Raw genomic sequence first — 57,671 nt, 5'->3', positions numbered from 1 at the left:
TATGGGAAACATTCCTCTGTCTGCTCAACACTTGCCTGTGTCGCCTTTTTATTTCAGCAACCTGCCAGAAAATTTCCGTGAGTCGGCATTGCTCGATCGTTTTCACTGCTTTATTGAAGGGTGGCTTCTTCCGCGAGTGGACAAAAGCATGATTTTCAAAGGATGGACTATCAATGTGGAATACTTTTCTGAAATTCTTCATACCATGCGTACACAGAACACCTATGGATTATTGTTCGATCAACTCGTTCGCTTTGAAGAAAAGGCCGATGTGCGAGATAGTAATGCCGTGAAGCGTATTGCTACAGCTTATATGAAACTGCTATTCCCACACTGGCAGCGTACCGAGGATGTAAATGAGGAAGAATTTAAGATGTATTGTCTTGACCCAGCGGTACATCGTCGTGGCATCATAAAGGAACAATGCCATAACATCGATCCAGAGTTTAAGAGTCTAATGCCATACGTTGAAGTTCTACAAAAAGGTTTCACCGAAAACAAGCTTTTTTAATCGATGGTTGTCTATTATATAAATAAGGTAAGCGATAATCTGAGAACATATACCTTTCCTTTTAAGGAAGGTGATATTTGTATGCTCCATGAAGGAGATATTGTAAAAACGGTTTATATCGATAGCGAGGTGGAAAATAATTCTATCTTTCGAGACTTCCGTTATGTTGATACAAAATCTTTGAGGAGTTATCACTTTCCAAATATAGACACCATTCTTTGTGCCCCATATGGGAGGAGTAAGGCAAAAGGCGATAAAACTCTTGTTTCGCTCCTGCTGACAGATTGTAACGGAGAATGGCTTTCCGACTTCCTAAATGACACGCAAGCTATTCTGGAGGGTACACGTGACTACTGGGACTTAAAAGTTCTTTTTCAATTAACAAGAGAAGAAAATATAGACATCGTTTTTGAGACTCCTATAGAAGAGTCATTTGCAAACAGGATGCCGAAGCTGGTATACTTACCTGAAACCGATAATTTTAGAATTCATTCCGAAGAACTTAACTTGTCTGTTGGTGACTATTGTTTTTGTCATATAGCCAATGGCATTGTATTGATTCAAATAGACAAGGAATCCAATATAATAGACAATGTATCAGATTTCAAATTGATAGAAAGTGTCAATGAACCAGAAATCATGTTGCCATTGGGTACAACAATCCTCTACGATAACACAAGTGTCAGAGAGGACAAGTTTTTGTCTCGTTTTGATAGTATAGTTAAGCAACCTGTATCCAAATCCATTTTATTTTGTGCTCTTAATGATTTACCTTTGTCTGAAGACGAAGATGTTAAGGATTATTTAGATGGAAAAGATGAAAGCGACATTTTTTCTGAAAACAAGCATTTGTCTTCTCTTTTCCTTGAGATTATAGGAATCTTCGAAAAAAAAATAGAGCAAAGAAACTATTCCATCTTACAAGATCTTGTTAACGGGGTTCCTAGAAGTGAAGTTGCCAAGAAGAATAATCTTACACAAGAAAGGATACGACAACTATATAAGAAAATACTGGAAGAGGTTAAGTTTATTCTTATAAATGAAGTTCATGAGAATGAGCAACTACGTAAGGACAATGCGCAACTACATGCACAGGCTCAACTCTATATAGAGGAAATACAGCGATTAAGAAGCGTGGTAAAGGATGAAAGTTTGAGAGAGACTACAAATCAAGTTGTAGATATCAACTCCCATGTTGCGGAATTACTTAATACTCCTGTCCAAAATCTAAATCTTTCAGTAAGAGCTATCAATGTACTGAATGTTTTAGGTATCTCCACTTTTGGTGAAATACCCAAGATTGATGCAGCTGTTACCCTATTTAATGTGAGAAACAGCGGAAGGAAAACAGTACATGATATTGAAGTTTTCATTGGCAAGTTTGGCCTTCAATTAGGAATGACTTACAGTGAAATAGTCAATACATTGATTAATGTTGACTTAAGCAATATCTCCCATTTTCTCAAATAAGGATTATGGCTTTAATTGTTGCATGCTTTTTGATGTCTATCATAATAGCAAAAATAAAAATATATGACAATACAAGAAATACAGACTCGCAAGGAAGATCAGACGTTTGACTGCAAAAGCATTCAAATTTCCCCCAAGGCATTGGCTATTCCAATCGTCGCATTTGCTAATGCTGACGGTGGTGATATTGCTATCGGTGTGTCTGACAAGAATCGGAAGATAGAGGGTGTGGAACAATACACAGAGAAGCTAAATGAGTTGCTGCGTGTTCCTCTAGACTTTTGTAATCCTTCAGTGCCTATTACCAGCGAATTGTTGCCATGCACGGATAAGAACGGAAACGAGAATTATATTTTATTGATGCACATTCCTGCAAGTTCTGAACTACATGCTAATCAGGCAGACGAAGCCTATATGCGTGTTGGGGATAAAAGCAGGAAGCTGTCTTTTGAAGAGCGCATACAGTTGATGTACGATAAGGGAGAACGCTACTATGAAGATACGGCTGTGTATGGTGCTACGGCTGATGACATTGATATGGCTGCTGTCGAAAGATATACGGAATTGATTGGTTATACCAAATCAGCCAAGCAATATCTACATGAAAATAATGGCTTCATAACTACCAATGCAAAGGGAGAGGAGCAAGTTAGTGTGGCTTGTGTTCTGCTGTTTGGTAAATATCCTCAAAAGTTCTTTCCTCGTGGGCGCACTCGCTTCATTCGCTATAAAGGTACAGAGGAGCGAGTGGGTGCAGAAATGAACGTTATCAAGGACGTAACCTTTGAAGGAACGATACTTGATCAGGTGAAAGCCACAATAGCTTATCTTGAAACTCAGGTGGAGGAACACACATTCCTTGGACTGCACGGCCAGTTTGTAACCAATAGAGATTATCCAAAGTTTGTGATTCAAGAAATGGTAGTCAATGCTTGCTGCCACCGTGCCTACAATATCAAGGGGACTGAAATTCAAATTAAGATGTTCGACAATCGTTTGGTATTTGAGTCGCCGGGCAGACTGCCTGGAACGGTCAAGCCCTCTAACATTCGTCATACACATTTCTCGCGTAATCCCCAAATAGCCCAATTCCTTAAAACATACGACTTTGTAAAGGAGTTTGGTGAAGGTGTGGATCGTGTATGCAGGGAGTTGGAAGCTAATGGTACACCACATCTATCTTTCCATCTTGATGATTTTATTCTGAAGATTACAGTGCCGAAGGTGACAGAAAGGGTGATAGAAAAGGATGTCAACGTGACAGAAAAGGTGATAAAAACTCATCAAGAGGTGATAGAGAAGGTGATAGAAAAAGCGGTGGCTCTCAATGAAAAATTAACAGAAAATCGTATTTCTATCATCAAGCTAATAATAGAGAATCCATATATTTCTAAATCGGAACTTTCCAAACATGTGGGAATCAGTGAAAATTCTATATCTCGTAACATAGAAGCTATGCGTGATAAATACCTTCGCCGTGTCGGTCCCAATAAAGGCGGCTTTTGGGAAATCATAGACTAATATGCAGCGCACAAGCCCAACCAAACGAGAACTTAGGTTGGGCTTGCTTCATATAGGATTATTTCTATTTCTTTTGCATCAAGCTATCTGCCTTTTGCTTCAAATCCATATCGTAACCATCGGCTTTCTCCTTGATTAGCTTGATTGTCTTTTCATTGCGATGAATGTCAAATACATCGTTAAGCCATAGGATTTCCTTAGGGCTGCAACCTCGCCATACTCTAATGATACGAAATTTCAAGGCATCATCCTTGTATTGCTGTTTGCTTTGCCATAAGAAAAAAATACCGACCAAAGAAACAAAACAGAGGACAGACACTGCCACCACGGTAGTAAAGACTTTCGATGACTTGATGTCAAAACTGTGTCTATGGATGTGCTCTTGTTGCTTTGGCTGTTCTTTCTATTCCTGCCACTCGTGCAACATGGTCAGGACGTTTGCCACCAATTTGTCAATGGACTTAGCTTCCTCGTCTTTGATGCGCACTTGCACACCAATGTACTCGTTGAGCACATCTTTTGTTCGCTGCTCATACTGTTTGAGCAATTCTTGTTCTTTCTGCTCATCACTTTGTGCTGGTGTAGATTGAACAGGGAGGGAAACAGAACCATTCTCCTTTTCTTTCAACTCCTTTAGTTCCCTGTAAATTGTCTCCAGTTTATTTTTGATTTCCTCAAAGAGGACAAATGTATTATTATCGGCCATACTTATAAATGTATTTTACGTTTTTTCTTTTTCTTCTTTTTCTTCTTTTTATCGAGTGTGTTATAAACCTCCGCAGGGACAGTACCATGAGTTTGAAACAAATCCAATCCTCCTTCTATGAGGTTGTTGGTAATTTCGCTCGTAACACTTGCAACATTGGATATGAGGTTTATCATTCCTTGTGTCTGCTGTTCGTGTTCCCTGTTATTCTGTTGCAGGGCAAAGTCTATCTTGGAATAACTGAAACTCCTATCCACTTTAGAGCCATTGAAATGATAACCGTTCTTTTCAAAGATGATACCCTGCACCTCCTGTGAGTTGCTTTTGTACTTGAAGCGGACATCAATATCTTGTTTTTTCAAATGAGTAAGAAGGTCTTTCCATTCCCTGCACCGAGTAATTTCTGTTTTCAACGTCTGATAGATTTCATACTTGGTCTTATCAGGTTCTTTCAAGCGATACTCTTTGACTTTCTCCTTGCCATCGGCAAAGTATAAACCATATTTGGTGGTCAGTTCTTTGCAAATCTTCTCACTTTTGAATCTGTCGTTACGGTCAGAGATCGTCTTGCCGTTATTGTCTATCCGATTGAATGCAATATGCACATGCGGGTGCTCCTTATCGAAATGGCGACCGATGATATATTGCGTATCTTTTATTCCCATCTTATCCAAGTACTCACGAGCTACTTTCACTATCCACTCATTGCTGAGTCTTGGGGAGTCTTGTGCAGAGAAACTTAGGGAGATATGCCCCACAACCTTACCCACTCGTGGATTAAGTTCTGTTTGGTCGATGAAACTTTGAACAATATGGTTGATACTGTCTGTTCTCACTCCGGAACTGTCTATAAGTTCTGTTCCTTTCTTCGGGTCAAGGATGTAATTGATAACACCCTTGAAGCCCGAACCTTTCATAATTTTGGCTATCATCTTCGTATCAGATTTAATATTTCATCTATCTTGCTAATGATGATTTTATGGAAAGGAGCAACTGAATGAAACCCTTCCGCATTGGCACGATGTGCCAACTGATTGAGATTATTTGCCATTCCACACAGCTTGCGAATGAAACCTGCTTGCTCTACTGTCAGTCGTTCAATGACATTTCCTTCCTCAAGAACTTTCCTTACAAACTCACTCATGGATATTCCTGCGTTCTTGGCTTTACCTTTAAGCGTATAATAATCCTGCGTATTCAGTTTCACCGTGATACGGTATTTCTTCTTTTCGGCTGCGCCTTTGGTTGGGCGACCACCTTTTTTATATTCTGTTCTTATCATACTTGTTTCGCTTATTGATTTGATGGAGACCAACGGGATAATCCTCCAAACCGAGTGATAGGAGGTGGAGCAAGTGGTTTTGGTATGCCCAAAACATAAACTTGCTCCCCGAAAAACAGATTATGCAAAGCAAATCCTGCAATCATAACTTAATCCCTTTGGTCTTCTTATTTTCAGCTTTCTCTGAATGCTTGAATTCAGCACATAAATACTCGTTTAAGTCCTTGAAACCATTGTATAAATTTGAAGCATCTGTAACTGAATTTCCTAATTTCTTCGATAATCGCAGGTAGGCATTTCTTCCTGCACCGTCATTATCCAAGAAACATTGAACGCTGTCATAGCGTGATAATCTCTCTATCGTCTTATGAATATTCGTTACAGAATTGAGTATCAAATAATCCTGTTGCCGCAGTCTTGTAATCTGTGGATTCTCTTTCCTTTTCAGTGTCATGAATGACAGAAAGTCCATAAAACCCTCAAAAAGAAAACATACTTTCTTCGGCTCGTCGGCATAGAAATGGCTGATGTCTTTCGGTGCAATGCAACCCTTGAAGAAAGGATTGCGCAACTCATAACCACCACCACAGTTCGGAAAGCCAATAGCAAAATAACGTTTGTTGTTGACCTCATAATGTACCTCCTTGCAAACAGATTTGGCGACTTCTATGTCAATACATCTGTCCTGCAAGTATCTAATCAAAGCTGGATGCGACAAAGGAAGTACTTGCAAGTTCTCAAAAGTTGCAGAACTCTGTTTAGGCTTCACAACTCCAGGAGATGCAGAAACCATACTTGGAACATTGTGCCCAATCTGATGAATGAGATACGACACATCAGAGGATTTGTAGAGTTGCTCTGCCAAATCTATGATGTTTCCACCCTTGCCAATACCGAAGTCGTACCATTGGTTACGCTCGGTGTTTACCTTGAATGAAGCATGGCTCTCCTGACGAAAGGGGGAAAGGTACCACAACCTGTTGCCTTGTTGCTTAGTGGGAGTATATCCCAGACTCGTAAGAAAATCCTGCAACTTTATCGTTTTAATTTCTTGTATGTTCATATTAGAGTGAAGTTGAATGGTTTGAAAAATTGATGATTTGATGAAAATGCACATAACCATTTCATAACAAATAAATTACTTGCTCATCATGGTTTCATCACAGGGCTTACCAAAAGAAAAATATGTATTTCTCTTTTGGACAGTATCGTCTTTTTCTTTCATCATTCTTTCATACTGATGAGTGGAAAGATGAACTAAATAGGCATTGCCAATCAATCTGTTATATATACCTTTCATCATTTCATCAAAATAATGATTAAATGTTTGTGAGTTGTTCTCTGGTTACGGTATAGTACCTGCCTGTCCGTTTGATGGGCGAATAGTTTCGCAAACTGTTGTAATCCATCTGATAAGTCAGATATGTCAGCGTGTTGGAGGCAGGAGTGAGTTTCCATATATCTTGCACAATTCTGCGGACTTGGCTTTTATCAGCCTTGCAGCCTGTGTTGTTCAGCAAACATACCATATCATTGATACAGAATGAAAGCTCGGTAACAACCATCTGATCCATAACCTCCAAACAGAGTTCAGACATTTCCAACTCAATCTTATTACGGTTGCTGCGGATAATGCGCTGCAAGGCTGGTGTAAAGGTCAGTTTGGGCGCAAACCACATACGGCTTTCCTTATGGGTGGACAGAGTTCGGTGTTGCAGAAAATAGAGAAAGGCAGGTATTTCGGCTTTCAGCTTTTGCAGAAAGTCGGTATCATCGCTTTTAAGACGTTCTATCTTCCTTACCCAATATCGGGTTTCTCCCACGTCGATGATGACTGGGAGTAACTCGTTATTGGAACACAGCACGAACTTGGCAAAGAAGGAGATTTCGTCTCGGTCTTTGCCCTTTGCTTCCACCTTATAAGAAAGTGTTGTGCTGAGGTTTTTTAATCTCTCGCTATCTTCCCTACGATTGAGCAATACTTCGTCCACCACAATAAGCAGTTTACCTGCCCAATCCGCATTGAACTGACTGCGGAAGTCTTCGTTGGTATTGAAGGTTACGTTGTTCTGGAATACGGCTTTGAGAAAATTAAGGAACGTGCTCTTGCCTGTATTGCGTTCTTCTGACACCATCAGGAGGATGGGGAGTTTCTGCACGGGTTGGAGGTAGAGCAACTGCAAGTAGTCTATACCCAACTCGTATTGTTCTCCGAATATATGCCTTATCAGGGATTCAATGTGTGGGAACTCTCCTTCTTTTGGTTGGTGTCCTATCGGTTCATAGAGATTGAGGAACTTGTCAACCACTTGTTGGTAGTTGACATGATTAGGAACAGTGCAGAAACCATCGTACTTTGGAACAGTAGCCAGAAAATCCTTACCATGGTCTTGGCGGAGTGTTTCAACATTCCATGCTATGCGCTTCTTAACAAAACCACCTGTAACGCGAGGTTGGTTCACAATCTTGTACAATGTTGTGCCAACACGAATGAAATTCTCGTTTTCCATAGCCTTACTTCTGCATTAAAGTTTTGCTACCCATGATATATCTCTGTGCTTCTTGAGCTATTTGCGCAGAAGTCTTGATAGGATTCTGACGTAGCCATGCTTCGAGTTCTGCTTTCTCAAAATAAAGCATCTTACCTTGTGGCTTATAATGAGGAATCAGATTGCCCGATGTGAGCTTGTAGAGATAACTCTTTGATAGATTGAGAAACTTGCTTGCTTCATCAAAGCTAAGCACTTTTTTGTTTGTAAAGAGAAGTTGTTCGAGTTCATAAACTCGTTCCTCTATGGTCTTTTCCATATTTTTTATTTGTTAGGTAAAACGATAGAGGGTGCGCACCCTCGTTGCTGTTAACGAGGGCAAAATTATGGAAGAAAAGAAAGGTTACGGTTGATAGATGTTTGACATCTCAACCTTTGCTCAACCTTTTTTCAGTTGTTTGATATATTTGTCAATGATTTCTGAACCTTTCGGCTCTGGTCTGGCACTGTCGTTGGCAGATGAAAGATCGGTACGGGTTAATGGCTTTTCTTTTGCTTTACCCAAAACAAGCTGTTGGGAAGCAATGACTGATTGCCATTCGTTTGTGATATAATTGCGTGCGCTTAGTTGCGACATTAAATAAGCTAATAAGCGGTTGTTATTAGATACTAATACGCCTTCTAACTTCCCATTGAAGAAGTTTGTCAGGTTTTGTATAGTGATTGATGTGGTAAAAACTCGTGCTTCGTTGATACAATTGGTGAGGATTTCTATTTGTTCGGTAGTAAGAGTAGAATGGAAAATATTAGCTTTACCAACAACCTTCTTTTCTTCTTTTCGCTCGTTAGCCTTAGGAGTATGAATTTCGTTGATGACAATAGAGTTAGGTGCCATTGGAGTTGCCATAATCAAGAAATCTATTTCTTTTTTAAGATAAACAGCACATTTCTCAAGTACAATCGCTTCAATCAAAAATGAAAATAATGGAAGTCTATCATTGTAAAAAGTTGGCTCTGCTGAGTACTTTGCAAAATCAAAGTCTAAAGGATTGAAGTCCATCCATTGCGCTTTTTCCTCTCTTGTTAAAGATTCATAGAAGGTACTTTCCCATAATAATTCTTTTTCTTCATAGTATGCCTCCACACAAGATATAGCAGGGTATGAAAGATATAGTCGAGATAATTCATCTGTTCTACGCATAGACTCTTGTTGAAGCATAGACTTTGCTTGCTTCAATTCGAGGAACTCTTTCTTTCGATAGATGCTATCTACATAATTGGTATAAGCTGATGAAACACACCGGTCCATCAACTTCTGTAATCTATCAAATTTCTTTTTTCGTTCTAAGTCTTCCATACTTAGAGGTGTTTCTGCGGTTACTTCATACATTATACATTGCAATGTAAAAAAGAAGTCGGCAAAGATAAGTATTAATATTCTTAATAGCAGTTTTTAATATTACCTAGAATAAGATTTGGGAGTAGTTTCCTTCTCCCAAATCCTGGTTATTTCACGTTTTCCTTCGTTAGGAAATAGAATTACCTTTTCATCTTCTTTTTATATTCTTCGGTTTTACCTAAATTGTATTCGCGGAGAGTTATCTCTATGCTGACAATGTCAGATAGGATAAGTTCAGCCTGCTACTAACTATGACACTTTTGAAAATTATGGTAGTCACCTATCATAAGTACAATATACATCAAAGTGGTCAGAATACAAATCTACAACTTACTTGGGGTCTTCTTTATCCATGAAGACCCCTTCTAAAATACATCATTAATTTTCATATTGCTAAATAATTAAAATTAGTATAAAATAGGAATCTCTGACAACGTCTTACTCTCCCACATTCATGCAGTACCATCAGCGTGTATAGGCTTAACTTCTCTGTTCGGAATGGTTTAAGAGGTGTGTCACTATAGCTATAGTTGCCATTTAATTGCAAAGATAAGAAAAGATCATGAAATACACAAAAAATAACTATTACAACATGAAGAATGAGAATAAAAGAAAAATTTGCAGAGTAACTATTCAGCGATAAGGTGTATAAACTATTATTGATTATCAATAAGTTACATAAATAGATACATACAAATTCTAATAAAGAATGTCATTTCGAGCCTTTTTGCCACAATGTTACGTTTATAAGTTCTTGATATTCAACGTTCATTATCGCTGAATAGTTACAAAGGGAAAAGTTGTCGTTAATTAAATATAAAACTGAGTACTGGAAAACTATGAAAGTACACTTTTCTCATGGTATTGTTACAAAGTACACTTTTAGTACACATTGAAAAAGTAAAAACCCTTATAAATCAGCGATTTACAAGGGTTTTATAGTACCCAGACCCGGGGTCGAACCGGGATGGAAGTGAATCCACTGGTGTTTGAGACCAGCGCGTCTACCGATTCCGCCATCTGGGCATACATCATTTCTGAAATGCGCTGCAAAGATACGGTTTTTTTCTAAACCTGCAATACTTTCCATGAAAAAAGACAAAGAAAATGAGAAAAAACAAACGAATCATTCTTCCTTTGTAAAATATACAGTACATTAGCGGAAATTTAAAATAACAAATAATATGATAACCAATAAGGACAACTTCTGCGTCATCATGGGTGGAGGAATCGGCAGCCGTTTCTGGCCATTCAGCCGTAAAACAATGCCTAAACAGTTCCTGGATTTCTTTGGCACAGGACGTTCATTGTTGCAACAAACTTTCGACCGGTTCAAACAAGTAATTCCTGTAGAGAACATACTTATCGTAACAAATGATTTGTATGCCGACCTTGTAAAAGAGCAACTCCCGGAACTCAAACCTGAGCAAATATTACTGGAGCCAACACGCAGAAATACCGCTCCCTGCATCGCATGGGCCTCTTATCATATCCGCGCCTTGAACCCGAATGCCAATATAGTGGTCGCCCCCTCGGATCATCTCATCTTAAAAGAAGGAGAGTTCTTAACAGCCATTGAGAATGGCCTGGGATTTGTTTCAGAATCGGACAAGCTATTGACACTCGGCATCAAACCCAATCGCCCCGAAACCGGATATGGCTACATACAGATAGACGAACCGGCAGGTAACAATTTCTATAAAGTGAAAACCTTTACGGAAAAACCGGAACTGGAATTAGCAAAAGTTTTTGTAGAAAGCGGTGAATTCTATTGGAATTCAGGACTGTTCATGTGGAACGTAAATTCCATCATCAAAGCAGGTGAAACATTGTTGCCGGAATTGGCCGCAAAGCTGGCTCCCGGTAAAGATGTTTACGGCACCCCTCTGGAAAAGCAGTTCATCGACGAAAACTTCCCGACTTGCCCCAATATTTCCATTGACTTCGGAGTTATGGAAAAAGCCGACAATGTTTATGTCTCGTTAGGTGATTTCGGATGGTCCGATTTGGGTACTTGGGGATCATTATACGACTTATCCCCGAAAGATGAAACCGGGAACGTCTCTTTAAAATGTCAGTCCTTATTTTATAACAGTAAGGACAATATCGTAGCATTGCCCAACAATAAGTTAGCAGTGATCGAAGGGCTTGAGGGGTATCTCATTGCCGAATCGGACAATGTGTTGCTGATTTGCAAAAAAGACGAAGAACACGCCATCCGCAAATACGTGAATGACGCACAGATCAAGATGGGAGAAGATTATACTTAAGCTCTTATTAAAAACATACCGAACAAAATAAAAGATGCGGAAGCCGGACAATGATTGCGTCCGGTTTCCGCTTTTTTATTTAGGGAGGAAATTAATTATCAGAGTGCTGCACGTATAGCCTCTGCCACTGCGATAAACTCTTCATTTGTCAGTTTCAACTTAGGATTGGAGAAAAGCATATCCTTCTCATTTTGCATCGGTATCAAGTGTATGTGCGCATGGGGCACTTCAAGACCCAACACCGCTTCACCCACTTTTTTGCACGGAAAAGCTTTGCCAATGGCCAATGCCATTTTCTTGGCAAAAACATGCATCGCCGCCAGATCTTCGTCGGACAAATCGAAGATATAATCCACTTCTTGTTTGGGAACAACCAAAGTGTGCCCTTTCACCAACGGGTTGATGTCAAGAAAAGCAAAGAACCGTTCATCCTCCGCTATCTTGTAGCAAGGAATTTCACCTGCGATAATTCTGCTGAATATTGTTGCCATAACTGTAATGTATAAAATAAGGCAAGCCCGCACGCAGACCTGCCTTTCTATTAAAATGAGATGTTTACTACTTCCAAATTAATCATGCCCTGCGGCACCTTGATTTCAGCCACATCACCTACCTTCTTACCAAGCAAACCTTGTGCAATCGGCGTGTTCACAGAAATTTTCCCTTCCTTCAGGTTGGCCTCGCTTTCTGAAACGATAGTATAAACCATTTTCATCCCGTTCTTCACGTTCTTCAGCTCCACCTTGTTGAGAATCTGTACCGAATCCGTCTTCAGTTTCGATTCGTCGATAATTTTGGCATCGGCAATCACAGCCTTCAACTTATTGATTTTCATTTCAAGCATTCCCTGAGCTTCTTTTGCGGCATCATATTCCGCATTCTCGGACAAGTCTCCCTTGTCACGGGCCTCAGCGATAGCAGCTACTATTTTCGGGCGTTCCACCGCCTCCAAATGTTTCAAGTCGGCAAGCAATTTATTGTAGCCTTCTTCTGACATGTAAGCCATACGTTTTCCTCCTTAAATATTTTAGTTTTTAATGGTACTATAAACAAAAAAGAATTCCAACATGGTCAGCATGCTGGAACCCTCTTCCTAAATTTCTCGGCAAAGATAGTCTTTTAATCAATGCGTGTCAAGCAAAAAAGACTGTTTTGCAACATATTAAAAAGCAAGCCACTGACTTATACCATTTTACAGCAAAGCTTTTACAGCTGCTTCCAAGTCTTTCACCGTCTCTCCACGGGCGCTCAATTCATTGTTTTTATTCACAAGAAAGACAGAGGGAAGATTTTGAACGTTATACGTAGCAGCCACCGTAGAGTAGATGCCATTGACATCGCGCACACAAATCCAAGGCAGATTGTCGGCCGTTGTTTTCCAATAATGCTCGTCGGCATCCAAAGAAACCTGATAAATCTCCAATCCCTGAGATGCATACTTATCATACAGGTTGCGCAGCATATAATTATGCGTAGCAGAAACAGCGCTTTGATAAACCGTAAAATCCAGAATCACAGCTTTTCCTTTCAGCTCGCTCAGTTTGCGCACATTGCCTTTCATGTCACGCAGACTAATATCGATGAGCCCGGTTTCGGAGATATTCTCCTCGGATATTTCCATGACTTTCTGCTTAGGGGTACGTGTGTTCTTCATCCCCTTTATCACAATGTTATAAAGATTTTTGGAACGGTCGGCCTCCGGATAAAAATTATTCAGGCTGGTTGCCACGGCCGCAAAGCATTTGATGTCATCCTTGCTATTCAAGGGATCGAATATCAGATAATCATTCAACTTCTGAAACAAGGCAAAGTAGGCAGCGGCCGTATTGGGAGCAGCGAAAATATAATTCAACTTCACTTTATCCTTATAATCTTTCAACAAAGCCGCAAGACTGTCTTCAAAGACATCGGCATCCATCTTCCGGGCTTGCACGGATTGAAACAAGCTGTTCACGTCGTTCTGAAGCTTCATCTGCTTCAACGTCAAATCTTTTATCTTGGAGCTATTGGGTGAGCCTTCTACCGTATAAGCTGTGGCAAAATCGGCAAAGGGAGCTTTCACCGACACAGTCTCTGTAGAGTCGACCGAAAAATTAATAACTTTATCTTCCACCCTCAAACGATAAAATTCCGGAGACGCCGGACGCGCTTGTTTGAAAGAAAAAGAGCCATCGCCTTTCAGCTTCACCGAATCCAAAGGTACAATACCCTCCAAAGCCGAAGCTTCCAGATACAGCATTTTCCCATCGGCACCGGTGACCTCGCCTTCCACTTTGAATTTCGAATCGGAATTACATGCACTCATCGCAACAGCAACAAGTGTCATAAAAAAAATTTTCTTCATATCATTATTAGTTTTACTATCCTTCATACTTCCATTTATTTTCCGCATCTCAACCATATCCGAAAGGCATCTACTCCGTACCAGCTCCATATCTATAAGAACGGGGCAGATACGGAGTTGGTACGGAGCAAATGTGCCTGCAAATATACTTCTTTTAAGATTCAGTCAAAGCATTTCCCTTGTTCTTACATGCAGATATTTGCAAAAAAGCAGTTAAATACAAACTTTTTATCTCATTCCCACCATCTTACAAGAATAAAATATGTATCTTTGCGCGAATTTTGAAAGAAAATTAGATATAAAACATTTTTTATGATTAACCCTATTGTTAAGACAATCGAGCTTCCAGATGGCAGAACCATCATGCTCGAAACGGGAAAGTTGGCAAAACAGGCAGACGGTTCTGTAATGCTTCGCATGGGCAACACCATGCTTTTAGCTACTGTTTGTGCCGCCAAGGACGCAGTTCCCGGAACAGATTTCATGCCGCTACAGGTAGAGTACAAAGAAAAATTCTCGGCATTCGGCCGTTTCCCCGGCGGTTTCACCAAACGTGAGGGCCGCGCCTCTGACTACGAGATCCTCACTTGCCGACTCGTTGACCGTGCTCTCCGCCCCTTATTCCCTGACAATTTTCATGCAGAGGTATATGTAAACATTATCCTCTTCTCGGCCGACGGCGTAGACATGCCGGATGCTTTGGCCGGCCTTGCAGCCTCTGCCGCACTTGCTGTTTCAGATATTCCTTTCAACGGACCGATTTCCGAAGTACGTGTAGCACGTATTGACGGACAGTTCGTTATCAACCCCACTTTCGAACAACTGGAAAAAGCCGACATGGATCTGATGGTGGGTGCCACATACGAAAACATCATGATGGTGGAAGGCGAAATGAACGAGGTTTCCGAGCAAGATTTGCTGGAAGCCATGAAAGCCGCACACGAAGCTATCAAGATACAATGTAAAGCTCAGATGGAGCTGGCAGAAGAAGTAGGTTCTACCGTAAAACGTGAATACTGCCACGAAGTGAACGATGAAGAGCTTCGCAAGGCTGTTCACGATGCTTGCTACGAAAAGGCTTATGCCGTTGCAGCATCGGGCAATAACAATAAGCACGAACGCATCAATGCTTTTGAGACTATCTGCGAAGAGTTCAAAGCCCAATTCTCGGAAGAAGAGCTGGAGGAAAAGGGCGCGCTGATAGACCGTTATTATCACGATGTGGAAAAAGAAGCCATGCGCCGTTCCATTCTGGACGAAGGCAAGCGTCTTGACGGACGTAAGACTACCGAAATACGCCCCATCTGGTGCGAAACCGATTATTTGCCGGGTCCTCACGGTTCGGCAATCTTCACACGCGGAGAGACCCAATCTTTGTCTACCGTTACTTTAGGAACGAAACTGGACGAGAAAATCATCGACGACGTATTGGAACATGGCAAAGAGCGCTTCTTGCTTCACTATAACTTCCCGCCGTTCTCTACGGGCGAAGCGAAAGCACAGCGTGGTGTGGGTCGTCGCGAAATCGGCCACGGACACTTGGCATGGCGTGCGTTGAAAGGTCAAATCCCTGCAGACTATCCTTATGTAGTGCGCATCGTATCGGATATCCTCGAATCCAACGGTTCTTCTTCGATGGCTACCGTATGTGCCGGAACACTTGCATTGATGGATGCCGGTGTAAAAATCAAGAAGCCGGTATCGGGCATCGCAATGGGACTGATCAAGAATCCGGGCGAAGAAAAATATGCCGTATTGTCCGATATCCTCGGCGACGAAGACCACTTGGGCGATATGGACTTCAAGGTGACGGGAACCAAAGACGGTATCACTGCCACTCAAATGGACATCAAGTGCGACGGACTGACGTATGACATTTTGGAGAAAGCCCTGTTGCAAGCCAAAGAGGGCCGCGAATTTATCCTCGGAAAAATCACCGAGTGCATCGCCGAGCCTCGCACAGACCTGAAACCTCATGCGCCGCGTATCGAAACAATGACCATTCCTAAAGAATTCATCGGTGCCGTCATCGGTCCGGGTGGAAAAATCATCCAAGGCATGCAGGAAGAAACCGGAGCTACCATCACGATTGAGGAAGTGGATAACGTGGGCAAAATTGAAATTGCCGGAACAAACAAGAAAAGCATCGACGACGCCATGCGTCTTATCAAAAGCATCGTAGCCGTACCCGAAATAGGCGAAATCTACAAAGGTAAAGTGCGCAGCGTTATGCCTTACGGTGCATTCGTAGAGTTCTTGCCGGGAAAAGACGGCCTGCTCCACATCTCCGAGATAGACTGGAAACGTTTGGAAACAGTAGAGGAAGCCGGAATCAAGGAAGGTGACGAGTTGGAAGTAAAACTGCTGGAAATCGATCCGAAAACCGGTAAGTTCAAACTGTCCCGCAAAGTTTTGTTGCCGAAACCGGAAGGTTATGTTGAACGCCCCGAAAGAAACGGCGAACGACGTGAACGCCGTGACAGAGGTAACAGAAACGAGTGATTTTTTACCACACAATCTAAAGGGCTTTGATATGAACCCCGAAAGTTTTTTGTTAACTTTCGGGGTTTTATCATGTCTACGCAAAAAAGAAAACCAAAATCTGTGCATGATTTACTATCTTATATGTATATGTTAGAAGATGGACTATCCTTTTGTCATATCCACAAGAACTATGGAATAAATGAAGAGCGACTAAAGGTTTTATGGTTACGCTATCAGAAAGAAGGGATATCAGGATTGCAAAAACAGCAGATCAAGGATGGCATTACCAGCATACGCAATACCAAAAGATGCTAAAGAATAATGGTGTTATACAAAGTATGTCTCGCAAAGGTAACTGCATAGACTACTCTATGATGGAGAACTTCTTCGAGCTGATGAAGAATGAATTGTTGTACGTAAACCACTTCGAAAGCCTTGACAGCTTTGAGACTGAATTCAAGAAATATATAATGTGGTATAATACGAAAAGAATAAAACTTAGATTAAAAGGAATGAGCCCAGCACAATACCGAGCTCACTACTATAGAGAATTTAATAATTAACGCTTAATTTAACGCCAACTTTTCGGGGGCACTTCACAATTATGCACTTTTTTATTCCACGGCTCTTTCATTTAAGAAAAAAGAATCATCCGACATTTAAAGTGATAACTTGATAAAAAACTGCATCTTTATGGAAAATTTCATCCAACAAAAGTCTATCGCACCTCTCAAAAGGATGTATGTATTCTTATCATTTTCTTGTTTTCTTCTTGTCTATAACGAGCATCTCAACAAGAACATGGTAAGAACATGTACCGAAGGTGGTACGAAGATGGTAGGAAGATAGAGGTATATAGCTACGACTTTATTTTTAGAATGAGATTGACCGAAAAATTATGCAACAAACAGTATACGGGGTAGTGTAAAATAAACTGTGTCACGCATTATTTCCCATTAGAAAACTCATCGGTCGGGGAACGGCCAGCGGCAAGGGGCGGGCCCCCCGTCCCGACGAGCGTAAAATTACAATAATTTAAATCGTTCTCCAAACTTTATGGCCAGTGGCTGTGAGATTGTAGCCCAATTGGCCAGTGGCATAGTCCACTTCTTCCGTATATTAACGTGAGTTCGATATAACGATTACAATTATTTGTTTGAATAATAGGAACATAGCGATAAAAGTATTAAATTTATAGTGTCCAATTATAACCTTTAAACGATTATCACTATGTTCACAGAGTCTAAAGTTACGGAGATTTATTGTATGGCAGATGATTTTTGCAAGGAATTTACAGTTCAACAAGAAAAATATCTGGTTGAAGATAATTCACTCCCGCATCGCAATAAGCCCAATCGTATGAGCGATGCGGAAATTATGGTAATCCTTATTCTGTTCCATTCGGGTGGTTTCCGTTGCTTCAAACACTATTATCAGGAATATGTCTGCAAACATCTGACACACCTGTTCCCCCAGAGAGTTTCGTATAACCGTTTTGTGGAACTGGAAAAGGAAGTGTTGCTCTCGCTGACTATCTTCATAAAACAAGTTCTGTTGGGAGAATGTACCGGAATCGGTTTCGTGGATTCTACGCCTTTACGCGTCTGCCGTAATCAACGGATTCTGATTCACAAGACATTCGAGGGCCTTGCCGAACGGGGGAAATGTTCCATGGGATGGTTCTTCGGGTTTAAACTGCATCTGATTATCAATGATAAGGGAGAGATACTGAACTTTATGTTCACTCCGGGTAACGTGGATGACAGAGAGCCTTTGAAACAGAGTCGGTTCGTAAAGAATGTAAAAGGGAAATTGTGTGGCGATAAGGGATATATCGGACAAGCATTGTTTGAAAATCTATTCATGAATGGAATACAACTGATAACCAAAGTCAAGAATAATATGAGGAGTTCCCTTATGAGTATTGCTGATAAAATCATTCTCAGGAAACGGGCACTGATTGAAACGGTCAATGACGAGTTGAAAAACATTGCACAGATAGAACATTCCAGACACAGGTCATTTCATAATTTCATAGCAAATGCGCTGTCTGCCATTGCTGCATATTGTTTCTTTGAAAAGAAACCAGCCATTGATGTGAGTTACATAAATGACGGGCAACTAAGAATCTTCTAAAATTATATCGAACTCACGTTATATTACGGTATGCAAGATAAACCAGTTTCTCAAGGGCTGTATCCGACGGGAACACGCCCTTGTTTTTTGTTACCTTACGGATCTGACGGTGATATCCTTCAACAGTATTTGTTGTATATATGAGCTTACGGATAGCCGGAGTGTACTGGAAGTATTCGGATAGCTTATCCCAATTGTCCTGCCAGGACCTGATAACGATGGGATATTGTTCGCCCCATTTTTCTTCCAACTTAAGAAGTTCATTTTCTGCCGATTCTTTATTTACAGCCTGATAAACGCATTTCAAATCCTTCAGGAATTCCTTTTGATTTTTGGAGCCTACACATTTGATGGAATTACGAATTTGATGTACAACACAAAGCTGTACAGATGTATTGGGATAAACACTTTGGATTGCTTCAGGAAAGCCTTTCAAGCCGTCTATACAGGCAATAAGGATATCTTCAACTCCACGGTTCTGAAGGTCTGTCAGCACACTGAGCCGGAAGTTTGCTCCCTCATTTCTTGATATATACATTCCGAGTAGCTCCTTATGTCCTTCCCTGTTAATACCCAACACATTATAGATTGCACGTGCAACAACACAACCACGTTCATCCGTTACTTTATAATGGATGGCATCCATCCAGACTATAGGATAGACGGAATCAAGCATACGTGATTTCCATGCCTTTATTTCCGGAAGTACACGGTCCGTAATGGCACTGATTGTATCTGCCGATACACGATTACCAAGATTCTCTTCCATCCAATCACTAATCTCACGTGTGCTGTTACCAAGAACATACAGGCCGATTATACGGTCAGCAACACCTTCTGCCGGAATGGTCTCACGCTTCTTAATAAATTGTGGATCAAAACTTGAATTACGGTCACGGGGAGTGGATACGGTTACCTCACCCAATGGAGTCTGCACCTGTTTCTGCATCTTACCGTTACGGCGGTTGCCCATTTGACGTTCTTCTTCTGTAGGATATGCATCCATCTTAATCCTTGTTGTGATGGAAGTAGACTGTATTAGAACGGAAACTTGACTTCCTCTACTTTGAGTTGTCTTAATCCTTGTTGTGATGGAAGTAGACTGTATCTCGAGAAAGCGTTTAATGTTGATAGTGAGGGCAATGTCTTAATCCTTGTTGTGATGGAAGTAGACTGTATAGTCGTTTGTGTAATTAAACTTGTGTAAAGCTATGTGTCTTAATCCTTGTTGTGATGGAAGTAGACTGTATATTTAAGGGTTTAAGTGAAAAAGAGATAAAAAGGTCTTAATCCTTGTTGTGATGGAAGTAGACTGTATAGAAGAAAAGACCGTTAATATTAACGGGAAATTGGGTCTTAATCCTTGTTGTGATGGAAGTAGACTGTATTATTAAAAAGGCGGACACGTTCTCTGGATTCTACGAGGTCTTAATCCTTGTTGTGATGGAAGTAGACTGTATCTGATAAATGGTATGAGGGCAGATTAGCCTTTATCGTCTTAATCCTTGTTGTGATGGAAGTAGACTGTATATGTAATGTGACCCAATTCACAAAGAAACGGCAGGAAAGTCTTAATCCTTGTTGTGATGGAAGTAGACTGTATGTTCTACGAGGAAGTGGAATATGGTGAGGAAGTCTTAATCCTTGTTGTGATGGAAGTAGACTGTATAGCAGGTGTGTATAATTGGAAAGGGGAACAAATCGTCTTAATCCTTGTTGTGATGGAAGTAGACTGTATTCTTAAAGAGAATAGTTTATGAAAACAAAAATTGAGTCTTAATCCTTGTTGTGATGGAAGTAGACTGTATATTCTGACTATCAATATGTTGCTGTAACTCTTTGCAATAAGCTATGGATATAAATCATTGTATTTTATCGTTTTACGCTATTTCTTCTAAAATCTTCGCAAAAGTACTGTTTTTTTGAATACAAAAAAAGGGGATTTTGCCATACGTTTTTATACTTCCATTGATAATCAATAGATTGCGACTAAAAAAACTTCGCAAATAGAACGAGCCATTTGCATTCATCATGGATTTGCGAAAATCGTCGCTTTTAGGTCCGCATATACCTCTGATTATAAACAGATTGCAAACAGACCTACAGGAATTTTCGCAAAAGGCGGTGGTCTTTTGGCATCAAGTGGGGATTTGCGAATGGTTTGCGTAGATGTCCTTTCATCGGAAAAACAGCTTTACTCTTATTATCAACCTATTACGCATCTTCTGAATTTTCGCAAATGATTTCTCCTCCCTTCTATACCATCCGCACCGTTTCAGGAGGATGACGACGATCGGGCTGGTAGACTATCTTGGTGTAGCAATTGACACAAAGAAGATAATAGACCACCGTGTCGCTCTGTTTCTCTATTACGTCTGCTATCTGCTCTTGCAGCTTGGCTAAGCGCGACTCGGTCAGAAAGCACTCGAACACGCTATAATTGATGCGGACGCCACCGGCTTCCAGTATTTTCACCACGCGGTTGCGACGTTTTTCGTCGGCAATATCGTATGCTACGACGACGAAACGTTTTCTTGCCGTTACTTTCTTTACCATTTTGCGATATAGGGTTTAAAAGTTTGTCCGCTTTCCACATAAGCGGCTATCTCTTTGGCTTGTTCCACAAAGATGCGTTCGAAGGGCATCTCTTCTCCTCGATACTTTTCATACCGATTCATGCGCTCGAGTACACTTTGGGTGAGTATTTTTTTTGTATTATCGTCGAGGAGGGCACCGTTCATCTTCAGGCTGACCCCTCGTTGCACCAGCCCTATCACTACTCTGTCGGTACCTTGCGCCCGGAACAGTTCTACCACATCAAATACCAATGTGGGTTTTCCGGCTTGCCTTTTGTGCAGTACGCTGTCCATAGGGTTCAGCCCCTCGCTGAGCAATGCTTGCCATACCCTGTTGTAAAGGAACGAATAGGCATAATTCAGCATGGAGTTGACCAGATCGGAGGCTCCGCGACGCACTCTTCCCTCAAAATTGATTTCGTCGTCTTCGAGCATCTTCTCTATATATCCCCAATAACAGAGGGCCGCTTGCGCTTCTTTGCCCATCAACACCTCTTGATAGTTGTCGGTAAAGGGCAATTCCTTTAGTTCGTCAATGGTGGCGGATATCTTGGCGGTTGCCACCACGAACTGTTGCTTGATGTCCTCTCGCGTGGTCTTGTGATACTTGTGAAAGTATTTGATCAGATTTACTTGGTTTTTCAGTTTTCCCAGAATCAAACGCTGGGCAAGCGTAAATCGTTGTTCCTCGGTCATCCTGGCTTGCGCCTCCCAAAGGGTGTTTTCGACAAATTTGGGACTCACCACCGAAGCGTAATGCGTGGCGCCTTCAAAGAAATCGATGGGAATTTTTCTTTCCATACAAAATCGGATCACATTGCTCGAAAGTGAAACTCCCTGCCCCGTAACGGTAAGATGTCGCAGCGAAGCGGAAGGCTTTTTGTATGCCACCTTACCTTGTATGCGCACAACGATATTCTGCCCGCTGACGCCGATATGACTACCGGGGGTACGTATCACCAATTCAGATCCTTCGGCTTCTTTTTTCCGGTATTCAGCTTTTCGGCTGTTGATAAGGTCGCGATTTTGGGCATCGGAAGATTTCGAGGGCTTTGCACCTTTCACGGACAGATAAGTTTCCGCCAGATGATTGACGATGTTTTTCCGCTTGAGCTGCATCTCGTCCGACAGAAATGCGGCTTCAGCCAATCCGTTTTTCAATCCGCTGATACTTCTTATCTTATCGGGCTGCTGCTCTATCATGGTTTGCAATCTCTGTACGAGCGCCTTGTCCAAGTCTATCAATATACTTTCGGGAAGCAGTTTCCCATAGTAGTTGCGTATGCCTTGCCAAATGCTCTTGTCTTTATCGGAAAAGAATCCTCCGCGAAATTCTATGTTCTCTATTCGCTGCAAAAGCTTCTCTCTTTTGCTGGCCGATAAGGATAGCCCCTTCTTGTTCAGGGTAATGCCGAGAAACTCGAATCCATCTTCTATTTTTCCGATTTCCGGAGTGTTGAGCGAAAGCCGAAGCCTTTCTTTTAAGAAACCGGCAGCTTCTTGCATCACCTCTTCCGCTTTTTCACGTGTCTCGCACAAGATGATAAAATCGTCGGCGTAGCGTACATAGGAGTCGGCGTGTGTCACGATGAACTGGTCGAACTGATGTAGATAAAGATTCGCCAGCAAGGGGGAGAGGACGGCGCCTTGAGGTACACCGCAGCTGATCTCCTCCCACTTCAGTTTCCTGGTCACCATACCCATTTTTACCGAAAGCTGAATCAGCCGATTGATTTCCTCATCGGGGATCAAGGCGTGAAGCCTTGCAAAAAGAATATCGTGGCTGATGGTGTCGAAATAATTATCGATATCCAAGCGAAGTAACCACTGATTCTTTTTGTTATTGCATTCAAACAAAGCCCTTCGAACGGCCTTTGTATGCCCTTTTTCAGGACGATATCCATAGCTGTTCCCCATAAACAGGTTTTCGAAACGCGGCTCCACAAGCTGCTTTATGGCTGTCTGCACCACTTTGTCTCTCAAAGAGAGCAACCCTATCGTCCTTATTTCGCCCGTCTTCTTGGGGATGCCCATCTTTTTGTAGGGTTGCGGCTTCCATGTTCCTGCTTGCAGTTCGGCAATCAGTTCGGACAAATGTCGGTCAAGGTGGCTCTCAAACTCAACGATGGTTAGCCCATCGATGCCTCCAACACTGTTCTTGGCTTTTACCACCCTCCATGCCAACATCAGTTGTCCGACTGAACACAACTTCTCAAATAATCTCTCACTCATATTTTCATATTTTATTTCAATATGTCAAAGAACGTTCGGCAACAGCTTTTCCGACTATTCCATCAGCCATCAAATCGATGCACTGCTGTATGTACGGAATTGCACGAACTTAAACCGCACCTCGCTACTGCCATCGTCAAGTTCCCTCACCGCGCGTTCCGTTGTAGAAGCCACGCAGGGGTAACCCAATCGTTGCAAACGACATACAAGTGCAAAGGTGAGCGTCATTTCGCCCATCAGGTGCACGGTGGCAAAGCCATCGGCAGCCGCGGCGATAACTCTTGATACATACTCATCGGCCAACGATGCAATATACCCCTCATCGCCATTGCTATCCACTTGTGGAAAGGGAATATCGACAACCCTGCCATACTGCTCTGTTGCGGCTTGCATCTGCTCATCGCCCCACTTGGCGGATGGATGGTTGGATAGATTAATCAGCATACCGTTTTATAAAGATTTACCCAATTTTTTCTCTGTTCTTTCACGCTCCTCATATACAGCATTAGCTTGTTCCTCACTGATAATCTTGTCTTGAACATCAAATATCCATTCCCTGTTTCCGGGCGTATGGAGGTCATTGTCCCAGCAAACTTTGTAACCCTTTTTTTCCCAACTCGACAGGAAGAAGGTCACTTCATAATGCCTGAAATATTCCTTCTCGTTTTTTTCGATTGTGGTAGGCTCTAATTTTATGTAAGGATAGAAAGACAAACTATGGTTTTCGTTCATTTGGAAACCTATCTGCTGCCCCATCTGCCTGATGTCGCTTTCGCCAAAGAGGTAGGCCTTATGGCAAGTAAAGACATAGCTGTCTTTGTGTTTGAAATGAACGGTCAACTTCTTAGGCAGCTGATTTTCCCATTCTTCCTTGATGTTCCGTGCTCCCAGCCAAGCCGCGATAAAGAATGTGCCGAGCGTGACCACCGGCTCGAGAATATTGACATAGAGAACCCCTTCACCAAACCTTATATCACACCCGCTGATCATCCAAAGAACAAACAGGGAGATAACGAAGACAGAGACGATAGACACCGTGTAACGTCCCCTCTTTCCTTTAAATAAGGCTATCGAGTATTGACGCAGCCAATTTACCCGCTTACTTTTATTCAATTCTCGCTTCATCATTATTTGGCATTAATATTGAGCAGTTCACTTTCGAGCATGAGGAACAAAGCCCTCTCGGCCTCTAACAAATGGGGTTCTTGCAATGAGAAGGTTATAATGCCATATTCCTTGCATTTACCCTTAGCCATATCGGTCATTCTCGCATCGGTAACGAACAACGCCTTGCTGGCTGTTCCCCCATATCCCCTTACCACAGAATTGAACTTGTCGATGTCTGTCGTACTATTGATCTGCGTCTTGCATTCAACGAACAGCAACTTGCTTCCTGCGTTGACAATGATATCCACCTCGTTCTTATCTACGTTGGCTTTGAAAGGGAATCGGCAATTCATGCAAATATCCTTTGCCCTTTTCCAATGGCTCAGCATATTAGCCACTTTGTATTCGAACCATCCGGAATTGAAAGCCAATTCAATGGCATGAGGAGCCTTGAGAGTGATTTCCTTACTTCCCTTTTTCCCTTGGAGAGAAATGCGGACAAACCCTTTCTTTTCATTGGTGGGCTTTTCCCAAGTCACCGAAGAGCCGTTCTTAGTCTCAAAAGTGTCTGAGGGTTGATTTTTCAAGACATTTTGTTGCGGCTTGCTCAAAAGCGTCAGCAAGCTATTGAACTCCGAATGAAATTCACCCGTTCGGATTTGCTCTATTTTCTTGTAACACTCCTCATCTGCCTCGGTGTATTCATCAAAAGGGGTAAAGTGATTGTCTATCGGATTTCCATATAGCCGGAACAACTTGAACATATCAAAGCTGAAATCGCTGTTTCCCTGCATGGTGCGGTAATTCCAAAGAACATTGTTCTGATCCATATAAACCACCGTAGCATTGGACTCCTTCTCGAACTCTCGGCCGAAAAGATGCGACCATGACTTCAGTCCGCTCGATATGTTCAACGTAACTTCATCACCCACATATTTTTCCTTCAAAGCACGAATGCGTGCCATGATTTTTTGCGGGTCCGTCGCGTCCAAAGGATCTTGCTCGTCTTCGGGCAAATCAACTTCCTTCCTCAAGGTTTCCACTACCTGTAGGCTTTCTTGGGAGTAGATATAAACCACCCTGTCGGGATTGGTCGCAACTATCCCGTTATAAACCGGGGCCGGCTGGCCGCCGACCAATGTGATATGAATTTTTGCCATACGCATATCCATAAAATTACAAAACGGTCAGCTTAACAAATCCAAGCAATTCGCAATCCTCATCCACTCGCCTTGATTTGGGAAAATCGAATTTTTGGTACTTATAGTTGTCACGCCGTGCTGCCGGCACTACAACCGACTCGAAATTACCTAACTCTTCAGTCCATGCTCCCGTGATGAACCTCCACCCCGAGCCATATCCAACCCGCAACACACACTCCTTGCCCGCTCTGCACGAATTGGCAGTGTCTAACATCTTCTGCATGTTTTGAATGTAAACAGCTATTTGGTTGGAGTCATCGTGCAGCTCTTTGTCCTGCCAGTACTTGATTTCAGAGGCGATCAATCCCCTTGTATGCTCATTTATCAAGCTAAACAAAGCAGCCATTGTCTTCATCTCGTCGGGCATCTTGCCCAACGATCTTTTTTCATTCTGTGACCAGTTTCTTTGAGCAAAATCGTAATACTCCGGCAACAGCTTCATTTGGAATTCGGTCTCATCGTCCGGGCAGATGGTCTCAATAAGCTGTTGCTTATCAGTATCCCAGAAACCCTTGCTCGGACGTTCATTGATACTTACCATTTGAGCAGCAAGTTCGTAGTTATCGCCAAATATAGCATCCCCCACATGTAAGAAACGGAACACATCAGTGGTAGGGTCTGCGCCAAACAGCTCGCCTTCTACGCTCTTTGCCCCAACTTTCGAACGGTTATTCTTATCTTGTCTCTCAATCTTCCCAGCTACACCATTTACTTTACTCGCCAACGAAGCCAATACAGCTGTACGGATAGCACCTTTTATGGAGCTCCCCGGGATGTACGGTTTCCCCATACCATCATGGATAAGTTCTTTGAGCGTGTCGTTTTTCCTTATTGCCGAGTAATTAACTATCACTCTCGCGGTATAATCTTCGATGGAAGCCTTTGGAGCAAATTGCTTTACAATTACGTCGGTGGAGCTTTTCCGATCAATGGCGGCTACCCAATGCGATATATTTTCTTCTCCTATCAGGGATAGAACTTTCTTGGGGTCAATGATGCCCACAACACTGATGCGTCCATCATCGCTCGCTATGCCGCCGGTCACAAAATCGGCCCCATATTGTAGGGTTACGCCATTGCCAATATGAATAGGGGTCAAGGTCGTTATCTTAATTTTACTCATCTCTATCCATTTTTACAGGTACTACAAAAGGTTTTCCGCTTCTAAACACAGGGTGCATCTCTTTATCGTTCCAATCGGGCTGCATGTCTACTATTTTCCCATGCAGTGCTTCGGTGGTATTAAATACTGAGCCTACATTGAAACAATAGATGGACTTCTTACGCAAATGCCTGAAAGAAGGTGTCCGGCTACCTGCCATATATCCGCTACGTTGCATGAGTTCATACTTGGAATTGGGCAAGTCCAGCAACTCGACCTCCTGCTTCGTCGGGATATAGAGAGACAGCAGCATAGAGGCATTGGGAGAGTTCGCGGGTAAGAATAGTTGCCTATCTTTCACCCTTTCCACCTCGAACATGCCTCCACCAACACTCCTGTCCGTTCCCAAGCCAAATTCGCCAAGCATCTTAAAAAGCTCTTCAATTCTATCCATCACACTTTCCTCTGCCTCAACGATACAATACAATCCTGCTTGGGCGTGAAAATATGTCCAATCGAAGAAGAAAGGGGCGGCATCTTCACCCTCTTTACGGGGAATAGTCACTCGCTGCATCACTTGCGACTCAAAAGGCTTTTCAAAACCATGGAGGGTAGTAAGAAAAGCATCTTGAAGCTGTGATGCTTCCATTTCAAGTGTTTCTCCGTTCATGAGCCTATTCCAAAGCGACGCCTCGATAAATCTAATTTTTTTCAGTCGCTTCCGATAGAGATGTTGCTCTTGATCCGGCACTGTTACTTTGATTTTGCCCTGCGGCTTGGGCAGAAAAAATTGATCTTTCATGAAAGGGAATGCCGAACTAATGACAAAAGAGTTCAGAAAACGGGCTATCTCATCCGCTTTCCCTTGGTGTGCAAGCATCGAAGCCAGTGCCGCCGAAAGGGTGTCGCTGTGCAGGTCAGAAGCCGAAAAGTCGTAATTTTCCCTTCCAGTTCCGATATGTAATGGAGTGAGATCCTTAAGAACAAAAATGGAAGTTGCCATAATCAATAAGTTCTAGGTTCTTTCTTTGACCATTCAATTTTCACTTGACCATATCCTCGCGAGCCATGACCACCGAGATAATCGTCCTCTAAAAGTCTGAAAGCTTGATCTAATGTCGCTTGCAACTCTTTTTCGTCCTCGCCTTCAAAGATATTCAGCACCATGTTCAGTTTGAACTTAGCTCCGGCCGGAACACGCTCAAAGGTTCGGGGAGTGGCTTTGGCCGTCACACGGTCAATGGCAACCTCGGTTTTGCTCTCGGTGTATGGCAGGTCGGTATTGCTAAAGTCGGCAGCCTCCGTATCCAATTCCGCATCACGTACGATGAGTCGTGAAGGTTTGCTTTCGTTACTATCGCCGGATATGCCAAAGAGTGCTCCCGCTTTGGACTTCGGATTGTTAGTAGGCTTACCGCCTTTGGTCTCTCCATTGGCAATCTCCACCAACGAACGCATTTTACCTTTCAGCGAACTTCCGGGTATATACGGTATATTGGAAATGGGATTACGAACTACGAACTTATCGGGTCCTCCGATATTCAGCGAAGCATTTGTACCACCAATATGCAAACCGGTCTTTAATGTTATCGTGCCGGTATAGATTATTTTTTTCTCCAATTTTATATCAGACATAATTATCGTTTTTTATGTTTATAAATCAAGCTAGTCTTTCCCTCCGTATGCCTTGTGATAGGCAAGAATGGCCTCGATAAAGTTGCAAAAATTCAGATAACTCTTCCTATCCCTTACTTCATTCGAAGCCCTATCAAAAATAAGTTTAAACAGCTTAAGCCCCTCATTTCCAGAATCACGCCCCAAGGCATAAGCCATCTTAGGCCTCAATAGGTAGAACGAGGTTTTTTCTTTTTCAAATTCTCCCATCTGAATGCGTTTGATCTCACCGTATATGCTACGAAACTTAGAACTTGTCAACTTTTTGTCTGCCATAAACTTGCCCGCCTCCTCGGCATACGCAACAAGTTCAGGGGTAGCTCCTTCGGTTATCCATTTAGGCTCATAATTCAATTGGCCGAATTTTGATTCCGCCGTCTCATTCGGATAACTGTTCCCGCGATTGAAGCCACCTCCACCTTGACGTTGGGGGCCGGTTTGTCCATATCTCGATCGATCTGGTTGTTTGTAATTGTAATCTGCCATAATTATACATATATTATTGATGAAACATTTTTAACTCCTATACTCTAACTCTGCCCAACGTGCGGCAAAATTCCATAACTCCAACGGATGATAGTCCGTGATGATATGCTCACCGTTCAAAGTCGCTCCTTTTTTATTACATACTTCGTTGATACATTGCTCTATCATAGCCTTAACCGCCTCGGTACTGCGCATTTTCATCCGACTGAGGTCATATGTTAACAACCAATAGGTCTTAGGAACGGTTATTCTATGACCTTTAATCTTTGCATTGGCACAATGCGACATTATTTTTGAAAGAAAGGACTTGGGCATCTCACCTTTTTTAAGCAAGCCCACCATCTCCGTTTTTAATCGGGCTACCACACCATACTCCTTATCCCAATTCAAGGGTGTCTGCATGAACGAAATAGAATTTTTCTCCCATTCTGCACACGTATGTTTTTTTGCGTTATTTTCTTCACGGTCGCTTTCATCGGCTCCTTTCATAATCGGGAACTTAGGCGAAATGAAAGCTATTCCGGCAGAAAGCGAAAATATCGGATTATCACAGGCGAATTTCTTGAAGTCTTCGTTGATTTTTTCGGCTAATAGAATAGTTACGTCCCAGCTTCCAACGATAAAGACATCATCACCTCCACTATATACGATAAACGACTTTTTAGGGTCAGTCTCTTGCCATAGTGTATTGAGATAGCCGGAGAAAAAGAAGTCGAACGAACGACTTAAGGCTACATACCGCGATAAAGAGGTTTTTTCCGGTAAAAGGCCACGCTGGAAAATGCTTCCCAAATTATCCACATCCATGCGTAATACCCCCAAACGGGAGAACTTATCACTGTTGTCACACATCTCCTCAAAAGTAGAAAACTTAGTGCCATCCGTTTCGTTTCCCCCATAGAAATCCAACCCATAAACAATGTTATTGATACCGTCCACAGGTTTCATAAAAATGCAATCACCATCTTTTCCGTTCATTGTGACAACTGATAGCAAATCCGTATTTTTCAGGTATTTACTTTTGTCAGCCAAATCTTGTTCTTTCAAGAAATAGTACGTAAAATCCAAGTCGAGTGGAGTGATGTGCAATTTATTGTCCCAAAAGTCGAGCGGAGTTCCTTCCTTTACTACCATTATATCAAAATCCCGAAGTTTGGCACCAAGTTCTATTTGCTTGGCATTGATGGGTTTTAACAGTAAGTCTTCTTTTCTCACCATCTTTTCTCCATCGAGGAACTCCTCTCCCGTGATAGTATCTCTTTGGGCATTACCACCTTTATGAGATGGAGTAAATAGTTGGTCGTAAGAAGCTATGGCTTGAGCAGCAAATTTAGTCGCTTTCTTTTTGTCTCGCCGGTCGAACAACTCTGCCCAAACATCACCTAAGCTACCACTCTTACGCATCAATATCTCTTTTGACACCTCTACGCTATCGATAGCCACAAACAATGTTGTACCGTGGGTCTCGAAAAGCTTCTGCTCAATGTTAAGCACCGCTTGTTTAAGTTTCTCCTTAACAAACTCTGTATTGGGAGCCAGCAAATAGAAACTACCCCCCGAATTGTACATAATATTAGCTTGAAAAAGATCTAACTCCTTCAGTAAATAGCGTACAACCGTATCGGACAATAATCGGAGATAAAATGAACGCCCTTTAAGGTTTTTTCCCGCATACTTTGAAACTATTTGATATATATACGATTGGATGCCGCTAAAATCAGCTCCTATCAACAAGAAAGGAGATTCTTCTTGGCTGCCGGCTTTGTTGTAATCGTAAAGAGATACGGCTAACGCCGCAGTCGTTTTTAGATGGTCGTAAAGCGAAACATCAGCAAAGTCAATTGTGCTTGATGGGATACATGAGGTATATTTCAATAATAGACTCAACAATGTTTCCGAAAGAGCACGATAACTACTTGCCCGAATAAGAGTGAACTCTGTAGTGAATTCTTCCCACAGTCGTAGATAATCAGGAGCTGAATCAAAACTCTTTTTGGGGAAATAGTCTTTCGAAAGTTTCATTTTATCAATGGGATAATGATACCAGTCCTTCTTGATAACATCGGCATTGATGGTATCCAATATTGAGACCATTCTCTTTTTCTTAAAAGCATCCCAGCTCGTATCGGTCTCGTCTTGTACGTCTTTTAGTCCATCACCAGATGTCCTGTCCATACCCGATGAAAGACAATCGGCCTCTTTGATTATTTTGCCCAAATCAGAGAGCCTATCGGCAAGCAAATGATGTCCGGCAGCAATGTGAATCAACTCGTCCAGTACCTTGGCATCCTGCTGCGGGAAAATGGATTTATATTCATCCATAAATTGAGCTGTCCATAGCACATGCCTGTGCGTGTACCGCCCATTGTACATCGGACAGAAAGGACTTTCGGACTTGTATTCTCCTTTCAAGAACATACTTTTTGACACACTACCATGATCAGCTCTTTGATAGAACTTACCAATATCGTGAAGTAGTGCTGCTAAATAGAGTTTTTCTCTCACATTATCCATATTATTCTTACTTATTGTTTATTTTCTAATTGTTCTTTTCACCACCCCGAATCCTACACTCACACTCTTTCCAAGTCCTATGTAGTCGGGTAGGCTTACATTGCTCTTGAATTGTATATCGAAGCCCTGCATCCGAATACCTTTGTACGAATAGGTACGAACATCTTCTAAGGCAGTGATATGTACCTTCACCTCTTGGTCAAAGTGGATATTTAGACCGGAAGCAAACGAAAGCAAATTGCCCGTCAAGACTCGTTCTAAAAAAGCGCATTGTTCTGAAAGACTTTCCAATTGCATATACTCTTGATAGTTGCCTTGATTGAGTGGTAGCCATTTTCGCAAAGTATATGAAAAAAGGTCGTCCCAGACCTGTATCAATACCTGCTCTGCTTTTATCTGAAATACCTCCAAATGCAACGGAGTGTTGCCCAATACGATATCAAAGTTGCAGTTGGAGAAAAAATCGCCAATCACTTCTGTCCCATCGCCAACACAGACAATAGCGGCATTACCACCGATACGCTTGTATTGAATAAGAGGATACGAATAACGAAAGCCTCCTTCCTCATGGTTGTGAAACAGCACATTGGCCGACCCCATAGCTTGAATAATAGCTCCACGAAAATGTTGTATCTCCCTTTGTGGAATTGAATTGATAAATCGTATCAGAAGTAGTTTAACTCTATTCATAATGATCAACTAATGCTTTTTGCAAAATTATATTTATTCATCAGTCGACCTTAGTAATTGAAAAATAGTAGGTTAACGTGAGACCGATATAATCTGCCAGATATTTTTCTTATTATCAGAAGTTTAGCGATAAAAGTATTAGATTTATGTGCCTAATCATAACATTTGAACGATTAGCGCTGTGTTCACTGTGCCTAAATATACAGAGATTTATTATACAGCAAGTATTTTTTGCAAGAAATTTGCATCACGGATAAAAAAATACATGATTGATGGGAAATGTGTAGGTATCTTCCATAGAATTGGTTTTAGGAGGAATCAATCTAATCGAGAGATTTTTGGGCAGACACAAAGATTTTCGATACGAACCTTCAGAATAAAAAAGATCGGAAAGTACCCCCATACTTTCCGATCCGAAACAGTCAAAAATCGACCTTAATCAATTTATTAACTTAACACAAAGACAAAGATATAAGTTTTTTTTCTTTACGAATACTTTTGCCTGAAAAATTTGAATGGGCACGATTATGCCGACGACGCGGCTTTCCCACCCAATGCCATTACCGATAAACCTGCACTGCCAGTTCTCCACGCAACGCACCCAAGGCATTCAAAGCCAATGCCTCCAATTCATCCTCACCCGGATAGATGTGAACAGGAGCAAGAAACGAAATACGCTCCTTCAATCGCGAAGTGATGTATTCCGAATGAGCCATCCCTCCCGTAAGCAAAACGGCATCTATCTTGCCATAGAGAACAACGGCGGCAGCTCCCACACATTTGGCAATCTGGTAAATCATAGCATTCAGCACCAGCTCGGCATGCTCGTCGCCCGATTCGATTCTCTTCTCTATGGCCGGGATATCCGTTGTGCCCAGATGGGCGGCCAATCCTGCACTGCCGGAAATGCGCTTCTTCAACTCTTCTTTCGTAAAGCGGCCGGAATAGCATAAGTCTATCAGTTGACCTGCAGGAAGAGTACCGGCACGTTCGGGCGAGAAAGGTCCTTCGCCATCGAGCGCATTGTTCACGTCGACAGCACGTCCCCGAAGGTGAGTACCTACGGAAATGCCACCTCCCAGATGACAAATAATCAAGTTCAAATCTTCGTAGCGGATGTTTCGTTCGGAAGCATAACGGCGGGCGATGGCACGCTGATTCAGAGCATGCCAGATGGTGATGCGAGGCATCAGGGGCGAACCGGTGATGCGGGCCGTTTCGTCCAACTCGTCCACCACTCCCGGATCGGCTATGAAGGCACGGCAACCGGGCGACATGGCAGCCAGCTCGGCAGCAATGACGCATCCCAAGTTACAGGCATGACTGCGCATGGCGTGGGAAATATCGTCCAGCATGGCATCGTTCACTTCGTAAACTCCGCCGGAAATAGGTTTCAATAAGCCTCCACGCCCCACGATGGCATCGAACCGGAAAGGGATGCCATTGGCCTCCAGTGCCTCCAGCACCAGATTCTTGCGGAATTCAAACTGATCGACAACATGGGGATATTTGGAGAGTTCTTCTACCGAATGACGAATATTATTCACCAATAGGGGCGTTTTGTCTTCATACACAGCAATCTTTGTTGATGTGGAACCGGGATTTACGGCAAGTATATGCATTGTTGACATTAACAAATTACGAGTTATAAATAAGATAAAGAGAGACACACGGCAAGTTCCGTCCCATCATCACAAGTCGCCTTCGCAAGTCAGGCACGCCATCGCCATGCTGTAATATTTGGAAAGTCCGGAGTCACTGCGCGACGGCAATACCACCGGACAAACAGGTCCTTGAAGTAGCCCGGCCATGTCGGCATGAGAGAAGAGGGAAACAGCCTTATAAAAAGCATTGCCCGACTCTATATTAGGAAATATCAGAACGTCCGCCTCGCCGTTGATGGGCGAAACGATGCCTTTGATATCGCCGCTTGTCTTCTCGCAGGCGGTCTTCACGTCCAGAGGGCCGTCGATGATGGCATTGCCAAACTCTCCTGCTTCGGCCAGCTCCACAATATTCACATAATCCAATGAGTGCGGAAACTTTGCGCTGACCTTCTCTGTGCAATGAATCAGCGCAACGCGCGGCTGTTCTATGCCGAAGTGACGGCAGGTGCCAAGGGCATACCCTATCATTTCGATGCGTTGTTGCAACGTGGGACGTGGAATAACGGCCGCATCCGAAAAGAATAACAGTTTATCGTATGTAGGTATCTGCATCACGGCCAGATGGGTAAGGATTCGCCCTTTGGGCAACAAACCATGCTCTTTGTCGAGAATGGCACGAAGCAGATTATCGGTATTGATGATGCCTTTCATCAGGATATCGGCTCCGCCTTCGCGGACAATGCGGACAGCTTCGCGCGCAGCCTCATCGGGATCGTCCACATGCACGGTCTTGACGTATCGGGGATAATTCTTCAAGGTTTGATATTTCTCCAAGATGGAAGAATCTCCAATCATCAGAAATTCTGCTATACCTTCTTCAAGCGCGCGTGCAATGGCATATTCTGTATTGGGATCATTGGCGCAAACTACCGCAATACGTTTCCTTCTATTCAAGGTTCTCAGATGAGCGGTCAACTGATTAAAACTCCGAATTGGTTCCATAACGTTAGATTTTCAGCAAATATCGAGAAAAATGTCGAGAAAAACAGTATATATTACCCTGAAATTTTGGATGCTTAATATCCTTTTGACACAAACCGCCGAAAGAAGAGGCAGAAGAGGCGAAATATCAAAGCATTTCTCCTCGAAAAAGCAGCTCTGCGAAAAGAGGAAAGACAATTATTCTGCGATTGCAGCAGTGAAATAAACAAAAAAACTCTGCGGCACGCAGTGTCCTCTGTGGTGAATTATGTACTTTTGCAGAAAATACATCGCAGATATGAGCAACAGCCTTATTTTTCCTCCACACCTGCAAGAGGGTGACCGGGTCATTATTCTTTCTCCTTCCGGCAAAATAGACAAGTCATTTCTGAAAGGGGCTTGCAAACGCTTGGAGTCGTGGGGACTTGAAGCAGTACTGGCAAAGCATGCCGACGGTTCGCACGGAACGTATGCAGGAAGCATCCGCCAACGTCTCGAAGACCTGCAAGAAGCAATGGACGACGAAAAGGCCAAAGTCATATTGTGCAGCCGCGGCGGATATGGAGCCGTGCATCTGGCCGGGAAACAGGACTTCACCCGATTCAAGCAACACCCCAAATGGCTCATCGGATTCAGCGACATCACGGTGCTTCACAATATTTTTCAGCAGAACGGTTTTGCTTCCTTGCACGCTCCCATGGCACGACACCTCACCGTAGAGCCGGAAGACGACTTTTGCACGCTGTCGCTAAGGAATATCCTCTTCGGCAATGCGTTCGGAGAAGAAGCAGACTGTGGCTATACCTGCGCAGGACACAAACTCAACCGGAAAGGCAGAAGCAAAGGTATCCTGCGTGGCGGCAATCTGGCCGTGCTCTATGGCTTGCGCGGTACCCCGTATGATATTCCGGCCGAAAACACCATCCTCTTCATCGAAGACGTGGGCGAACGCCCTCATGCCGTGGAGCGCATGATGTACAACCTGAAACTGGGTGGCATACTCGAAAAGCTCTCCGGCCTCATCATCGGTCGGTTCACCGAATACGAAGAGACCAGATCCTTAGGAAAAGATTTATACGGAGCACTGTCCGACTTGGTAAAAGAGTACGACTATCCGGTATGCTTTCATTTCCCCGTCGGTCACGTCAGCATGAACGTCCCTCTGATAAACGGGGCCGAAGTTGAGCTGACTGTAGATAAGAAAGAAGTCAAATTAAATTTTAATACAGAACAATGAAGAAGCGAAATTACACCTTCATCCCGATGCTTATGTTGCTGGTCATAGCAGCAGTGGCATGCAGCAACAAACGTGATAAACCGGCCGACAGCCCCGAAGCCTCCATCACCTCGAACTCCGTGAACGTGCCGCCCTTCAATGCCGACAGTGCCTACCACTATATTCAGATTCAGGCCGACTTCGGGCCTCGTGTGCCCAACACCGCAGCTCACAAAGCCTGCGGTAACTTTCTGGCCGGTAAGCTTGAAGCCTTCGGAGCCAAAGTCTACAACCAGTATGCCGACCTCGTGACGTATGACAACACCATACTGAAAGCCCGCAACATCATCGGTGCCTACAACCCCGAAAGCAAAAGACGGGTTCTGCTCTGTGCACATTGGGACAGCCGTCCTTATGCCGATGAAGACAGCGACAAGAAGAACCACAAGAAACCTATTCTCGGCGTAAACGATGGTGCCAGCGGTGTGGGCGTGTTGCTCGAAGTAGCCCGCCAACTGCAACAACAAGCTCCCGCCATCGGCATAGATATCATCTTCTTCGATGCCGAAGACTATGGAATACCTTCTTTTTACAAGGGAGAGTATAAAGCGCACACTTGGTGCCTGGGGTCGCAATACTGGGGACGCATCCCCCACGTAGAGGGATACAATGCCCGCTTCGGCATTTTGCTGGACATGGTAGGCGGAAAGAATGCCACCTTCTATCAGGAACGCTTCTCCTTACGCACTGCCAACAAGCAGGTAAAGAAGATATGGGATACCGCTCACCGTTTGGGATTCGGCAGCTTTTTCCCCAAAGAACAGGGAAGCGAGGTGACCGACGACCACTTATATGTGTATAACCTCCGGAAGATTCCCTGCGTAGATATCATCAGCTACGACCCCGAAAGCGATAAGGGGTTCGGAGACTTCTGGCACACGATGGACGACAACATGAGCCTCATTGACAAAGCTACGCTGAATGCCGTGGGGCAAACGGTACTGGAGGTGGTGTATGGAGAGAAGTGAGGCGTTAGAAAAAAAGATGTCAGAGAAAGTAGAAAAAAGAAATTAGAAAAGAGAATAAAAAGGAAAGAGATAGATATGAGTATCAATGAACTACAAGATGAAGTAATAGCCGAATTCAACGATTTCGATGACTGGATGGATCGGTATCAACTCCTCATCGACTTAGGGAACGAGCAGGAACCGCTCGACGAGCGATATAAAACGGAACAGAATCTGATTGAGGGATGCCAAAGCCGTGTGTGGCTTCAGGCGGACGAAGAAGAGGGGAAACTCGTGTTCCGGGCAGAAAGTGATGCTGTGATAGTAAAAGGTATCATCGCATTGCTCATCAAGGTGCTTTCAGGACACACTCCCGAAGAGATATTGAACGCCGACCTCTACTTCATAGATAAGATTGGTTTGAGAGATCACCTCTCTCCCACCCGCAGCAACGGATTGCTGTCCATGGTGAAACAGATACGGATGTACGCACTGGCATTCAAGGTAAAGGAAGGGGAATGAGTTATTCCTCTTCCTCCCCCTCCCGATATTCCAGAATATCTCCCGGCTGGCAATCCAGTATTTTACAAATAGCTTCCAGTGTGGAAAAACGGATGGCTTTCGCCTTTCCCGTCTTCAATATGGAAAGATTGGCCGGAGTAATATCCATCTTCTCTGCCAGCTCGCCCAGAGAGATCTTCCTTCGGGCCATCATTATGTCAAGGTTTACTATAATCATTCGCTTCTTCTCCTCATTTTTTATATAGTCAAATCCTGCTCCTCCTTCATCTTCAGCCCGATGGCAAACACCTCGCCCACAATCAGTGCGCAAAGGCCAAGCACCAAAGTGGTGACATTCGCCATTTCAGAAAGGCTTAAATCATAACCGCGAAGCGAAAAGACTTCACGCACAGAGGCCAAATCCATATAGGCTCCCGCCAACACAGAGCAGAAACCAAGAATCAGCACCACGCCCAAACGACGCAAACGACGCACATTCCGCCAGTTGAATATATCAGACTTATTAATGGAAATTATCAACCGAATAAATAACACCATCCCCCAAACCGAGAGCCCCAGATGCAAAAAGACCAGCAATACATTCACCGTTCTCTTCCAAGCAAGAGCATGGGTTTCCACACTGATTACCATAGAAGAATAGGATGCAGGCACATATCTCCCACTCTTTTCATTGTAGACCGAGTCGGATAGAAGACGTACGCCTTTTGTAGAAAGCCCATGCGGCAACAATCCAATAACTCTCAGATTCACCATCTCCCGATATTCCGAGGAGTCCGGTTTGTTGTTCTTTGCTATCTCTATGCCGGCTTCCGCACCTAACTTTACACCAAGAAAAAGATAATAACCCGCTTCGAGCACCGAGTAGCTCAACACCAGCATCACAATCACACAAAGGATGTTCAATCGTCTTTTCATAATTCAAGATTTTTTATATCAGTATCAGGCAGTTTATATTTATTCAACATCAGCAGTGAAAATATCAGCAGCAGAATACTGAAACCCAGACAAACAGGATAAACCGATTCCCCCAGAAGTTCGCGTACGGTATCCGCATCGGGGTAGGTAACACTAAGGTAAACGCTCAGCGTATTATTCAGTATGTGGATCAGGATACCCGGTATCAGGCTTCCCGTCCGGTAGTAAAGCCAAGCCAATAGGAAGCCCGAAAGGCAGGCGCCCACCACTTGTGCAGGATTGATATGGAAAATGCCGAAGATCAACCCCGAAAGCAGGATTGCCGTCCATGGATCGTATTTCCGAAGCAGCACTTTCGTAATGGCACCGCGAAATAAAAATTCTTCCAAAATCGGCCCCAGCAGTGTGATACAAAGCAATCCCAAAACGTCAGATTGCAGAGCTTCGAACGTGGAATCCAACCAATCCGGCAGGAAGTGAAGCCCCGACACTACGAAATCCACCAAGAAGATGATGCCCCATCCGGCAATCAGGCTTATTACCAAATAAGAAGCCGAAACAGGCGAATACAGTCGTCCATCATTCTTCAAATAGCCCTTGCGCCACAAATAAAGCCCCATAAACAAGAAACCGAACAACATGGCCATACTCATGAGCATGGGCTGTATTTCGGCCACAGCCAGCTGACCGTAAACAACGTAGCCATACACCAAGCCGATAGGCGCAGCAAACAATGCCCCTAAAATCTGCATTAAAAAATATATAAATACCAGCTTAACCGAAGTTCCCATAATCACCTGCTTCTTCTTATGCCACAAAAAGATTTACCAACACCGTTGCTGTAAAAATCAGTATCATTACCAAAGTTCCCATCGTTTTTCCCTCCTATTTAAGATGAATTATTATTTTGTTTTTCGATATGCATTTATCGTTTTTCGATATGCAAAGAAAAATCTTATTTTTGATATGACAAAGAAAAACAGCAAATATTTATCGAAAAACAATAAAAAAAGAACGAATCACGATAAATAAAGAGAAAATATATCCTGTCCCCATATAATCCTTGTCGGCACACAGCTTCCCTTTCATCGTTTTGAATGAACCTGCCTTGTCTCGACAATCCCCCCGGCATCCATAAATTTAATATTTTATACCTGCATTCGGGATAAGAAGCAGGTCGATAACCTCACCCGAAGGGTTGTATTTTAAAGTGAAATTCCGTTGGTTATCAAATATTTACCCCTGCCTTGCCAGACACCTGTATCTGACGGCTCAGACACTTGTGTCTGTCACGTCAGAGACTTGTATCTGTCGGCTTGAACACTTGCATCTGTCAAGACAAAGGATTGTAGCTGTCAAAACAGGGAGAGGATACCCGGCTTAAAAGGCTCTCTCCTGCCTGACCGCTGTAAACAGGGACATTCAAGGAAATAGCTGTCCGACAAGATGCAGCCCTCATTTTAGCAAAAGCAACCTGTACCGAGCTCAGGTATTTTATCGCTATGCTTCTAATAATCAGAAAAGTGTTTGTAGAATTATATCGAACGTTATTATAGAACACGGCGCACTCCAATAGGATTATCCAACGCCTTTTATTTTCTTTATAAAATATATTGTTTCCTAAAAGTTTGTTATATATTTGCCAACAAATTCATTATTACAATATCTCTTCAAGACATAAATAAAAACAGATATTTATTGCTTTCAAAATATAAATACAGACAAATCATTACTTAAAGTCGCTTTATTATGAAACATGCTTTCAACCCATCGTGTATTGTACCAACTTGGCAGGATTTTAGGTCATAAACTTTTTAACATATAATTGGTTATGGAAAAACATCGTTTATTTTTGCTGAAAAGAACATGGGGCTTTTTATGCAGCTTCTTCTTTGTATCTACATTGGCGGCTCAAAGCCTGACGGTGAGAGGTATAGTCACCGATTCCGGTAAGCAACCGGTGATAGGCGCAACGATTATTGTGAAGAACGACCAAACATTGGGTAGTACCACTGACGTCAACGGCAAATACACGTTGTCGGGCGTAGCACGAGATGCCGTGCTGATGATATCGTATGTAGGTATGAAATCGCAGGAAGTGCCGGTGAACGGACGCACCGTTATCAACATCGAGATGAAAGAAGATGACAAACTGCTGGACGAGGTAATGGTAGTGGCCTATGGTACGGCCAAACGGTCGGCATTCACCGGTTCGGCCACATTCGTCAACTCGGAGAAACTCACGAAACGCTCCACGACCAACGTTTTCGAATCGCTGGCCGGGCAAGTGGCCGGCTTGCAAATGACTGCCAGTTCGGGACAACCCGGCAGTACTCCTGCCATTATCCTGCGCGGCATAGGATCAATCAATGCGGGCACCTCTCCTTTGGTCATTGTTGACGGTATTCCTTATTCCGGCGGATGGAACAACATCAATCCCAGCGATGTTGAGTCTATATCAGTGCTTAAAGATGCCGCCTCCAACTCGTTGTATGGTGCGCGTGGAGCCAACGGCGTCATCATCATCACCACGAAACAAGCCAAGGCGGGTGAGGCAGTGGTTACGGCTACAGCCAAATGGGGAGTAAACTCACGCGGAACCATAGATTACGACTACATCAAGGACCCGGGCGAATATTACGAGATGCACTATCGCGCACTATACAACCAGCTGATGGCCGATGGCAAACTGAGTGCGGCCGAGGCTCATGTAAAGGCAAATCAGAATATGCTCTACGGAACCAAAGATAAGGGCGGACTGGCCTACAACGTCTACTCTTATCCCGAAGGAGAATACTTGATAGGAACAGATGGAAAGCTCAACCCCAATGCAACCTTGGGACGTATGACGGGAGACTATCTGCTCTATCCCGATGATTGGGTGGACGAAGCATATAGTTCCTCACTCAGACAAGAATACAATATCAATGTATCAGGTGGAACCAATGCCCTTCAGCTTTACGGTTCGTTCGGTTATCTGAAAGACGATGGCATATTGCCAAACTCCAACTACGAACGTTATTCGGCCATGGTTAAAGGAGCTTACCAGGCAAAAAAATGGATGAAGATGGGGATAACAGCCAACTATTCCCGAAGGAAAGTGGCTTCGCAAGCCGAATCGTCTTCGGTTACATTGCCGGGATATACGGAGGCCATTGCGCCAATCTATCCGGTCTACCTGCGCGATGCCTCCGGAAATATTCTGACGAACGAGGTAGGAAAGGTTTATGATTACGGAACCAAAGAGTCTTTACTCGGAATCAATCGCCCATTTCAACCAAACACTTCGTTGCAAACGGCAATTATCGACTTGGGGAGTACCACAGGCAATACACTGACCGGGAATGCCTTTGTAGACATAATCTTTCTTAAGGACTTCAAATTCAACTTTACGGTAGGCACCACAGTCAACGAAGGAAGGGGGTTTGCCACATCCAACCCGTTCTATGGTTACTCTGCCAAAGATAAGGGATACATCAGCGTAAGTCACGACCGCACCACAACGCTCAATCTGCAACAATTGCTGAACTATTCACACGCTTTCGGAAAGCACAACGTTTCTGCATTGTTAGGTCATGAATACTATAAATATAACTATGTAACATTAAGCGCAGCCAAGAAAAACATGTTCTCCTATTGGGGAAATCACGAGTTGGACGGTGCCGTCGTCGATGCAGGTCAGGCATCCTCATCGGCCAGCGATTACAACACCGAAGGGTTCTTCTTCCGTGGCCTGTACGATTTCGACAATAAATACTTCTTCTCGGCCTCGTTCCGCCGCGACGCCTCTTCACGATTCCATCCCGACCACCGATGGGGAAACTTCTACTCACTCGGAGCAGCTTGGCAGGTGGCCAAAGAAGAGTGGTTCAACCTCTCTTGGGTAGACGAATTGAAGCTGAAGGGGTCGATTGGCCAGCAAGGCAATGACAACATCGGCAACTATCACTACACCGACCGTTACGCCATAGATAACAGCAATGACGAACTGGCTTTGCGCTTCAGCGGACGAGGTACGCAGAATATCACATGGGAAACCAATACAAATGTGAATATGGGTGTGGAATTTTCATTTTTCAAACACAAACTGTCGGGCGGTATCGAGTATTTCTACCGTAAGACAACAGACATGCTCAACTGGTTTACGGTTCCCCTCTCCATGGGTTATGCCGGCTATTATGACAACGTAGGAGATATGAAAAACAGCGGCGTGGAGTTAGAACTGAACTATACCCCCATCGACACCCGCGATGTGCGTTGGAACATCAACATGAACCTGACTGCTTATAAAAACCGAATAAGCTTTTTGCCCGATGAGAAGAAAACTCAAGAGGTAAACGGCTATCAGGGCTACTTTAACGGTGCACGCTACTACGGAGAAGGATTACCCATAAACACTTGGTATATGAAGCGCTATGCCGGCGTTTCCGACAAGGGGCTTTCGCAATGGTATTATACCGACAAGAAAACCGGCGAAGAAAAGACTACCACAACCTATTCTACCGGTGACTATTACTTGTGCGGCAATCCGAATCCCGATGCTTTCGGCGGTTTCGGCACTTCACTCAGCTTCTATGGCTTCGACTTTTCCATGCAATTCACTTACTCGCTGGGCGGAAAGACGTACGACTACGGTTATGCTTCGTTGATGGGCAACCCCACTCCCGACGGATTGGGATATCGCATGCACAAGGATGTAGCAAAAGCCTGGACGCCCGAAAATACCGGTTCGAACATTCCGCGCTGGCATTTCAACGACCAAAACACTGCGGCTCAGTCCGACCGCTTCCTCATCGACGGCAGCTACCTGAACTTCCAGAATGCACAATTTGGATATACACTGCCTCGAAGCGTACTCTCGCATTTGCAGGTAAGCAGCTTGCGGGTATACGTATCGGCCGACAACATCTATTACTGGTCAAAACGGAAAGGGATGGATCCCCGAATGTCGGTCACCGGCGTAGGAGCCACACAAACCGTATCGCCCGTGCGTACTTTCTCGGCAGGACTTACGCTCCAGTTTTAATTAAGTCACAACTTCCTAAAAAAAATCGGAAATCATGAAAACAAGAACAATCTTTCGTAACGCTGCACTTTGGTTGCTGTCTGTACCGTGCATAAGCAGTTGCATCGAAGAGACTTTTCCACAAAGCGGCATAGCCACGGCACAACAAGTGGCAGAATCATCAGCAGCTCAAATGGGACAGATCAATGCGATTGTGAACTTTGTGAACGCATACAACACCTACGGACTGGACTATAGTTTCGACTTCGGCTATTCGGCTTTCGGCATCACACGCGATGTAATGTGCGAAGACTTCTATGTATATGATGCCTATTACGACTATTTCAGTTGGTTCGGCACATGCCAAGAACTCTCGGCAAACGCTATGGCAAATGCCATATACTATTACTATTATAAATTCCTGAACAATACGAATAACCTGATTCGGGTGGTGGACGAGGCCACGGCCGATGGAACAAGCAAACAATATATAGGTATTGCCAAGGCGTTTCGAGCCATGATTTATATGGATATGGCACGCTTCTACGAATATAAGAAAACCGGCATAGCAAAGCTCGATGACGAGGCACGTGAAAACGGCGTGTACGGATTGACCGTACCCATCGTGACCGAACAAACCACGGAAACCGATGCCCGCAACAATCCGCGTGCTCCGTTCTATACAATGTACAAGTTCATCTTGGACGATCTGGAGAGTGCCGGGGCACTGCTCAATGATTATGTACGCCCTCGGAAAAATCTGCCGGACAAAGCTGTGGTGAACGGATTGAAGGCTCGTTTGTGGTTGGATATAGCAACCCGCACGGAGAAGAATCCGGAAGCATTGGCTGCCATCAAGGAGCATGTCAATCAAGAAGTGGCGTCGGCAACAGATTGCTACGCCAAAGCTGCACGCTATGCACGCGAAGCCATCGAACAGAGCGGGGCTATTCCGCTGACCGAAGAAGAATGGTTCGGAGGCAAGGATTACGCTACAGCATTCAACTCCATCGGTTCCGCTTCATGGATGTGGGGCTCCATGCTGACCAAGGACAACATGTATTCGAGTTATATCAACTTCATCGGCATGATAAGCCCCGAACAGAATTTCGGTGTAGGTAATTACTACTACTGGGCCATCCGCACCATCAGCAGCCGATTGTTTGAGCAGATAGCGGACGATGACTGGCGAAAAGCCACTTGGATAGCGCCGAAAGATGCAGGCCAACTTCCGGGAAAGAAATACCGCACCATTCTTCCTCCAAGCTACTTTACCTATCTGCCGGCCTATACCAACCTGAAATTCAAGCCTAAAGAGGGCAATGTAGACGATTATAAGATTGGGGCGGTAGTGGATTACCCCTTGATGCGTGTGGAAGAGATGTATTTCATCGAAGCCGAAGCCATCGCCGGAAGCCGGGGAGTGGCCGAAGGCGTTGCTGCCCTCCAGTCGTTCATGCAGACATACCGCTATGCCTCATACACCTGCACAGCCGGCACGATGGATGAATTCCGCCAAGCGCTCATGCTACAGAAACGCATAGAGTTCTGGGGCGAAGGTCTCATTTATTGGGACTACAAACGGTTGAATCTTTCCGTCACACGCGGCTATCCGGGAACGAACTGTCCCGTCGGTTTCCGTCTTAACTCCATCGAAGGATACTGTGCACCATGGTTCACTCTTTACTTCAGCAAGTATGAGTCCAACCAGAACAAAGCCATTGTGCTGAACCCCGACCCGTCGGCAGCGATACCGGACTGGGAAGAATAACCTACCTGAAAAGATTCCGGTCCGAAGCCCTCAGCAGCCGCTTATAGGCATAAATGATGCGGGTTTCACGAATTCGGCTCATAAATAATCAAGCCAATCCGCGAAACCCGCTTTCGCTTATCTCAAAACACAAGCCCCACCCGACCATGCTCAAGACAATATTGCCTTAATCTCCGTTTCGTCTTGACGGATGCGGGCTATCAACTCGTCCACCGTATCAAATTTCTGCTCCGGACGCATATAACGTACAAAAGAAAGGCGCATCGGCTGATCATAGATATCGGCATTGAAGTGAAAGATGTGGACTTCGATACTGCGGTCAGACCCGTTACTTAGTGTAGGGCGATAGCCGATACTCAGCATGCCGCCATATTCCACTCCGGCTACAAATACACGAACAGCATAGACTCCGTCGGCAGGAATAATCTTATCCGGATCGTTTACCCGCAGATTGGCCGTGGGGAAACCTATTGTCCGCCCCACCCGATAACCGTCTACCACCGTGCCGTTCAAGAAGAAGTCATATCCCAGGTATTCCGCCGCCGCCGCAACGTTACCCCCCAGCAGCAATTGACGGATGACGGAAGAACTGACTGTCCGCTCTGCCGCCACGGCAGTGTTCTCCGCATCAGTTCCCTCTACTACGTTTGTCTTTTCAGCAACAGCGTTTTCCAAGGCTGTTGCTTTATGCTTATCTACAGTTCTCTTCTTATAAGAGTAGGCACGTGCAAGCAGCACCTCTATACCCAGCTCCTGTCCGTAGCGCACATAGTCGTCGAAGCCCTCGCTCCGGTTATGGCCGAAACGATGATCGTAGCCAATCACCAAAACCTGCACCCGGTAACTTTCTTTCAGAATCGACATGAACTGCCTTGCCGAAAGCCGGGCCACCTTTGGACTGAAGTCAATCATGATACAATAGTCAATCTCCGTTTGGGCAAGCAGGGAGACTTTTTCATCGCAGGTAGTCAGCAACTCAGGACGAAAATCGGGCTGCATCACTTTGTGCGGATGCACCGGAAAAGTGATGACCGATGCGACAAGTCCACGCGCAGCAGCAACCTCACGCACTTGTTCTATCAAATAACGGTGCCCCCGGTGCACTCCATCGAAAAAACCGATGGTGGCTACGCTTGGGCGGCCGGCAAAATCTGATGTATCACAAAGCAATTGCACTTCTCTATATTTCTTAATTTATCTTCTCGTCATTCACCACACAGCACGCATCATCTGCATGCACTCACTACCGGTGGCCGAAGAGGTGGCTCCAGTCTTCGTGAGCCTGCGGCGTGTAGGTAGAGATACCTAATGTCTTCGCAACGCGGCAGTTGGCCTCGGAATCATCTATAAAAAGCGTTTCTTCAGGAAGAATACCTGTCTCGTCCAACACCTTCTGAAAAATCACCGCGTCAGGCTTCGCCATTTTCATTTCGTAAGAAAGAAAGATTTGCTCAAAGTAGTCCTCTGCCCGAAAACCCTTGTAAGGAAACGCATGCTTGCACGCCCATTGCCAATGGATGTCGTTGGTATTACTCAACAGATAGACCACATAACTCTTACGCAGCTTCAAAAGCAGGTTCAGCTTAGCCACCGGGATGCCTACCAAAAAGCTGTTCCATGCATCGTCTATTTGCGCATCGGTCACCGGTTTTCCTATCTTTCCACGAATCACATCGCGGAACTCCTCACCGGTTATCAGCCCCTTCTCATAATTCTGAAAAAAATCCTGCTGATGATAGATATCCAGCATTGCCTCTACGTCCTGAAATCCTAAAGATTTGAAATTCTCGATACAACGTTGACGGTCTAAATCTATCAGCACGCCACCGAAATCAATAATAAGGTTTTTAACTCCTCTCTTTCTCATTTTTCCTATTTCCGTATTAAACGCTGCACAAGACGGACAAGTTCGCCCATCCACAATACAAGAGACGTGGAAGACACAATCGCCATCCAAGTGGACAAATCGAGCGGAACGGTGCGGAACACAGCACCGCCAAACTGCACGATCAGTATCTGTCCGCCCAAAATGGCAAGTATGATCAATTCCATTCCATACGACTTGGTGATACCCTTGAATGCCGAATCCGAAGTACCGAACACGCGTGCATTGAAGAGATTCCAGAACTGAAGCATGACGAAGAACGTGAAGAAAATCGTCAAGCGGCGAGGCGTCATCCCGCCCTCTTCATGGGCAAACCAAAGAAGCATCCCCATCAGTACAGCCAGAAAGGCCAGCCCCATGCCCAGTATATGAACCTTCATAGAGCCGGTAATGATAAAATCCGTACTTTTGCGCGGCTTCTCTTTCATCACACCCTCACCGGGTGGAATGGATGCCAGTGCCAATGCGGCAAACGTATCCATGATCAGGTTCACCCACAGCATCTGCGTCACGGTGAGTGGCAGTTCGGTACCCACCAAAGAGCCTAACAGCACGATGAAAAGTGCCACGAAATTAATGGTGAGCTGAAACACGATGAAACGCTGTATGTTTTTATACAAAGAACGCCCCCACATCACAGCCGTACCTATACTGTTGAAAGAATCGTCCAGCAAGGTTATGTCGCTGGCTTCCTTGGCCACGGAAGTTCCCGTACCCATCGAAAGACCTACTTGGGCATGGTTCAAAGCCGGGGCATCATTGGTTCCGTCGCCCGTCACAGCCACCACCGCCCCTTTCTGCTGCAACAGTTGCACCAACCTCTGCTTATCCGTGGGGCGCGCACGCGACATAATCTTCAAATCCATCACACGGTCCAACGCCTCTTCATCGGTCAGTTCGGCAAACGCTGCTCCCGTAATACGATTGCGCTCCGTATCTTCCGGCAGCCATAAGCCTATTTGGCGTGCTATCTCAGTTGCCGTACCGGGAGTATCACCCGTCACAATCTTTACGTCGATACCTGCCGAACGACATTTTTCGACGGCGGCAGGCACATCCGGACGAATGGGGTCGCTGATGGCAACCACTCCCAAGAACGACATGTCTTTTACTTTTTCCTGTATCTCTTTTCCTATTTCCTGTTCCTCCTCATCCATCACCCTGAATGCAAAACCAAGGGTACGCATTGCCATATTCTGGTAGTTGAGCAACTGTGCCTCTATTGCCGGGCGATATTCCGACGCGTCAACACGCTTGCCGTCTAAAATCACCTCCTTGCACTTGCCCAGCACAATCTCCGAAGCACCCTTCACATACAGAATCTTTTTTCCCAGCAGGGGAGAGTGCACCAAAGTGGCCATAAATTTCCGTTCCGTAGAGAAAGTCAGCTGATCAATGACAGTGGCTTGTTCGCGCAGGGCAAGATAATCTTTACCTTGCTCATTCAACCAGAGCAGCAAAGCCACCTCCGTCGGATTACCCACGCCTTTCGGCTTTTCGCCGGACGCACCCTCTTCCAGAAAAGCGGTGGAATTGACGCTGATTCCCTCCATCACCAACCGGCTGAGGTCGTCATTTCCCAACTCGCTACCATTCTTCAATCCGCCGAAATTCGCCTCATACACCTGCATCAGGTTTTGCGTCAACGTCCCTGTCTTATCGGTACAAATTACCGTAATGGCACCCATCGTTTCGCAAGCATGCATTTTGCGCACCAGGTTGTTGGTCGAAAGCATGCGACGCATGTTCAAAGCCAGGCTGAGGGTGACGCTCATGGGCAAACCTTCGGGCACGGCCACGACAATCAAGGTCACGGCCATCATGAAATATTGTAAAGTGGCTTGCAGGGCCGGCAGCCAGTCGCGGAAGGTATGGAAAGACGCAAAGTCATAAACCAGTGCCACATCCTTTACAAAGAAAATCAGGAAAGCCAGCCCCGCCACAGAGAAACCGATTTTCCCAATCAGGTTGGCCAGCTTGGTCAATTGAATGTTCAGGGGAGTAGGTTCCGTGCTCTGCTCAGTGCTCCGGCGAGCCACCTTACCGATTTCCGTGGCATCGCCCACTGCCTCCACACACATAGTCCCATGCCCGTCCACTATCGTGGTACCGCGCAATATGTGGTTGGAAGCATACGTAGCTTCCTCGTCAAAGTCCGTCTCCACAGTGGTTTTAGACACTACCGGCTCGCCGGTCAGGTTCGATTCGTTCACTTGCAGGGAAACAGCTTCCAGCAATGCACCGTCGGCGGGCACCTCTTCACCGGTCTCCAGCAAAACGATGTCGCCTACCACTACTTCTTTACGGGGAATCTCCTGCACACGACCGTTGCGAATCACTTTCACCAAAGTTTCCTCGTTCACGGCATTCAGCAGGTCGAACTTTTTTCCGGCGTCGTATTCAAAGAAAAAGCCGATACCGGTGGCCAGCAGAATGGCCATAATAATGCCGATGGTTTCGGCATATTCATTTTCCACGATGGAAATAAGCAGAGAAAACAGAGCCGCCACCAACAACACTCTTACCACAGGATCTTCGAACTTCTCCAGATACAGTTTCCACAAAGATGGGCGTTTGGGAGGTGTCAACAAGTTCACCCCATGCTCGATGCGGCTCTTCAGCACCTGTTCATCGGTCAGACCGATATGACTATAATCATCCTTTGTCGCAATCATGGAAATTTTCCGATTTAATTAGCGAGGCAAAGGTAGTAATAAAAAGTGATGTGCCACAGCATTTCCACACCGTTCAACAAAAAAACGACTCAAGGAGTAAACAAAACAAATGATTTGCGTGTTACAGATAGAAACAATTAAAATTTCAAGTTTTATGGAAAAGTACATTTGCACAGTTTGCGACTACGTTTACGATCCTGAATTAGGTGATCCGGACAGCGGCATTGAACCCGGCACCGCCTTCGAAGACATCCCCGAAGATTGGGTATGCCCCCTCTGCGGCGTAGGCAAAGACGATTTCGAGAAAGTGTCCTAAGACACTTTCTTTTCTTTTATATCGCTGCCGGCTTCCACCACATTCACCACATAGTCGCCCAGTTTTTCACATTCCGCAATGATGTCCATGTAGTAGACACCCATCTGATAATCGTACTCCTTATTATTCACATCCAGAATATTCTGGTTCTTCAGCTGATTGCGGTAGTTATTGATTTCATTTTCTATATTGAACGACTTGTTCACGTCACTGCTTGCATGCTCAGGATGCTCTATAACGACGATCATCTGAGAAAGAGCGTCGTCCGTCAGCTTCATCATGAAGTGTATATGTTCATATTGCTTTTCCGTAAAGTCCTGATTGGTCTGACGCTTGCGGTTGATGGTACGTGCCAGATTATAACAGCTATCGCCGATGCTCTCTATCTCCGTCACTTCACGCAACATGGCACGTATCTGCAACTTACTTTCCGAGCTCAACCGTCCCTCTGATACCTGATTCAAATAATTGGCAATCTCCAGTTCCATGCTGTCGCTGATGTTCTCGTATTTCTCCACACGGCTGAACAACTTGTTGAATTCATCGTCTTTCTCCGTATGCAACAAATCCTGCACCATCCCGAACATGCGGCGGATACGTTCGGCAAACAGATGAATCTCCTTGCTGGCCTGCAGGATGGAAAGCTCTGCCGTAGAGAGCATACCGCCGGAAATAAAGCGCAGGCGATACTCCTCGTCCTGCTCCTTCATTGGAATGATAGCGCAAACCGTATGCTCGATGAACTTCACGAACCAAATCAGTATCAGCACGTTGCAGATATTAAAACAAGTGTGGAACGCCGAAAGCTTAAAGGATACAGCCACCGCAGGGTCTTTCGTCCCCATCACATTCTCCACAAACCACGACACGGCTCCGGTGAAAGGAGTGAACAGACACAGCACCCACATCACACCGAACACATTGAACACCAAATGCGCCAAAGCAGCCCTGCGCGCCTGCGTGTTGCCGGTCAACGCCGCAAGATTGGCCGTGATGGTTGTTCCAATGTTTTCTCCCAGCACCAGCGCCGCGCCCAACTCAAAACTGATCCAGCCATTGGCACACATAATGAGCGTGATGGCCATGGTGGCTGCGGATGCCTGCACAATCATCGTGAGGATGGTTCCGATTCCTACGAACAGCAGGATGGAGAAATAGCCCATGTCCGTATAATCCTGCACAAAAGCCAGCATGTCGGGGTTGTGCCTGAGGTCGGGTGCATTGGACTGCAACAACGAAAGCCCCATGAAGAGAAAGCAAAAGCCGAAAATAAATTCTCCGATAGACTTACGCGAACTTTTTTGGGAGAACATCAGGGGAATGCCGAAAGCAAGAAGAGGAAGGGCAAAGGAGGCTATGTCTACTTTGAAGCCTAAAGCCGAAATAATCCACGCCGTGACGGTGGTACCGATGTTGGCACCCATGATGACGCCTATGGATTGCGACAGAGACAAGAGTCCGGCGTTGACGAAACTCACTACCATCACCGTGGTAGCAGAAGAAGACTGGATTAACGCTGTAATCAGCACGCCGGTCAGCACGCCGGTCACTCGATTGGTTGTCATGGCGGTGAGAATCTTCCGTAGTCTGTCACCGGCAAATTTTTGAAGCCCCTCGCTCATTATTTTCATTCCGTAGAGAAACAAAGCCAGCGAGCCGAGCAGCTTTAAAAAATCATAAAAAGAATATTCCATCTTTAATTAATTAAAGGGTTCGTTGCCCCATGTGTTATTATATCCTATATTTAGCGTTTAAATCAATAAAAAAGAAACATTATGAAACACATGTTACAAATTTGTTGCAAAAATAATAATATTTCCAAAGAATTCCCCATCGGAAGTTCACTTTCGGATATTTATTCCGGTTTTAATCTTGATTTCCCCTATCAGGTGGTCAGTGCAAAGGTGAACAATCGTTCCGAGGGATTGAACTTCCGTGTGTACAACAACAAGGATGTGGAGTTTCTCGACATCCGCGACTCTTCGGGCATGCGCACCTACGTGCGTTCGCTCTGCTTCGTGCTCTATAAGGCCGTCAGCGAGTTGTTTCCCGAAGGCAAGCTGTATGTAGAACACCCGGTTTCCAAAGGCTACTTCTGCAACCTGCGCATCGGCCGGCTCATTGAGCTGGAGGACGTAGCCGCCATCAAAAAACGAATGCAGGAAATCATTGCCGAGGATATTCCTTACCATCGTGTAGAATGCCACACGGCCGAAGCCGTGCGCATCTTCAGCGAGCGGGGCATGAACGACAAAGTGAAGCTGCTGGAAACCTCCGGTTCGCTCTATACCTATTATTATACGTTGGGCAACACCGTAGACTACTATTACGGCAACCTCTTGCCCAGTACAGGCTACATCCGCCTGTTCGATATCGTGAAATACTACGACGGCCTGTTGCTGCGCATCCCCAACAAGGAAAAGCCCGATGTGCTGGAAGAAGTGGTGAAGCAGGAGAAAATGCTCGATGTCTTCAAGGAGCATCTGCGCTGGAACTACATCATGGGGCTGAGCAATGTGGGCGACTGCAACCTTGCTTGCGAAGAAGGACATGCCACCGACCTCATCAATGTGGCCGAAGCCTTGCAGGAGAAAAAGATTGCCCAAATCGCCGATGACATTTATTGCCGCAGCGAGAACGGCAACCGCGTGAAACTGGTGCTTATTTCCGGTCCCTCCTCTTCCGGTAAAACCACCTTCAGCAAACGCTTGTCCGTGCAACTGATGACCAACGGTTTGCACCCATACCCCATCTCGCTGGACGACTACTTCGTAGACCGCGAAGACACCCCGCGCGATGCAAACGGCAACTACGACTACGAATCGCTCTACGCCCTCGACCTCAAACTATTCAACACCCAGTTGCAGGCATTGCTCCGGGGCGAAGAGGTGGAAATTCCGCGCTTCAACTTTGCCCTCGGCAAGAAAGAGTATAGTGGCGAAAAACTACGCATCGACGACCACACCATCCTCATCCTCGAAGGCATCCACGCCCTGAACCCCGAACTGACGCCGCACATTGCCGCCCAAAGCAAATATAAGATTTACGTGTCGGCCCTCACCACCATTTCTCTGGACGACCACAACTGGATTCCCACTACCGACAACCGCCTGTTGCGCCGCATCATCCGCGACTACAACTACCGCGGCTACTCGGCACAGGAAACCATCTCGCGCTGGCCCAGCGTGCGTGCCGGCGAGGACAAGTGGATATTCCCCTATCAGGAGAATGCCGACGTCATGTTCAATTCCGCCCTGCTGTTCGAGTTCGCCGTGCTACGCAACCATGCCGAGCCCATCCTCAACAGCGTGCCGCGCAACTGCCCCGAATATTCCGAGGCCTACCGGCTGCTGAAGTTTATCAAATATTTCACACCCGTTCAGGGCAAGGAAATACCGCCAACCTCGCTGTTGAGAGAATTTTTAGGAGGAAGCAGTTTCAAGTACTGATTATTTATTTTACCTTTGTATGCAAATAAAACAGAATAACGTATGAGAAGAATTTTCAGCATACTCCTTTTAGGTGCCTTATGCCTCTGCACTCAAGTCTATGCGCAAAACCGCGCGGACGAACTGATGAAACAAGCGCAAGAAAACCTTGCGAAAAAGGAATACATCAAATCCCGCTACCTTTTCCTGCAGGCCTACAACGCCTTTGCCTCACAAGACAAGTATGACAAGACCGTGGAATGCGGCGTCAACGCCGCCGCACTTTATCATCGGGAGAACTATTACAAAGAGGCTTTCGAGTTGCTGCGCGGTGCGGAGCAAGTGGTGGCTGCCGGCGAACAGAAAAGCGGCAAAGCACTGCCCGGCCTGCGTTTCCGCATCAACAAAGAGCGCTTGCAGATGTATATCAACCTGAAGAATCCCGCACGCGCCAAAGAGCAACTCAACCTGATGGAAGAAACGGCCAAGTCTGCCCGCAACGACTCCCTGAACAACGACCTCCTCTATACGCAGGCCAACTATTACTACACTTTCGGCATGAACGCGCAGGGCGATGCCGCCATCAACCGCCTGATAGGACAATACAAGGAGCAGAAGGAGTATGCCAAAGTGGACGACTGTTACAAGACGCTTATCGGCATAGCCCGCAAGGCCAATAATGCCGGACTTGTGGCACGAACCTACGACAAGTACATCTTATGGACCGACTCCGTAAAGGCGCTTACCGCACAAGACGAATTGAACATCTTGAAGAAGAAGTATGACGAAAGCCTCGCCACCATCGGCGAGAAAGACGACTCGCTGAGTGCCAAGCAATACATCATCATCGGCCTTTGCGCGTTGGCCGCCATTTTGGCCGCCGCTTTGCTGTTCGGGGGCATCGTGCTGCTTCGCTTCATCGTGCTTACCCGCAAACAGAAGAAAGCCATCAACATTGCCAACGAGCACAACGACCTGAAGACCAAATTCATCCGGAACATCTCCACCCAGATGGAACCTACCCTGAACACACTCGACGCCTCACTGCCGGGCGTAAAAGCGCTGCATGCCTTTTCCACCCACATCCAGGAACTCTCCGAGTTGGAGAACTCCTTGTCCGAACCTTATGAGATGCAAGAGAAAAACATCTCCGCCTTCTGCGAGAATCTCATGGATAAGATAAGGGGGAAAGTGCGCGAAGACGTCATACTCACCGTCAATGCGCCCAAGCTGAATGTAAAAGTCAACCCGGAACAGTTGGAACGGGTGTTGCTGCACCTGCTTACGAACGCAGCCGAATATACCCCTGCCGGCGGCAAGATATGGCTCGACTTCAAGAAACGCGGCGCACACACCCATCAGTTCATCGTCAGCGACACCGGTTGCGGCATCCCCGAAGAGCAACGCGAAAACATCTTCAAACCCTTTACCGAAGTAAAAGACCTGGCTCAGGGCGACGGGCTCGGATTGCCCATCTGCTCGCTGATAGCCATCAAGATGAACGGCAGCCTGACGCTGGACGACGGATATGCCAAAGGAGCAAGGTTCGTACTGGAACTGCATGCATAACGATATCACATCGAAAAAGCACATTCTTCACAAGAGGCTGGAGACGCAGCACCTATAGCGACGTCTTTCCTACAGGATGTAAGTTTTCTGTCGGGAAGACGCCTTCATGTAATAAACATTTACCATCCATCAAAACACGCTTCTACAAAGAAAGCAGAAAATTCCTATCCCCCTTCACAGAACACCTTCTGAAGAGGAGACACCTATGTATACGACCGAGATACCCTAAGAATCTGTTTTGAATTTATTCCGGCTTTTCAACGGTTCGACACGATTGGACACACATAAAAAAGCAGTCATTTTACTTTCGCACCATGTTCGTACCATGTTCTTATCATGTTCTTATCATGTTCTTGTGGAAGTGCTCGCTATGGACAAGAAGAAAACAAAAAGATGATAAAAGCGCATACCCTCTGTGAAAGACAGAATCAACTCCCGTTCGACGATTTTTTTTTGAAGAAAGGGGGGTAACTCATGGCATTTTTTATTCATTTCAAAACTACTTCCAAGCATACGGCTGAGGCAGCCTAAATATGGGAGTGAATCCCGGCAGTTGTTTTCATCTGCCCATACATGGTTTGTTCTATTCGTTTTTTGGTATAATTTTTCAACGTGGCATGGTTGCACATCCTTATCCCCAACTCTGGTTCCGGATATGGAGAAAAAACTGTAAATGATAATCGAAACAAAAAAAAATTATCTTTGCAAGACAAACAACAACCAGCCATAATGAAGAAACAGACAATCTTCTTTTCACTTATATCAGCCCTACTGTTGGCGGCCTGCACAAACAAAACAGCATACAGCACGATGTTGGCACAGGCCGACTCATTGCTGACATCACAACCCGACAGTGCCCTGCGCATACTGCAAAGCATACCGACAGAGGATTTGAAAACCGAGGCGGACATTGCCTACCATGCCTTGTTGCTTACACAAGCACGGGACAAGAACTACATCGCGCAGACGGATGATTCGCTGATACGGATAGCCGTGCAATATTACGACGCGCATAAGCAAGCAGAAATGCAAGCGCGAGCTTATTATTGCTGGGGAAGCATTTATAGGGATAAAAACGAGCAAGCCGCAGCGACAGAAAAATACCTGCTGGCTATTCCGTTCGCAGAAAAAGCAGACAATCAGAGACTGTTGGGGCGGATATACAATAATGCCGCTTTCTTGTATTTTCTACAGAAACTATACGAAAAAGCCGACTCCGCCTATCGGCAAACGGAGCTGATTGGTAGTCGGCTCGGTGACATCGGCTTGCATGCAGAGGCACTGCTTATGCAAGGCAGGATTAAGATTAAACAGAAAGACTATGCACCGGCCGAAAAGAAACTTCTGCAAGCACAAAGCATTTCGAACGAACACGGACAAAAGCGATTACGGGCAGAGATTGCAAATACAATGAGTAACTTCTACAGCCTCGTCAAAGACGCAGCAAAAGCCTTGCAATATGCCAAGCAGTATCTCGCTTTACAAGAAGATACCGTCCACTGCCATAAAGCATTCTACACCTTAGGCGAAAGTTTCTTTCGGGTAGGACAATATGACTCCGCAAGCTATTATCTGCATAAAAGCCTCGGTACCCGCAGTCATGGAATAAAGGCTGATGCCTACATGCGCTTGGCGGACATTGCGCAAGCACAAGGAAACACAGCTTTTTCTCTTGAAATGGAAAGATTGCATTCTGCATATAAAGACAGTGTGGCGCAATCCTCGCAGCAGGCAAAGGTTCTTGAAGTTCACTGGCGCATAAACGCCATGCAGCAAAAAGCGTCATACGAAACTTCCGTCAACAAGTACGTTTTTATTATTCTCTCTTTGATTGGTATTTGCGTCATTGTTGTTCTTCTTCTGCTCCGCCGATACTTAAAATATCGCAAGCGCGAGCGTCAACAGTTACACAGAGAAGATGAACTTCGCCATAATTACGCTAAGCAGCAAGAACTAATCAGGCACAAAGAGAAAGAGATTCTTACCCTGCAAGAAAAAATTGCCGAACAGCAAATCGGCGAAACGCAAAAGCAAGCCCTCCGGACAGAGCTTGCCGGTCTGAGTGAACAACACAAGACACTGATACAAAAAATCCGGAAATACTCCGATGTCATTCAGAAAATAGAGAATATTCTTTCAACTTATAAAGAGGGGAAAACACCTAAGATTTTTTTGGACGAAGAAGATTGGGCAAGGCTTTTGGTAGAGATAGACAAGAAAGAGGTTATCAGCCGTATCTATAAGGACTGCCGCCTCTCAACCATCGAATTCCACTTATGCGTCCTGCTTCTTCTGGATTACCCCGTTGTAGATATGGGAAAAATCATTCAACGCGACCGTACCGCCATTTATCGACTGGAGCGTTCTGTCATGAAGAAAATGGGAAGGCCTTACCAAGCAGGAGAACTGCAAAAACTACTAAAGAACATGATAAATGGGTATATAAAAGAGTAAATGCAACACGGAACACGCAAAATACTACACTTTTTGAAAAAAATCTATCCCCAAGGTTCAAGAAAAGGCGAAATAGCGTGAATGATTTGTGAGTCAGTCGGTTCTGACTTTCGAGCCTTTCAGTG

44 protein-coding genes, 1 tRNA gene, 1 rRNA gene, 3 pseudogenes and 1 CRISPR repeat array (1 of these 50 running past the window's edge) are annotated in these 57,671 nt (G+C 44.7%); of the genes and pseudogenes, 16 read left to right on the top strand and 33 right to left on the bottom strand.

Annotation, left to right across the window (positions count from 1 at the left end):
• The 3 genes from brxL to EV202_RS11165 form a co-directional block, all read left to right on the top strand.
• On the top strand, window positions 1-511 hold the 3' end of the coding sequence (gene brxL, locus EV202_RS11175; protein ID WP_131927118.1) for a BREX system Lon protease-like protein BrxL. The gene continues 953 nt to the left of window position 1, outside the view; 511 of the gene's 1,464 nt are visible here — the last part of the coding sequence; its start codon lies beyond the left edge, outside the window; it ends in the stop codon at window positions 509-511.
• Between the two features lie 3 nt (window positions 512-514).
• Window positions 515-1,981 (top strand): DNA-directed RNA polymerase subunit alpha C-terminal domain-containing protein, encoded by a 1,467-nt coding sequence (locus EV202_RS11170; RefSeq protein WP_131927117.1) that lies wholly within the window; start codon window positions 515-517, stop codon window positions 1,979-1,981.
• 63 nt (window positions 1,982-2,044) lie between these two features.
• A complete protein-coding gene (locus EV202_RS11165) occupies window positions 2,045-3,502 on the top strand; it encodes an RNA-binding domain-containing protein (RefSeq protein ID WP_131927116.1) in 1,458 nt (485 codons plus the stop codon).
• Between the two features lie 64 nt (window positions 3,503-3,566).
• Here EV202_RS11165 and EV202_RS11160 read toward each other — a convergent pair.
• From EV202_RS11160 to EV202_RS11120, 9 genes and pseudogenes are all read right to left on the bottom strand, one after another.
• Window positions 3,567-4,208: pseudogene (locus tag EV202_RS11160) on the bottom strand (hypothetical protein).
• 2 nt (window positions 4,209-4,210) lie between these two features.
• Complete coding sequence (locus EV202_RS11155) at window positions 4,211-5,140, bottom strand: relaxase/mobilization nuclease domain-containing protein (protein WP_131927115.1); 930 nt, start codon at window positions 5,138-5,140, stop codon at window positions 4,211-4,213.
• Window positions 5,137-5,490, bottom strand: coding sequence for a plasmid mobilization protein (locus EV202_RS11150; protein WP_131927114.1), 354 nt, complete (start codon window positions 5,488-5,490; stop codon window positions 5,137-5,139). Before EV202_RS11150 ends, EV202_RS11155 begins: the two co-directional genes overlap by 4 nt.
• A gap of 142 nt (window positions 5,491-5,632) precedes the next feature.
• Window positions 5,633-6,553, bottom strand: coding sequence for a toprim domain-containing protein (locus tag EV202_RS11145; protein WP_131927113.1), 921 nt, complete (start codon window positions 6,551-6,553; stop codon window positions 5,633-5,635).
• A gap of 256 nt (window positions 6,554-6,809) precedes the next feature.
• Window positions 6,810-8,000: a primase-helicase family protein gene (locus EV202_RS11140; protein WP_131927112.1), complete on the bottom strand. Its 1,191-nt coding sequence runs from the start codon at window positions 7,998-8,000 to the stop codon at window positions 6,810-6,812.
• 4 nt (window positions 8,001-8,004) lie between these two features.
• On the bottom strand, window positions 8,005-8,298 hold the full coding sequence (locus EV202_RS11135) for a helix-turn-helix domain-containing protein (RefSeq protein ID WP_131927111.1): 294 nt from the start codon (window positions 8,296-8,298) through the stop codon (window positions 8,005-8,007).
• A 120-nt stretch (window positions 8,299-8,418) separates the two neighbouring features.
• Complete coding sequence (locus EV202_RS11130; RefSeq protein ID WP_131927110.1) at window positions 8,419-9,336, bottom strand: hypothetical protein; 918 nt, start codon at window positions 9,334-9,336, stop codon at window positions 8,419-8,421.
• A gap of 467 nt (window positions 9,337-9,803) precedes the next feature.
• A 5S ribosomal RNA gene (rrf, locus tag EV202_RS11125) occupies window positions 9,804-9,916 on the bottom strand.
• 404 nt (window positions 9,917-10,320) lie between these two features.
• Window positions 10,321-10,404: transfer RNA gene (locus EV202_RS11120), tRNA-Leu, on the bottom strand.
• Window positions 10,405-10,562: 158 nt separating this feature from the next.
• On the opposite strand from EV202_RS11120, the gene EV202_RS11115 reads away from it, so the two are divergent.
• Entirely contained in the window at window positions 10,563-11,648 is a 1,086-nt protein-coding gene (locus EV202_RS11115; protein WP_164996245.1) for a mannose-1-phosphate guanylyltransferase, read from the top strand.
• A gap of 98 nt (window positions 11,649-11,746) precedes the next feature.
• Here EV202_RS11115 and EV202_RS11110 read toward each other — a convergent pair whose 3' ends face one another.
• The 3 genes from EV202_RS11110 to EV202_RS11100 all read right to left on the bottom strand — a co-directional run bounded on the left by EV202_RS11110 (window position 11,747) and on the right by EV202_RS11100 (window position 13,992).
• The gene (locus tag EV202_RS11110) at window positions 11,747-12,139 is read right to left on the bottom strand and encodes an HIT family protein (protein WP_106069903.1); all 393 of its coding nucleotides are present in this window, start codon (window positions 12,137-12,139) and stop codon (window positions 11,747-11,749) included.
• Between the two features lie 50 nt (window positions 12,140-12,189).
• Window positions 12,190-12,654, bottom strand: coding sequence for a transcription elongation factor GreA (gene greA, locus EV202_RS11105; protein WP_106069902.1), 465 nt, complete (start codon window positions 12,652-12,654; stop codon window positions 12,190-12,192).
• 186 nt (window positions 12,655-12,840) lie between these two features.
• The gene (locus tag EV202_RS11100; RefSeq protein WP_131927109.1) at window positions 12,841-13,992 is read right to left on the bottom strand and encodes a thioredoxin-like domain-containing protein; all 1,152 of its coding nucleotides are present in this window, start codon (window positions 13,990-13,992) and stop codon (window positions 12,841-12,843) included.
• 312 nt (window positions 13,993-14,304) lie between these two features.
• Between EV202_RS11100 and pnp the strand changes: the two genes are divergently transcribed.
• From pnp to EV202_RS11080, 3 genes and pseudogenes are all read left to right on the top strand, one after another.
• Complete coding sequence (gene pnp / locus EV202_RS11095) at window positions 14,305-16,494, top strand: polyribonucleotide nucleotidyltransferase (RefSeq protein ID WP_131927108.1); 2,190 nt, start codon at window positions 14,305-14,307, stop codon at window positions 16,492-16,494.
• 248 nt (window positions 16,495-16,742) lie between these two features.
• Window positions 16,743-17,039: pseudogene (locus EV202_RS11085) on the top strand (transposase); the annotation flags it as partial.
• A gap of 667 nt (window positions 17,040-17,706) precedes the next feature.
• On the top strand, window positions 17,707-18,612 hold the full coding sequence (locus EV202_RS11080; RefSeq protein WP_131927107.1) for an IS982 family transposase: 906 nt from the start codon (window positions 17,707-17,709) through the stop codon (window positions 18,610-18,612).
• A gap of 19 nt (window positions 18,613-18,631) precedes the next feature.
• Here the strand turns inward: EV202_RS11080 and EV202_RS11075 are convergent.
• The 14 genes and pseudogenes from EV202_RS11075 to EV202_RS11010 form a co-directional block, all read right to left on the bottom strand.
• Window positions 18,632-19,594: pseudogene (locus EV202_RS11075) on the bottom strand (IS256 family transposase); the annotation flags it as partial.
• 22 nt (window positions 19,595-19,616) lie between these two features.
• A CRISPR array of direct repeats spans window positions 19,617-20,420; the repeat unit is 35 nt; unit sequence GTCTTAATCCTTGTTGTGATGGAAGTAGACTGTAT.
• A gap of 448 nt (window positions 20,421-20,868) precedes the next feature.
• The gene (gene cas2 / locus EV202_RS11070) at window positions 20,869-21,168 is read right to left on the bottom strand and encodes a CRISPR-associated endonuclease Cas2 (RefSeq protein ID WP_106069897.1); all 300 of its coding nucleotides are present in this window, start codon (window positions 21,166-21,168) and stop codon (window positions 20,869-20,871) included.
• On the bottom strand, window positions 21,162-23,420 hold the full coding sequence (cas1, locus tag EV202_RS11065) for a CRISPR-associated endonuclease Cas1 (RefSeq protein ID WP_106069896.1): 2,259 nt from the start codon (window positions 23,418-23,420) through the stop codon (window positions 21,162-21,164). The genes cas2 and cas1 overlap by 7 nt, the downstream gene beginning before the upstream one ends.
• Before the next feature lie 69 nt (window positions 23,421-23,489).
• The gene (locus EV202_RS11060) at window positions 23,490-23,864 is read right to left on the bottom strand and encodes a CRISPR-associated protein (protein ID WP_106069895.1); all 375 of its coding nucleotides are present in this window, start codon (window positions 23,862-23,864) and stop codon (window positions 23,490-23,492) included.
• A gap of 6 nt (window positions 23,865-23,870) precedes the next feature.
• Window positions 23,871-24,548, bottom strand: coding sequence for a hypothetical protein (locus EV202_RS11055; RefSeq protein WP_131927106.1), 678 nt, complete (start codon window positions 24,546-24,548; stop codon window positions 23,871-23,873).
• The gene (locus EV202_RS11050; RefSeq protein ID WP_164996244.1) at window positions 24,548-25,687 is read right to left on the bottom strand and encodes a Card1-like endonuclease domain-containing protein; all 1,140 of its coding nucleotides are present in this window, start codon (window positions 25,685-25,687) and stop codon (window positions 24,548-24,550) included. Before EV202_RS11050 ends, EV202_RS11055 begins: the two co-directional genes overlap by 1 nt.
• A gap of 16 nt (window positions 25,688-25,703) precedes the next feature.
• Entirely contained in the window at window positions 25,704-26,852 is a 1,149-nt protein-coding gene (gene csm5, locus EV202_RS11045) for a type III-A CRISPR-associated RAMP protein Csm5 (protein ID WP_106069892.1), read from the bottom strand.
• On the bottom strand, window positions 26,845-27,834 hold the full coding sequence (gene csm4, locus EV202_RS11040) for a type III-A CRISPR-associated RAMP protein Csm4 (protein WP_106069891.1): 990 nt from the start codon (window positions 27,832-27,834) through the stop codon (window positions 26,845-26,847). The genes csm5 and csm4 overlap by 8 nt, the downstream gene beginning before the upstream one ends.
• A gap of 2 nt (window positions 27,835-27,836) precedes the next feature.
• Window positions 27,837-28,466 (bottom strand): type III-A CRISPR-associated RAMP protein Csm3, encoded by a 630-nt coding sequence (csm3, locus tag EV202_RS11035; protein ID WP_131927105.1) that lies wholly within the window; start codon window positions 28,464-28,466, stop codon window positions 27,837-27,839.
• Between the two features lie 30 nt (window positions 28,467-28,496).
• Window positions 28,497-28,991 carry a type III-A CRISPR-associated protein Csm2 gene (gene csm2 / locus EV202_RS11030; RefSeq protein WP_106069889.1) on the bottom strand — a complete coding sequence of 165 codons (495 nt, stop codon included), beginning with the start codon at window positions 28,989-28,991 and terminating at the stop codon, window positions 28,497-28,499.
• A 30-nt stretch (window positions 28,992-29,021) separates the two neighbouring features.
• Complete coding sequence (gene cas10, locus EV202_RS11025) at window positions 29,022-31,505, bottom strand: type III-A CRISPR-associated protein Cas10/Csm1 (RefSeq protein ID WP_131927104.1); 2,484 nt, start codon at window positions 31,503-31,505, stop codon at window positions 29,022-29,024.
• Between the two features lie 18 nt (window positions 31,506-31,523).
• A complete protein-coding gene (locus tag EV202_RS11020) occupies window positions 31,524-32,195 on the bottom strand; it encodes a CRISPR-associated endonuclease Cas6 (protein WP_131752073.1) in 672 nt (223 codons plus the stop codon).
• 560 nt (window positions 32,196-32,755) lie between these two features.
• A complete protein-coding gene (gene buk, locus EV202_RS11015; RefSeq protein WP_131927124.1) occupies window positions 32,756-33,817 on the bottom strand; it encodes a butyrate kinase in 1,062 nt (353 codons plus the stop codon).
• A 69-nt stretch (window positions 33,818-33,886) separates the two neighbouring features.
• Window positions 33,887-34,804 (bottom strand): phosphate acyltransferase, encoded by a 918-nt coding sequence (locus EV202_RS11010; protein ID WP_131752072.1) that lies wholly within the window; start codon window positions 34,802-34,804, stop codon window positions 33,887-33,889.
• A 277-nt stretch (window positions 34,805-35,081) separates the two neighbouring features.
• Here EV202_RS11010 and EV202_RS11005 point away from each other — a divergent pair, with 277 nt between their 5' ends.
• The 3 genes from EV202_RS11005 to EV202_RS10995 all read left to right on the top strand — a co-directional run bounded on the left by EV202_RS11005 (window position 35,082) and on the right by EV202_RS10995 (window position 37,528).
• Entirely contained in the window at window positions 35,082-36,020 is a 939-nt protein-coding gene (locus EV202_RS11005; RefSeq protein WP_131927103.1) for a S66 peptidase family protein, read from the top strand.
• Window positions 36,017-37,027, top strand: a complete 1,011-nt coding sequence (locus EV202_RS11000) for a M20 family metallopeptidase (RefSeq protein ID WP_131927102.1) — start codon at window positions 36,017-36,019, stop codon at window positions 37,025-37,027. The genes EV202_RS11005 and EV202_RS11000 overlap by 4 nt, the downstream gene beginning before the upstream one ends.
• A 75-nt stretch (window positions 37,028-37,102) precedes the next feature.
• Entirely contained in the window at window positions 37,103-37,528 is a 426-nt protein-coding gene (locus EV202_RS10995) for a SufE family protein (RefSeq protein WP_106069882.1), read from the top strand.
• 1 nt (window position 37,529) lies between these two features.
• On the opposite strand, the gene EV202_RS10990 is transcribed toward EV202_RS10995, so the two are convergent.
• The 3 genes from EV202_RS10990 to EV202_RS10980 are packed head-to-tail and all read right to left on the bottom strand — an operon-like array spanning window position 37,530 to window position 39,234.
• A complete protein-coding gene (locus tag EV202_RS10990; protein WP_106069881.1) occupies window positions 37,530-37,745 on the bottom strand; it encodes a helix-turn-helix domain-containing protein in 216 nt (71 codons plus the stop codon).
• A gap of 20 nt (window positions 37,746-37,765) precedes the next feature.
• Window positions 37,766-38,443 (bottom strand): DUF2975 domain-containing protein, encoded by a 678-nt coding sequence (locus EV202_RS10985; protein ID WP_106069880.1) that lies wholly within the window; start codon window positions 38,441-38,443, stop codon window positions 37,766-37,768.
• Complete coding sequence (locus tag EV202_RS10980) at window positions 38,440-39,234, bottom strand: CPBP family intramembrane glutamic endopeptidase (RefSeq protein ID WP_131927101.1); 795 nt, start codon at window positions 39,232-39,234, stop codon at window positions 38,440-38,442. Before EV202_RS10980 ends, EV202_RS10985 begins: the two co-directional genes overlap by 4 nt.
• A gap of 1,040 nt (window positions 39,235-40,274) precedes the next feature.
• Here EV202_RS10980 and EV202_RS10975 point away from each other — a divergent pair.
• Together EV202_RS10975 and EV202_RS10970 are read left to right on the top strand one after the other, a co-directional pair.
• Window positions 40,275-43,469, top strand: a complete 3,195-nt coding sequence (locus EV202_RS10975) for a SusC/RagA family TonB-linked outer membrane protein (RefSeq protein ID WP_131927100.1) — start codon at window positions 40,275-40,277, stop codon at window positions 43,467-43,469.
• A gap of 34 nt (window positions 43,470-43,503) precedes the next feature.
• Window positions 43,504-45,219, top strand: a complete 1,716-nt coding sequence (locus EV202_RS10970; RefSeq protein ID WP_131927099.1) for a RagB/SusD family nutrient uptake outer membrane protein — start codon at window positions 43,504-43,506, stop codon at window positions 45,217-45,219.
• 150 nt (window positions 45,220-45,369) lie between these two features.
• Here the strand turns inward: EV202_RS10970 and ribF are convergent, their stop codons facing one another.
• The 3 genes from ribF to EV202_RS10955 form a co-directional block, all read right to left on the bottom strand.
• Entirely contained in the window at window positions 45,370-46,395 is a 1,026-nt protein-coding gene (ribF, locus tag EV202_RS10965; RefSeq protein ID WP_131927098.1) for a bifunctional riboflavin kinase/FMN adenylyltransferase, read from the bottom strand.
• A 67-nt stretch (window positions 46,396-46,462) separates the two neighbouring features.
• Window positions 46,463-47,086: an HAD family hydrolase gene (locus tag EV202_RS10960; protein ID WP_131927097.1), complete on the bottom strand. Its 624-nt coding sequence runs from the start codon at window positions 47,084-47,086 to the stop codon at window positions 46,463-46,465.
• A 5-nt stretch (window positions 47,087-47,091) separates the two neighbouring features.
• On the bottom strand, window positions 47,092-49,779 hold the full coding sequence (locus EV202_RS10955) for a calcium-translocating P-type ATPase, PMCA-type (protein WP_131927096.1): 2,688 nt from the start codon (window positions 49,777-49,779) through the stop codon (window positions 47,092-47,094).
• Between the two features lie 154 nt (window positions 49,780-49,933).
• On the opposite strand from EV202_RS10955, the gene rd reads away from it, so the two are divergent.
• Window positions 49,934-50,095 (top strand): rubredoxin, encoded by a 162-nt coding sequence (gene rd / locus EV202_RS10950; RefSeq protein ID WP_106069874.1) that lies wholly within the window; start codon window positions 49,934-49,936, stop codon window positions 50,093-50,095.
• Here the strand turns inward: rd and EV202_RS10945 are convergent.
• Entirely contained in the window at window positions 50,092-51,789 is a 1,698-nt protein-coding gene (locus tag EV202_RS10945; RefSeq protein WP_131927095.1) for a Na/Pi cotransporter family protein, read from the bottom strand. The genes rd and EV202_RS10945 overlap by 4 nt on opposite strands.
• Before the next feature lie 81 nt (window positions 51,790-51,870).
• On the opposite strand from EV202_RS10945, the gene EV202_RS10940 reads away from it, so the two are divergent.
• The 3 genes from EV202_RS10940 (at window position 51,871) to EV202_RS10930 (ending at window position 57,546) form a co-directional block, all read left to right on the top strand.
• Window positions 51,871-53,544: a nucleoside kinase gene (locus EV202_RS10940; protein ID WP_131927094.1), complete on the top strand. Its 1,674-nt coding sequence runs from the start codon at window positions 51,871-51,873 to the stop codon at window positions 53,542-53,544.
• Window positions 53,545-53,586: 42 nt separating this feature from the next.
• Window positions 53,587-55,092 (top strand): sensor histidine kinase, encoded by a 1,506-nt coding sequence (locus EV202_RS10935; protein ID WP_131927093.1) that lies wholly within the window; start codon window positions 53,587-53,589, stop codon window positions 55,090-55,092.
• Window positions 55,093-55,821: 729 nt separating this feature from the next.
• Entirely contained in the window at window positions 55,822-57,546 is a 1,725-nt protein-coding gene (locus tag EV202_RS10930) for a tetratricopeptide repeat protein (protein WP_131927092.1), read from the top strand.
• Window positions 57,547-57,671 lie beyond the last annotated feature (125 nt).

It is taken from the genome of Prevotella heparinolytica, assembly GCF_004342845.1.
Lineage (GTDB): Bacteria > Bacteroidota > Bacteroidia > Bacteroidales > Bacteroidaceae > Bacteroides > Bacteroides heparinolyticus.
Note: the sequence above shows the minus strand (reverse complement) of the source record. Positions and strands in the feature narration are given on the sequence as shown.

Excerpts from the sequence above, each read along its gene's own strand:
- EV202_RS11170 (WP_131927117.1), top strand. The coding sequence starts at position 515 with ATGGTTGTCTATTATATAAATAAGGTAAGCGATAATCTGAGAACATAT.
- EV202_RS11165 (WP_131927116.1), top strand. The coding sequence starts at position 2,045 with ATGACAATACAAGAAATACAGACTCGCAAGGAAGATCAGACGTTTGAC.
- EV202_RS11155 (WP_131927115.1), bottom strand. The coding sequence starts at position 5,140 with ATGATAGCCAAAATTATGAAAGGTTCGGGCTTCAAGGGTGTTATCAAT.
- EV202_RS11150 (WP_131927114.1), bottom strand. The coding sequence starts at position 5,490 with ATGATAAGAACAGAATATAAAAAAGGTGGTCGCCCAACCAAAGGCGCA.
- EV202_RS11145 (WP_131927113.1), bottom strand. The coding sequence starts at position 6,553 with ATGAACATACAAGAAATTAAAACGATAAAGTTGCAGGATTTTCTTACG.
- EV202_RS11140 (WP_131927112.1), bottom strand. The coding sequence starts at position 8,000 with ATGGAAAACGAGAATTTCATTCGTGTTGGCACAACATTGTACAAGATT.
- EV202_RS11135 (WP_131927111.1), bottom strand. The coding sequence starts at position 8,298 with ATGGAAAAGACCATAGAGGAACGAGTTTATGAACTCGAACAACTTCTC.
- EV202_RS11130 (WP_131927110.1), bottom strand. The coding sequence starts at position 9,336 with ATGGAAGACTTAGAACGAAAAAAGAAATTTGATAGATTACAGAAGTTG.
- EV202_RS11115 (WP_164996245.1), top strand. The coding sequence starts at position 10,563 with ATGATAACCAATAAGGACAACTTCTGCGTCATCATGGGTGGAGGAATC.
- EV202_RS11110 (WP_106069903.1), bottom strand. The coding sequence starts at position 12,139 with ATGGCAACAATATTCAGCAGAATTATCGCAGGTGAAATTCCTTGCTAC.
- greA (WP_106069902.1), bottom strand. The coding sequence starts at position 12,654 with ATGGCTTACATGTCAGAAGAAGGCTACAATAAATTGCTTGCCGACTTG.
- EV202_RS11100 (WP_131927109.1), bottom strand. The coding sequence starts at position 13,992 with ATGAAGAAAATTTTTTTTATGACACTTGTTGCTGTTGCGATGAGTGCA.
- pnp (WP_131927108.1), top strand. The coding sequence starts at position 14,305 with ATGATTAACCCTATTGTTAAGACAATCGAGCTTCCAGATGGCAGAACC.
- EV202_RS11080 (WP_131927107.1), top strand. The coding sequence starts at position 17,707 with ATGTTCACAGAGTCTAAAGTTACGGAGATTTATTGTATGGCAGATGAT.
- cas2 (WP_106069897.1), bottom strand. The coding sequence starts at position 21,168 with ATGGTAAAGAAAGTAACGGCAAGAAAACGTTTCGTCGTCGTAGCATAC.
- cas1 (WP_106069896.1), bottom strand. The coding sequence starts at position 23,420 with ATGAGTGAGAGATTATTTGAGAAGTTGTGTTCAGTCGGACAACTGATG.
- EV202_RS11060 (WP_106069895.1), bottom strand. The coding sequence starts at position 23,864 with ATGCTGATTAATCTATCCAACCATCCATCCGCCAAGTGGGGCGATGAG.
- EV202_RS11055 (WP_131927106.1), bottom strand. The coding sequence starts at position 24,548 with ATGATGAAGCGAGAATTGAATAAAAGTAAGCGGGTAAATTGGCTGCGT.
- EV202_RS11050 (WP_164996244.1), bottom strand. The coding sequence starts at position 25,687 with ATGGCAAAAATTCATATCACATTGGTCGGCGGCCAGCCGGCCCCGGTT.
- csm5 (WP_106069892.1), bottom strand. The coding sequence starts at position 26,852 with ATGAGTAAAATTAAGATAACGACCTTGACCCCTATTCATATTGGCAAT.
- csm4 (WP_106069891.1), bottom strand. The coding sequence starts at position 27,834 with ATGGCAACTTCCATTTTTGTTCTTAAGGATCTCACTCCATTACATATC.
- csm3 (WP_131927105.1), bottom strand. The coding sequence starts at position 28,466 with ATGTCTGATATAAAATTGGAGAAAAAAATAATCTATACCGGCACGATA.
- csm2 (WP_106069889.1), bottom strand. The coding sequence starts at position 28,991 with ATGGCAGATTACAATTACAAACAACCAGATCGATCGAGATATGGACAA.
- cas10 (WP_131927104.1), bottom strand. The coding sequence starts at position 31,505 with ATGGATAATGTGAGAGAAAAACTCTATTTAGCAGCACTACTTCACGAT.
- EV202_RS11020 (WP_131752073.1), bottom strand. The coding sequence starts at position 32,195 with ATGAATAGAGTTAAACTACTTCTGATACGATTTATCAATTCAATTCCA.
- buk (WP_131927124.1), bottom strand. The coding sequence starts at position 33,817 with ATGCATATACTTGCCGTAAATCCCGGTTCCACATCAACAAAGATTGCT.
- EV202_RS11010 (WP_131752072.1), bottom strand. The coding sequence starts at position 34,804 with ATGGAACCAATTCGGAGTTTTAATCAGTTGACCGCTCATCTGAGAACC.
- EV202_RS11005 (WP_131927103.1), top strand. The coding sequence starts at position 35,082 with ATGAGCAACAGCCTTATTTTTCCTCCACACCTGCAAGAGGGTGACCGG.
- EV202_RS11000 (WP_131927102.1), top strand. The coding sequence starts at position 36,017 with ATGAAGAAGCGAAATTACACCTTCATCCCGATGCTTATGTTGCTGGTC.
- EV202_RS10995 (WP_106069882.1), top strand. The coding sequence starts at position 37,103 with ATGAGTATCAATGAACTACAAGATGAAGTAATAGCCGAATTCAACGAT.
- EV202_RS10990 (WP_106069881.1), bottom strand. The coding sequence starts at position 37,745 with ATGATTATAGTAAACCTTGACATAATGATGGCCCGAAGGAAGATCTCT.
- EV202_RS10985 (WP_106069880.1), bottom strand. The coding sequence starts at position 38,443 with ATGAAAAGACGATTGAACATCCTTTGTGTGATTGTGATGCTGGTGTTG.
- EV202_RS10980 (WP_131927101.1), bottom strand. The coding sequence starts at position 39,234 with ATGGGAACTTCGGTTAAGCTGGTATTTATATATTTTTTAATGCAGATT.
- EV202_RS10975 (WP_131927100.1), top strand. The coding sequence starts at position 40,275 with ATGGAAAAACATCGTTTATTTTTGCTGAAAAGAACATGGGGCTTTTTA.
- EV202_RS10970 (WP_131927099.1), top strand. The coding sequence starts at position 43,504 with ATGAAAACAAGAACAATCTTTCGTAACGCTGCACTTTGGTTGCTGTCT.
- EV202_RS10960 (WP_131927097.1), bottom strand. The coding sequence starts at position 47,086 with ATGAGAAAGAGAGGAGTTAAAAACCTTATTATTGATTTCGGTGGCGTG.
- EV202_RS10955 (WP_131927096.1), bottom strand. The coding sequence starts at position 49,779 with ATGATTGCGACAAAGGATGATTATAGTCATATCGGTCTGACCGATGAA.
- rd (WP_106069874.1), top strand. The coding sequence starts at position 49,934 with ATGGAAAAGTACATTTGCACAGTTTGCGACTACGTTTACGATCCTGAA.
- EV202_RS10945 (WP_131927095.1), bottom strand. The coding sequence starts at position 51,789 with ATGGAATATTCTTTTTATGATTTTTTAAAGCTGCTCGGCTCGCTGGCT.
- EV202_RS10940 (WP_131927094.1), top strand. The coding sequence starts at position 51,871 with ATGAAACACATGTTACAAATTTGTTGCAAAAATAATAATATTTCCAAA.
- EV202_RS10935 (WP_131927093.1), top strand. The coding sequence starts at position 53,587 with ATGAGAAGAATTTTCAGCATACTCCTTTTAGGTGCCTTATGCCTCTGC.
- EV202_RS10930 (WP_131927092.1), top strand. The coding sequence starts at position 55,822 with ATGAAGAAACAGACAATCTTCTTTTCACTTATATCAGCCCTACTGTTG.